General features: G+C 37.5%; 47 protein-coding genes, 2 tRNA genes and 5 pseudogenes (1 of these 54 running past the window's edge). 21 read left to right on the forward strand and 33 right to left on the reverse strand.

Annotation, left to right across the window (positions count from 1 at the left end):
* Nucleotides 1-10: 10 nt before the first annotated feature.
* Entirely contained in the window at nt 11-475 is a 465-nt protein-coding gene (locus tag AN490_RS20185) for an IS200/IS605 family accessory protein TnpB-related protein (RefSeq protein WP_300006630.1), read from the reverse strand.
* Nucleotides 476-595: 120 nt separating this feature from the next.
* Nucleotides 596-2,168 (reverse strand): annotated as a pseudogene (locus AN490_RS20190) (reverse transcriptase domain-containing protein).
* 1,160 nt (nt 2,169-3,328) lie between these two features.
* Between AN490_RS20190 and rpsF the strand changes: the two are divergent.
* Both rpsF and AN490_RS20200 read left to right on the forward strand, forming a co-directional pair.
* Nucleotides 3,329-3,652 (forward strand): 30S ribosomal protein S6, encoded by a 324-nt coding sequence (gene rpsF, locus AN490_RS20195; RefSeq protein WP_300006631.1) that lies wholly within the window; start codon nt 3,329-3,331, stop codon nt 3,650-3,652.
* 315 nt (nt 3,653-3,967) lie between these two features.
* Nucleotides 3,968-4,528 (forward strand): Npun_F5560 family protein, encoded by a 561-nt coding sequence (locus AN490_RS20200; RefSeq protein ID WP_213712887.1) that lies wholly within the window; start codon nt 3,968-3,970, stop codon nt 4,526-4,528.
* Nucleotides 4,529-4,629: 101 nt separating this feature from the next.
* On the opposite strand, the pseudogene AN490_RS20205 reads toward AN490_RS20200, so the two are convergent.
* The 16 genes and pseudogenes from AN490_RS20205 to AN490_RS20280 all read right to left on the reverse strand — a co-directional run.
* Nucleotides 4,630-4,878, reverse strand: a pseudogene (locus tag AN490_RS20205) (GDP-mannose 4,6-dehydratase); the annotation flags it as partial.
* Between the two features lie 169 nt (nt 4,879-5,047).
* On the reverse strand, nt 5,048-6,115 hold the full coding sequence (locus AN490_RS20210; RefSeq protein WP_300006632.1) for a glycosyltransferase family 2 protein: 1,068 nt from the start codon (nt 6,113-6,115) through the stop codon (nt 5,048-5,050).
* Nucleotides 6,116-6,166: 51 nt separating this feature from the next.
* The gene (locus tag AN490_RS20215) at nt 6,167-7,336 is read right to left on the reverse strand and encodes a glycosyltransferase (RefSeq protein WP_300006633.1); all 1,170 of its coding nucleotides are present in this window, start codon (nt 7,334-7,336) and stop codon (nt 6,167-6,169) included.
* 2 nt (nt 7,337-7,338) lie between these two features.
* Complete coding sequence (locus tag AN490_RS20220; RefSeq protein WP_300006634.1) at nt 7,339-8,127, reverse strand: glycosyltransferase; 789 nt, start codon at nt 8,125-8,127, stop codon at nt 7,339-7,341.
* A 42-nt stretch (nt 8,128-8,169) separates the two neighbouring features.
* Entirely contained in the window at nt 8,170-9,150 is a 981-nt protein-coding gene (locus AN490_RS20225; protein ID WP_300006635.1) for a WcbI family polysaccharide biosynthesis putative acetyltransferase, read from the reverse strand.
* Between the two features lie 152 nt (nt 9,151-9,302).
* Nucleotides 9,303-10,487 (reverse strand): EpsG family protein, encoded by a 1,185-nt coding sequence (locus AN490_RS22955; RefSeq protein ID WP_366925056.1) that lies wholly within the window; start codon nt 10,485-10,487, stop codon nt 9,303-9,305.
* Nucleotides 10,488-10,506: 19 nt separating this feature from the next.
* Nucleotides 10,507-11,760, reverse strand: coding sequence for a glycosyltransferase family 4 protein (locus AN490_RS20235; protein WP_300006706.1), 1,254 nt, complete (start codon nt 11,758-11,760; stop codon nt 10,507-10,509).
* Nucleotides 11,761-11,805: 45 nt separating this feature from the next.
* On the reverse strand, nt 11,806-12,048 hold the full coding sequence (locus AN490_RS20240; RefSeq protein WP_300006637.1) for a hypothetical protein: 243 nt from the start codon (nt 12,046-12,048) through the stop codon (nt 11,806-11,808).
* 51 nt (nt 12,049-12,099) lie between these two features.
* A pseudogene (locus tag AN490_RS20245) lies at nt 12,100-12,956 on the reverse strand (glycosyltransferase family 2 protein).
* A complete protein-coding gene (locus AN490_RS20250) occupies nt 12,957-13,817 on the reverse strand; it encodes a glycosyltransferase family 2 protein (protein ID WP_300006638.1) in 861 nt (286 codons plus the stop codon).
* Between the two features lie 2 nt (nt 13,818-13,819).
* Nucleotides 13,820-14,539: an FkbM family methyltransferase gene (locus AN490_RS20255; protein ID WP_300006639.1), complete on the reverse strand. Its 720-nt coding sequence runs from the start codon at nt 14,537-14,539 to the stop codon at nt 13,820-13,822.
* A gap of 142 nt (nt 14,540-14,681) precedes the next feature.
* On the reverse strand, nt 14,682-15,998 hold the full coding sequence (locus AN490_RS20260; protein WP_300006640.1) for a flippase: 1,317 nt from the start codon (nt 15,996-15,998) through the stop codon (nt 14,682-14,684).
* Between the two features lie 91 nt (nt 15,999-16,089).
* On the reverse strand, nt 16,090-16,650 hold the full coding sequence (locus tag AN490_RS20265) for a Uma2 family endonuclease (RefSeq protein ID WP_300006641.1): 561 nt from the start codon (nt 16,648-16,650) through the stop codon (nt 16,090-16,092).
* Nucleotides 16,651-16,912: 262 nt separating this feature from the next.
* Nucleotides 16,913-19,102, reverse strand: a complete 2,190-nt coding sequence (locus tag AN490_RS20270) for a polysaccharide biosynthesis tyrosine autokinase (protein ID WP_300006642.1) — start codon at nt 19,100-19,102, stop codon at nt 16,913-16,915.
* 259 nt (nt 19,103-19,361) lie between these two features.
* Entirely contained in the window at nt 19,362-20,339 is a 978-nt protein-coding gene (gene galE / locus AN490_RS20275; protein ID WP_168695802.1) for a UDP-glucose 4-epimerase GalE, read from the reverse strand.
* Complete coding sequence (locus AN490_RS20280; protein WP_300006643.1) at nt 20,336-21,754, reverse strand: sugar transferase; 1,419 nt, start codon at nt 21,752-21,754, stop codon at nt 20,336-20,338. The genes galE and AN490_RS20280 overlap by 4 nt, the downstream gene beginning before the upstream one ends.
* A gap of 520 nt (nt 21,755-22,274) precedes the next feature.
* Here AN490_RS20280 and AN490_RS20285 point away from each other — a divergent pair.
* Both AN490_RS20285 and AN490_RS20290 read left to right on the forward strand, forming a co-directional pair.
* The gene (locus AN490_RS20285) at nt 22,275-23,372 is read left to right on the forward strand and encodes a tocopherol cyclase family protein (protein WP_300006644.1); all 1,098 of its coding nucleotides are present in this window, start codon (nt 22,275-22,277) and stop codon (nt 23,370-23,372) included.
* A 33-nt stretch (nt 23,373-23,405) separates the two neighbouring features.
* A tRNA-Arg gene (locus AN490_RS20290) sits at nt 23,406-23,479 on the forward strand.
* Between the two features lie 211 nt (nt 23,480-23,690).
* On the opposite strand, the gene AN490_RS20295 is transcribed toward AN490_RS20290, so the two are convergent.
* The 3 genes from AN490_RS20295 to AN490_RS20305 all read right to left on the reverse strand — a co-directional run bounded on the left by AN490_RS20295 (nt 23,691) and on the right by AN490_RS20305 (nt 25,650).
* Nucleotides 23,691-24,734: a 3-deoxy-7-phosphoheptulonate synthase gene (locus tag AN490_RS20295; protein ID WP_168695889.1), complete on the reverse strand. Its 1,044-nt coding sequence runs from the start codon at nt 24,732-24,734 to the stop codon at nt 23,691-23,693.
* A gap of 312 nt (nt 24,735-25,046) precedes the next feature.
* The gene (locus AN490_RS20300; protein WP_015078332.1) at nt 25,047-25,424 is read right to left on the reverse strand and encodes a DUF1823 family protein; all 378 of its coding nucleotides are present in this window, start codon (nt 25,422-25,424) and stop codon (nt 25,047-25,049) included.
* A gap of 91 nt (nt 25,425-25,515) precedes the next feature.
* Nucleotides 25,516-25,650: a hypothetical protein gene (locus AN490_RS20305; RefSeq protein ID WP_300006645.1), complete on the reverse strand. Its 135-nt coding sequence runs from the start codon at nt 25,648-25,650 to the stop codon at nt 25,516-25,518.
* A gap of 679 nt (nt 25,651-26,329) precedes the next feature.
* Between AN490_RS20305 and AN490_RS20310 the strand changes: the two are divergent.
* Nucleotides 26,330-26,559: pseudogene (locus tag AN490_RS20310) on the forward strand (M3 family metallopeptidase); the annotation flags it as partial.
* Here AN490_RS20310 and AN490_RS20315 read toward each other — a convergent pair.
* The gene (locus AN490_RS20315; RefSeq protein ID WP_300006646.1) at nt 26,503-26,745 is read right to left on the reverse strand and encodes a hypothetical protein; all 243 of its coding nucleotides are present in this window, start codon (nt 26,743-26,745) and stop codon (nt 26,503-26,505) included. The pseudogene AN490_RS20310 and the gene AN490_RS20315 overlap by 57 nt on opposite strands.
* 20 nt (nt 26,746-26,765) lie before the next feature.
* Nucleotides 26,766-27,023: a hypothetical protein gene (locus AN490_RS20320; RefSeq protein WP_300006647.1), complete on the reverse strand. Its 258-nt coding sequence runs from the start codon at nt 27,021-27,023 to the stop codon at nt 26,766-26,768.
* Nucleotides 27,024-27,301: 278 nt separating this feature from the next.
* On the opposite strand from AN490_RS20320, the gene AN490_RS20325 reads away from it, so the two are divergent.
* From AN490_RS20325 to AN490_RS20345, 5 genes are all read left to right on the forward strand, one after another.
* The gene (locus AN490_RS20325; protein ID WP_300006648.1) at nt 27,302-28,288 is read left to right on the forward strand and encodes a cyanophycin synthetase; all 987 of its coding nucleotides are present in this window, start codon (nt 27,302-27,304) and stop codon (nt 28,286-28,288) included.
* A gap of 117 nt (nt 28,289-28,405) precedes the next feature.
* Entirely contained in the window at nt 28,406-29,413 is a 1,008-nt protein-coding gene (locus AN490_RS20330) for a DUF4351 domain-containing protein (RefSeq protein ID WP_300006649.1), read from the forward strand.
* A gap of 422 nt (nt 29,414-29,835) precedes the next feature.
* Nucleotides 29,836-30,003 carry a hypothetical protein gene (locus AN490_RS20335; protein ID WP_300006650.1) on the forward strand — a complete coding sequence of 56 codons (168 nt, stop codon included), beginning with the start codon at nt 29,836-29,838 and terminating at the stop codon, nt 30,001-30,003.
* A 426-nt stretch (nt 30,004-30,429) separates the two neighbouring features.
* Nucleotides 30,430-31,581: an aminoglycoside phosphotransferase family protein gene (locus tag AN490_RS20340; RefSeq protein WP_300006651.1), complete on the forward strand. Its 1,152-nt coding sequence runs from the start codon at nt 30,430-30,432 to the stop codon at nt 31,579-31,581.
* 24 nt (nt 31,582-31,605) lie between these two features.
* Nucleotides 31,606-32,697 (forward strand): T3SS effector HopA1 family protein, encoded by a 1,092-nt coding sequence (locus AN490_RS20345; RefSeq protein WP_300006652.1) that lies wholly within the window; start codon nt 31,606-31,608, stop codon nt 32,695-32,697.
* Between the two features lie 913 nt (nt 32,698-33,610).
* Here AN490_RS20345 and AN490_RS20350 read toward each other — a convergent pair.
* The 4 genes from AN490_RS20350 to AN490_RS20365 form a co-directional block, all read right to left on the reverse strand.
* Nucleotides 33,611-34,348 carry a peptidylprolyl isomerase gene (locus AN490_RS20350; protein ID WP_300006653.1) on the reverse strand — a complete coding sequence of 246 codons (738 nt, stop codon included), beginning with the start codon at nt 34,346-34,348 and terminating at the stop codon, nt 33,611-33,613.
* A 398-nt stretch (nt 34,349-34,746) separates the two neighbouring features.
* Nucleotides 34,747-36,249: an HlyD family efflux transporter periplasmic adaptor subunit gene (locus AN490_RS20355; protein WP_300006654.1), complete on the reverse strand. Its 1,503-nt coding sequence runs from the start codon at nt 36,247-36,249 to the stop codon at nt 34,747-34,749.
* Between the two features lie 264 nt (nt 36,250-36,513).
* Complete coding sequence (locus AN490_RS20360; RefSeq protein ID WP_300006655.1) at nt 36,514-39,168, reverse strand: peptidase domain-containing ABC transporter; 2,655 nt, start codon at nt 39,166-39,168, stop codon at nt 36,514-36,516.
* Complete coding sequence (locus tag AN490_RS20365; protein ID WP_366925057.1) at nt 39,101-39,880, reverse strand: helix-turn-helix domain-containing protein; 780 nt, start codon at nt 39,878-39,880, stop codon at nt 39,101-39,103. Before AN490_RS20365 ends, AN490_RS20360 begins: the two co-directional genes overlap by 68 nt.
* Nucleotides 39,881-40,285: 405 nt before the next feature.
* Between AN490_RS20365 and AN490_RS20370 the strand changes: the two genes are divergently transcribed.
* Together AN490_RS20370 and recN are read left to right on the forward strand one after the other, a co-directional pair.
* Nucleotides 40,286-41,902, forward strand: a complete 1,617-nt coding sequence (locus AN490_RS20370; RefSeq protein WP_300006656.1) for a WD40 repeat domain-containing protein — start codon at nt 40,286-40,288, stop codon at nt 41,900-41,902.
* A gap of 192 nt (nt 41,903-42,094) precedes the next feature.
* A complete protein-coding gene (gene recN / locus AN490_RS20375) occupies nt 42,095-43,825 on the forward strand; it encodes a DNA repair protein RecN (RefSeq protein WP_300006657.1) in 1,731 nt (576 codons plus the stop codon).
* Between the two features lie 281 nt (nt 43,826-44,106).
* Here the strand turns inward: recN and murA are convergent, their stop codons facing one another.
* On the reverse strand, nt 44,107-45,486 hold the full coding sequence (gene murA / locus AN490_RS20380; protein ID WP_300006708.1) for a UDP-N-acetylglucosamine 1-carboxyvinyltransferase: 1,380 nt from the start codon (nt 45,484-45,486) through the stop codon (nt 44,107-44,109).
* A 255-nt stretch (nt 45,487-45,741) separates the two neighbouring features.
* Here murA and AN490_RS20385 point away from each other — a divergent pair.
* From AN490_RS20385 to AN490_RS20395, 3 genes are all read left to right on the forward strand, one after another.
* Nucleotides 45,742-45,825: transfer RNA gene (locus AN490_RS20385), tRNA-Leu, on the forward strand.
* 55 nt (nt 45,826-45,880) lie between these two features.
* The gene (locus AN490_RS20390) at nt 45,881-46,663 is read left to right on the forward strand and encodes an RNA methyltransferase (protein ID WP_168632255.1); all 783 of its coding nucleotides are present in this window, start codon (nt 45,881-45,883) and stop codon (nt 46,661-46,663) included.
* Between the two features lie 142 nt (nt 46,664-46,805).
* Entirely contained in the window at nt 46,806-47,747 is a 942-nt protein-coding gene (locus AN490_RS20395; protein WP_300006658.1) for a LysR family transcriptional regulator, read from the forward strand.
* Nucleotides 47,748-47,778: 31 nt separating this feature from the next.
* On the opposite strand, the pseudogene AN490_RS20400 reads toward AN490_RS20395, so the two are convergent.
* Nucleotides 47,779-48,036: pseudogene (locus tag AN490_RS20400) on the reverse strand (PIN domain-containing protein); the annotation flags it as partial.
* 280 nt (nt 48,037-48,316) lie between these two features.
* The gene (locus tag AN490_RS20405; RefSeq protein WP_300006659.1) at nt 48,317-48,775 is read right to left on the reverse strand and encodes a pentapeptide repeat-containing protein; all 459 of its coding nucleotides are present in this window, start codon (nt 48,773-48,775) and stop codon (nt 48,317-48,319) included.
* Between the two features lie 225 nt (nt 48,776-49,000).
* Here AN490_RS20405 and AN490_RS20410 point away from each other — a divergent pair, with 225 nt between their 5' ends.
* Nucleotides 49,001-50,011, forward strand: a complete 1,011-nt coding sequence (locus AN490_RS20410; protein WP_300006660.1) for an adenosine deaminase — start codon at nt 49,001-49,003, stop codon at nt 50,009-50,011.
* Nucleotides 50,012-50,150: 139 nt separating this feature from the next.
* Complete coding sequence (locus tag AN490_RS20415) at nt 50,151-50,414, forward strand: hypothetical protein (RefSeq protein WP_300006661.1); 264 nt, start codon at nt 50,151-50,153, stop codon at nt 50,412-50,414.
* On the opposite strand, the gene AN490_RS20420 is transcribed toward AN490_RS20415, so the two are convergent.
* Entirely contained in the window at nt 50,392-50,727 is a 336-nt protein-coding gene (locus tag AN490_RS20420; RefSeq protein WP_300006662.1) for a rhodanese-like domain-containing protein, read from the reverse strand. The two genes, AN490_RS20415 and AN490_RS20420, sit on opposite strands and share 23 nt — an antisense overlap.
* A gap of 178 nt (nt 50,728-50,905) precedes the next feature.
* On the opposite strand from AN490_RS20420, the gene mutL reads away from it, so the two are divergent.
* Nucleotides 50,906-52,573 (forward strand): DNA mismatch repair endonuclease MutL, encoded by a 1,668-nt coding sequence (mutL, locus tag AN490_RS20425; protein ID WP_300006663.1) that lies wholly within the window; start codon nt 50,906-50,908, stop codon nt 52,571-52,573.
* A gap of 204 nt (nt 52,574-52,777) precedes the next feature.
* Here mutL and AN490_RS20430 read toward each other — a convergent pair whose 3' ends face one another.
* On the reverse strand, nt 52,778-55,057 hold the full coding sequence (locus AN490_RS20430) for an ATP-dependent helicase (RefSeq protein WP_300006664.1): 2,280 nt from the start codon (nt 55,055-55,057) through the stop codon (nt 52,778-52,780).
* A 6-nt stretch (nt 55,058-55,063) separates the two neighbouring features.
* Nucleotides 55,064-55,225 (reverse strand): hypothetical protein, encoded by a 162-nt coding sequence (locus AN490_RS20435; RefSeq protein ID WP_300006665.1) that lies wholly within the window; start codon nt 55,223-55,225, stop codon nt 55,064-55,066.
* A 1-nt stretch (nt 55,226) separates the two neighbouring features.
* Between AN490_RS20435 and AN490_RS20440 the strand changes: the two genes are divergently transcribed.
* The 3 genes from AN490_RS20440 to AN490_RS20450 form a co-directional block, all read left to right on the forward strand.
* Nucleotides 55,227-55,949, forward strand: a complete 723-nt coding sequence (locus AN490_RS20440) for a Uma2 family endonuclease (protein ID WP_300006666.1) — start codon at nt 55,227-55,229, stop codon at nt 55,947-55,949.
* A 288-nt stretch (nt 55,950-56,237) separates the two neighbouring features.
* Entirely contained in the window at nt 56,238-57,371 is a 1,134-nt protein-coding gene (locus AN490_RS20445) for a DUF262 domain-containing protein (protein ID WP_300006667.1), read from the forward strand.
* Nucleotides 57,368-57,671 carry the beginning of a DUF3696 domain-containing protein gene (locus tag AN490_RS20450; RefSeq protein ID WP_300006668.1) on the forward strand. 896 nt of this gene lie beyond the right edge of the window, so 304 of the gene's 1,200 nt are visible here — the first part of the coding sequence; it begins with the start codon at nt 57,368-57,370; the stop codon falls past the right edge of the window. The genes AN490_RS20445 and AN490_RS20450 overlap by 4 nt, the downstream gene beginning before the upstream one ends.

Consider the following 57,671-nt stretch of genomic DNA (forward strand, 5'->3'; position numbering starts at 1 on the left):
AGCATTGTGCTTACTTTTTCACAAGAATATTGGCTGCACCATTGCAGTCTGCATTCACCAGAATACCAAATTGAGTACGATACAGACCCCGATTAATTCGCTTGCCAGAGAACTCGTGCTTCTTGGGATTGTCGGCATTAAAAACAGGAATAGTATCATTGTCTAAAAAACTAGCTTTACTAGTATAAGATTCTTCCTGCTCCACGTATTTGATTCCGTATCGCTCACAGAGAGCTTTCAGTTTAAATCTAAAGCTGCTGTGGGGAATCTGCACGAAGTTCTGATTATTGCGAGAACCAATATTAATGGATTGTTTGATCTCAAGATTGAATCCAACTACCAGCTTGCCAATACGATGTTCAATACAGTGGTTTATGACATATCTAGCCGCTTTGTTCAAGTAATCCCGAACTTTGGCATTACGATTAATAGCCAGTTTAGCTTGACGCTCGGTAGTCCCCTTGATTTTCTGCAAATCTTTAATAGATTGCAGTCTAGCGTTTTCTTTATGTAGAGTCGAGGAGGGATATTATTCCCTGCCCCTCTCTGTTAAATCTGGGCGTGCAGCTTTCACTGCACCCAGCTTCCGACGTTCTTAGCTTTCGCTTTTGCTCATGTGTATATAATCGTGGCAGCTTTCATGAATTGCTAGAAGGTTTTTTGGTTTCCAATTGTTATGATTGGCATCAACATGATGTAAATGTACCTTCTCATCACTGAGCATTTTTAGTCCACAATGTCCACATTTATGGCTTTGCCGTTTAAGGGCTTTAGAGGTATTATCGTCGTATAACTTACTGTTGCGTTCACTCCAATAAGTTAAATCTCCGTCGTAGGGCGATTTCTCACCTTTGACATTGATGTGTTTGTTTTCGGAGTAGGGAACTGCTGGGAATGCCTTTTTTAGTAATTGTTTACAGGTATGGCGATTCTGATTGGCTTCCTTGTTGAATACCTTGAAAGCTCTTGCTCGGATATTGGATAGCGAGTTACGTGACCCGTCCATCTTGCAGGAGCGGTGGTAATTCCTCCAGCCTCTAACTACAGGGGCTAATTTCTCAGCCTTTGTGGTAGCACCATAATTCGAGTTGTTGACGATGAATTTTACTTTCTTGCGAAAAGCTTTGTAATTGTCCACTGATGGGACGCATCTAAACTTTCCGTTTTTCTGGACTTTGAAATGCCAGCCGAGGAAATCAAACCCATCTGTCGCGGCGGTTAGCTTCGTCTTTTTCTCACTGACTTTCATTCCCCGATCTGCTAGGAACTGACTGATTTTGTCAAGTATTTCTGTGGCATCGTCTTGAGGTCTAAGTATTATCACCATGTCATCCGCATAGCGGATTGTTGGCTCGATAATACTTTCTTTTGGGGTTTTGTCTGTAATTCTAAATCCTTTAAGGTGGTATCTATGAATACTTTCAATCCCATTTAAGGCGATGTTAGCTAAAAGTGGACTTACCACTCCGCCTTGGGGTGTTCCTTGTTCAGGGAACTCTGGGTTGACTCCGGCTTTGAGACAGCGGAATACTCCCTGTCTGATGCTATAAGGAGCGATGAGTCTGTCCATGATTGCGGTGTGGTTTATCCTGTCAAAGCATTTTTCAATATCGAGTTCTATAACTCGTTTTTCTATTCCATTAGCGTGGGAGCTTAGGTTGGTAAACAGGATTTTCTGCGCGTCTTGCGCTGACCGTCCCGTTCTGAACCCGTAGCTCCTAGCATGGAAGATTGCTTCGTGCGCTGGTTCTAATGCGTATTTAATAAGGCATTGATATGCCCTATCAGCAATAGTGGGGACTTTGAGAATCCGGGTTTTACCGTCCTTTTTGGGGATGGGTATTTCGCGTAATCCCTGGTGTTTCCAGTCGTTATTTTCGGTTCTGAGTTTTTCACTCAGTTCAAACCTTTGCTCATAGGTTAGAGCGGTTTTCCCGTCTATTCCCGCTGTCTTTTTCCCAGCATTTAGCTGTGTTACTTGTCGAATAGCCAGTAATCTTGCTGCGGTTGATTTCAGAATCAGCTTTTGTAGTGACTTAGCTTTACGCTTGTCGCCAACTTGAACCGCTTTGTACACTCGTTTTTGTAGGCGAAATAGGTTGCGGCGGAATTTCTTCCAAGGCAACATCTTCCAGGATTCACGCTTAGTTGTCTCTGTGTCTAATCATGCTCTGCTCCAATCTGTGTATTCTGAACACCTCAGACCAATTACGGTCTGTCCTACCCGAATTGAAGGGATTCCGCTGCTCGTCCAGCCTACTTATAGGGTTCGACCACCCTTAGACCCTCAATCCGTTTTTATTCGTTCCCTCGGTTGATTGATAATTCCCTTAGGTGTAGCCACTTCAACCATTGGATTCCCTGGACTCTTACCGCTACTGTCCAAAAGTGCGGCGGGAATTAAACTCCAATGAAGTCAGGTTTTATTGTTGTGTCCTGCTTAACAATTAGGTTGCTTTTCTAGGCTGGTGTTTCACCGTAGGAACTCCCCGTTAGCACCAGTGTCATCTCACAACAGATGTCTGATTGCGCCCTGTTCCCAGCTTCGACCTCCCGCAACCGAGTCGGGTCATCGTGGGCAGATAGGGAGTCATACCTGAGTCTGGCAGATGGGACTTACACCCATATCAGACCGAGAGTTCAACCTTCTCTATTGTTAGATTGGGTTGGTTAGCTTATGTACGGACTGATTACCGTGATTCAGCTAACAACGAATCGCACTTGGACTCATATTTCAAATGTTTCCGTTCTTGAAAGTAATACTGCCTAACTGTGTAAAGCCCTACATTGTAGAGATTCTTGCTCAGTCTACAGAGTTCCTTTAGGGCTGTAAATTCATTAGCTTTGAGTCCCCGTATTTGATTCTTTTGAGTCAGATACATTTTAGTTTCGCTGTAACTAGAGTCATCCTAGCGAAAAACATAAAGGTTGTCAATATGCACCAAAGACCACAGCGGTTAAAACCGTGGTCAGTGAGCAGTTCGACAAGCTCACTGTAACACTTGTCGAACTGCCCGTGTCGCGGCTGGTGAGCTGCGTCGATAGCGTAGCGTGGCGTTAGCCATACCATCCCTCTCAGGTCTAAAGACACGCTCGTTTCCCGCTTACCGCGAGGTCTTATGATAAATATTGAAAATCTTATGACCTTAATTAACAAACTATTAACCAGTGGACAAATCCTGCTCAAAATTGTGCTACTGTAGAATAACTAAAAAATTGTCAAAATTCCTTGTTGCTTGAGATGTTAATCAATTAAAGTATCGCCCACGGCAATATTTGTATAAATTAATACCTCTTCAGCCATTGTCCATAAGGTGAATTAAAAAATATGACCACAGTTTACGAAACCATGTACATTTTGCGTCCTGACTTGGGAGATGAGCAAGTAGGACAACAAATCGCCAAATACGAAAACTTAATTCGTGAACACGGTGCTGAGAATATTGAAATTCAAAACCGTGGTAAGCGTCGTCTGGCCTATGAAATTCAAAAGCATCGTGATGGCGTTTATGTTCAACTCAACTACACAGGTCCTGGAACTGTAATTGCTATCATGGAACGCGCAATGCGATTGAGTGAAGAAGTGATTCGCTATATGACAGTCAAGCAAGAAGTTCACAAAGAAAAACCAGAAGAAGTTGTAGCAGCTTAATAACCGTGTTTTCCGAAGTGATTAGTTAGATAACTCCACAAAAAAGATGAACTGCTTGCAGCAGGACTTCGCTATCCAATTTTGTGGTATCGTTCTTGTATTATTAGCGGGCAAGATGCCCGCACTACAAGAAATTTTGGATATTTCTTTAATTGGAAGTCTCTCAGCAGTTCAGCAGTATGGCCTGCGTCATACTGCGACATCAGGAAATTACTAAAAATCGCTCAATTATTTCACTCGAATTGCGACCTATGTGATATAATGGGCGCAAGTGAAAAATTAACTATATATATTAAGTAAGAGCTTTAAGTGACTGTGAGCCAATCTGATATACCAAACATCCAAGAACTGTCTACCGAAATATCCCAGTTGCGCCAAGACTTGCAACTGCGAGATCAATTAGTTCAACAGTTATCTCAAGAACTATTCCGGCTAGTTAAGGGTAATACTAACTTTACACCGCCAAAATCTGAGCCAGAGATAGATTTGAGTCAATTGCAGGCTTTAAGAGATCAAATCCAAGCCGTCGAACAGCAGGTGACGTTCTATCAAGAGCAAATTACGAATCGTGATACGGAGATTTACCAATTACGACAGTCTGTACAAGAACTAACTGATCGTAGTCGAATGTTAGAGCAGGTAGTACAGGAGTTACCCCAAATTTACCGTCGTAAGTTTGAGGAACGCATGACACCAGTGCGAGACAAGGTCACAATCCTACAACGAGAAAATCGCCAATTGCAAGCCGAATTGCAAAGTGTGAGTTATCGTTTAGCACTTAAAAACCGCTACACAAATCATGGCGGTATTGATTTACCTACTTTTCCTCGTTCGGAAGTTACAACCGATAGTGTACCTACTGCCCAGAATGTCTAAAATTTGTGACTGTATTTGAATTAAATCTTGTAATAGTCAGATCCCCGACTTCTTAAAGAAGTCGGGGATCTTTTTGTTTACTTTAATCCACCCAATATTATTTAGTTTTTTACTAATTCCTTCAGGTCATGATCTACCATTAGCTCTACTAATTGCTCAAAAGAATATTGAGGTTTCCAGCCTAATTGTTTTTGAATTTTGTCAATGTTACCCAATAATAGCACTGATTCATCCGGTCGGTAAAAAGCAGGATCAACGACAACGTAATCTTGCCAGTTTAACCCAACAAAGTTAAAAGCACACTCTACCAGTTCCTTAACTGAGTGGGTTTTACCACTAGCAATAATATAAATCAAGTTAATCCAGTAATTAGGGCTTTTTTAGTCATTTGTTGATATTTAATAATTACCGATTTGCCATTTAATAGTTGGTTACAAACAAGACAGAAAGGGGTGAATTTTAACCGTTAATTTCAGATGGATAGAATTTATACTATATCTAAGAAAAATAACGAATATTCTACCAGCCACTGACTCTGAAAATTCTATGCCTAATTAATTGATAAGCATAACCTAATGAATGAGCAACTGGCATTGTTAACAAGACAATTCCACAGAGAAACCAGCGACTTAGGAATGATGGTATTTTATCTTTATCATCCCGCCAAATTTCTGACTCGAAACTAGTTCTTAACTTAATTGTGACTCGCAAACTTTCTAAAAATGGTAATGACAGCCCTAGTATAAATAATATCTCAATAGGTAAACCCAGGCGAGGAAACAATAAATCAATTAATAATAATAAAGTTATTGATGATATTACTAAAAATGGCAATATACCTCTTATCTGTGATTTAACAGAATATTTGATACTAGTTAAATAACGTCCTCTACCGTATTTAAAATATTGAATATATAAGGATTTCCATGTTTTTCTGGGATAGTACCAAACGCGAATTTTGGAACTAATATAGATTGCATTTTGGTCTTTTTTAAGTAGTTTTTGGTTTAGTTCTGCATCTTCATTAGCAGTTGCTTCTGTTGAATAACCTGATACTTCTGCCAAAGCTTTCTTCCAAAAACACCCTAAATAAACAGTGTCTACATAACCGTTATAATTTGAATCTCTATATTTTGCTCCACCACTGCCTAAAATACTTTTGGAACTTAAAGCTATTCCCGCTTGAAAAGGTGTTTTAGCAGCAAACCGTTGCGCTCCACCAACATTTAGAGCATTGGATTCTAGTAATGCTTCTACACATCTTTCTATATAATCAGGAGCGTAGTCTGAATGAGCATCGGCTCTCAGGAAAATATCACCCGTGCATTCCTGTAATATGAGATTGAGTCCAGCAGATTGAACTTTTAATGGGTTGTGTAAAAGCTTGACTCTAGCATCTTCTAGGGCTAGATTTTTAATAATATCTTGAGTTCCATCTGTACTCCCACCATCAGCAACGAATACATCTATTAGATTTGGATAGGCTGTTGAAAGGAATTCCCTAACTATCCGTTCTATATTTGCTACTTCGTTATAAGCTGGTATTGCTACTGTCAATGTAGGATTGTCTATATTTGTAGGAATCATATTAATTTGTATAAACTTTGCTCAATTTTACAAAATCTGATATACAACTTATCACTTATTCAGCCAACTGAGCATATTCTTAACAGCTAATTCTGGATCAAGATGGGAATTGAAAGATGGAGTTGGTAAAAAGCGATGGCACATAGTTTGTCCTGTCTTGTAGGTTAGTTTAATTTCCTGCAAAAGTGAATCTAAATCATTGGTATTAAATAAAATTCCGTTAAGACCATTTCTCACCATTTCTCTGTTAGCCCCAACGTTGCTGGCAACAACAGGCACTTTTTCACCGAGTGCTAAAGCAATGGCACCACTTTGAGAAATTTGTCTATAAGGAGCTAAAACGAAATCTGATAAGCCGAGAACTCCCAGAAGTTCCGAGTAGCTATAACTACCTATTTTTAAGAAGAGTTTGCTACTATCAATTCCTAATTCCGTTATTAAAGCTTGATTAGCCTCTAAAGTCCATCCCTTACCTAAACGTCCTAAAACAACACCATATACATCTAGTTCTGCTAAAGTTCGATAAAATATATCAATACCATGATCTAAATCAAGCCTAGATATATAGGCCATGATTGGCTTATTCTTGGCTGCTGTCCTGATTTGCGACACCAAATCAATATCTGGCTGAATCATTTCCAGCATCGGGTGAAAGTGGGGGTGCAACATTACATAGGTTTTTTCTACATCCAAGTTAAAACGTGTTAAAGCTTCATCTCTCATATGTTTTGAAAGAAATATTAATCTATCAAATGAGGAGAAAAATTGCTTGTTTTTACTTTGATTGTTCTGAAAAAACCAAAATGGTGTTTGTTGAATATCCTCCAGATTATGAACTAGCATAGTTAGATTTTTTGCCTTTTGTCTAAATACACCTAGACCCATTAGTTCTAGTCTGGGCAAAGAAACTCCCGACGAATATAATAAAATGCTATTCTTATTTAATTCACCTGCTATCCTGTTAAAACTAGGATAATAAGCCAAAAGTATCTGTAACTTTTTAAATGGATGTAATTTACCTAATTGCAAAGAAGTAAACTTACTAAAAAAAGGACTCAAAGGAACTGTTTCACTTAGTTCCATCTCAGTTCTATTAGTTGTTATTACTCGGAAATTGAAGGTACTATCTAAACTTTGGTTATGAATTTGCTCGGCAATGAGTTTCAAGAAATGCGCGTCTCTATTAATCGGATCAACCCAAATGATTAAATTTGCTGTCATTCTTAGCTCCAATATGACTGATTTTTCAGTTTCATTATAAATCTTTCCAACAACTTAGTTTCAAACAAACGTATGTAAATTCTTGGTAATGATAAAACAGATATTTTTTTATTCCCAGAAGACTGTAAGTTTCTCATTGTACTACTTGCACGAGACATCCTAAATCTATATTTCGCAGCTGGCACTCTAATCAATTTAGTCTTACTAGCAATTTCTGAGATATGTTCTTGATCAGCAACTAATCCACTATTTAAGTTATAGGGATAAGTTTTTTCTAAAGCAGTTGAGTAAATAGCATTGGGGTGAAATATAATAGGGACTTCTTTTTGAACAAAAGGTATAAAAAATGGAGGCTTTCTTGAAAAAAGAATATGGGATTTTTCATTGATAAAATCAACCGTACCATATAAAGTATGATTTTGATGATTATCTAATTTAAGTATTACTTGAAACATTGTTTCAATAAAGTATTCATCAATCTCGTCATCTGAATGAATATACATTACGTAAGGTGATTTAACCAGCGAAACTGCATAGTTTAAAGCTTCATATACTCCAGATGGTTTGCGAGACAAAACCAAAGTAGATGGTGATACTTCTTGAATTATTTCAATTGTACTATCTTTAGAAAATCCATCTACAACTAAGTGAGATATTTTAACACCACTCACACGATTACAAGATAGTCTTATGGAATCCATACATCTTCTAATATATTCAGAAGAATTGTAAGTGAGAGTTATAATTGTTAAGTCTGATTCTTTTAAATCAACAAAGCTAAATTCTTTCATAAGAAATTTTATTTTAGATAATTAACAAATTTATAGAATCCTCTATTTAGCATTTTCTAAGTACGCTTCTATTATTTGTGAATTTTTGTCATAAAAATCAAAAAACATACTCGCAGCATCATCAAGGCTAATTCGATTTTCTTTAATGAAATAAAATTTTGGATTGGGAAATGCCAGTTCTAATGCTCTATAAACTCCAGGATGAATGCTAAAATATGTCCCATCTAAAAACTCTGTTGCTATTAATCTTTTCATCAAAATGTTTTTATTGTCTAAAAAACCAAGTCGTTCTAGAATATTAGAAGCACAATAAAAAAGAATATCATTACTAGGATGGTTCTTAGTCCAAAAAAGCCGCTTTAGTTGATAATTATGCCTAACATGACTAGCCATTTTTACATCTATACCAAATTCACATTCTCTCCTTTCTAATTCATCTATTGATGATTTTAAATTTTCTTGAATCGACAATGTATCCAAAGCGTCGGGATCATTTAGGAATTTTATGACATCTTTGACTTGAGAACCACGAATAAACATATCAATTATATTTTTATTGTGATAGTCCCCAAATGGTCCCACAAAAACCCGATCATCGTCTATTGCATTTGGCTTACTAATATATATAATTTCTGGATTATAACTATTGAAATATAAAGAGTGAAATGAAATTGAGAGTGACTGCGGCTTTAGTAAATTTTTGATATAATCAGTACCAAGTTCTTCTAGTCCCCTATAGCCTGATTTCACTGGTTGATATATGAACAAATCTATTTCCTGAATAATGCTTTTCAAATTTTCTAAATCAGCTTTTTCCATCTCGAAAACTGGCTTAAATTTGACTATCTCATAATTTAGAGAAAATCCAGGATTAGCACATAGAATGCGAGATATTATACGGGCTTGACAGTTTCCATAAACCAAACATTTTTTTCTTTTGCCTGATTTTAGTTGCGTAGTAATTAATAAAAGAAGCTCTAAGGACTTGTTTATGGATTTATTAAATAAACTTTGTATCATCATAAATAAAATTTCCTCTGTGAAAGGGTTTTAACCACATGAATACTTATACTTAAGAAGATAATAACTTGCGTTTTTACATCCATATATCCCATGTAAGCAAAAGCTCAATTTATTACCTTACGGAGTATACATACAAGTATATGTTTTACGTCTCAAAAAACAAATAAATCCTCACTAAAGCATATCATTATAGTTGTATACATAATAAAAGGGAATGTCAAAAATAAAATATAACTCAGTTTTTTTATCCTCGTGATAGAAACTAAAAATGCTAAGACTTCAATTACAAAAACATAGTAAAGCATCCTTCTGCCAAACTCCTGAATTCCAGGTGAATTAATCGAATAATAACATAAGCCATATCCAAGAAAGCCTAAGAAGTATAGGATTACTGATAAATTTGTTGAGAATTGTTTTATGGTGTTATAAAATTTACTATAACTACGATTGTTAATTATAAGGATTATAAAATCAATACAAAATAATAATTGAATAAATATTGCATTTTTACTTTCTACGACAAAAGTGTAAGTACCTTTAGCATTTTGGTAATTCGAGTATCTTGAAATGGAAGCATCCAAAAAATTAAATGTACTAATTACATAAATAGGATATAAAGATCCTATGAATAAACTGATCAATACTAATGTTCGCACTGGTTTTTTATTAGGACTACTATTATCGTATAACGAAGAATATGATGATAGTATTACAACTAGGGAAATTAATATACTAATTGCTAGTGAAGAATAGTGACACAGAAAAGCCAATGTTGAAAATATAAAAGCAAATAAAGCGTTTTTCCAATTAACTTGATCCGAATTATTAATAATATTTTTTGAGTAGGAAAGAAGAAAAGAAGAACACAAAATTAGAAATGATGCAGCCATTAGCTGTCTTGACTGATTTAAAACGAACTCTCCAAAGAATGCTGGTAGTACCGCTACAAAAGAAATTGCTGGTATATAAATATTTTTTCCGACTGCAGTTTCTATAAAATGGATTATACATAATAAAAAAAATACTACTATAGTACCGTGCCAAACGAAAGCTCCATCATCAAAGTTCCTAAATAACCATAAAGAAATAGTAGAAAGAGGTTCGTAGGGAGTAGTTTCTAAAACTTTGTCAACACCAAATGTTGATATGCTTTCAAGAAAATTCTGATAAACGTTAAGATCATTTGTGTTCCGTGTACCAAGGTAATATAAAGTAAAAATGCAGCAGCATAACAGTATTTTTGTAATTTGGTAAGCTCTTGCATTAAATCGAGGCCAATAAGATATCAAGATTCCCATAAATAACAAAGTTAAAAAGAATATCGGTCTATGGATCATAATAAATGGGAATAAATATTTATTTTTTGTTTGGAATTAAACTCTGATAAAGGCTTATATATTTCTCCGCTTGGGCTTTTACAGTAAAGTCATTCTCTACTTTTTCCCTACCACGTTGTGAAAGTGCTACCCAACGGTGTTTGTCTTCAAGTACCCAAGCAATTCCTCTAGCTAGGTCTTCTATATCAAAAGCTTTAGCCAAATAACCATTTTGTTGATGTTCTATCATATCAGGCATTCCGCCAATATCAAAAGCCACGCAGGGAGTACCACAAGCTAAAGACTCCATAACAGTATTCGGTAAATTATCTTGCACAGAAGGAGCGAGAAATACATCCGCTGCTGCATAGACTAAGGAGAGGGAAATATCATCATTTAATCTGCCTAAATAATGTGATTTAAAGCCAAGTTCAGTAGGATTTTTAGGCTGAGATGCACCAAATACAACCAATTCTACTCGCTCTCTCCACCCAGATTGACTGAGATTTTGTAAAGCTGATTGTAGAAAATTAAAACCCTTTCTTGGATCACTCGTTGCACTCATAGCTCCAAATAGAATCAGTTGCTTATCTTCAGGTAAACCGAGAATAGACCGTGCTACAGATTTTTCAATTGGTTTATACTGTTTCGTATCCAGTCCATTAGGAATAACCTCAATTCTTACATCTTTTAGTAAGGAGCTAGAAGCGGCACATTTAGCTAACCAATGGCTAGGAGTAACTATAGTTAGATTTAAGTTTTGCCATGCCTTTGTTTTCCGTTGCCAAATCCAGCGTGATAGGTCTTTTTCCTTATTGCTATGCAGTTGAGGGCAAGTACCACAGGAGTTTGTGTAATTCATACAATCTCCATTGTAGTGACAACCTCCAGTAAATGCCCACATATCATGGAGCGTCCAAACTATGGGTTTGTTGAACTTAGCAATTGTCTCTATTTTTAAATAGCCACCATTAATCCAATGTAAATTAATCACATCAGGATTGATCTGAGCTACTTGTGCGGCTAAGTTATCTAGTAGCCATTGAACGGAATAGGTAGAGCGATCGCGCTGGGGGTAAATTTGTAATGGTATACTATCGAGAGTGGGTGTTAATTTGCCAATGCCTTTACTTAGTTTGCTTACTGGAGCAATTACTGAGTAATCATCACTCTGCTTGTTTTGTACAAGCATTTGTGAATCTACACCAATATTTTTTAAGCCTTGATGTAAACGATAAGCGGCACGGGCAGCACCTCCAATAATATCACTAGTGTTAAGTAGCAGGGGTTTGATCATTTTTATTTACAAATGTATAATTACCATTACCTTGTGAGCAAATCAAATTTTATCAATTAAAGCTATATCGAATGATATATCTTCCCCGCAACGGACAAGGTAACAAACAGAATCAGAACTAAGTAAACCTACTGGAATAACCCAACCACCATATTTCGTTCCTAATTCAACCAAATCCTTTCGAGGGAAAATTTTTACGAAAGTTAGACTATCTCGACCCAAAAGTCTAAAAACAGAACTAGAAATTTTTTTGATGACTTTTGAAATAAATTCCACTATGTTCATGTTGTATTCTACTTCAAGTATATTAAGTATTAGTTGAAACAAAATCAAAAACTAAAATTTATGACAAATACTTTCTATCTTTGCTTTAATGCGGCTGTTTAAAGGCGTACAGTATAAAGTTTTTTGAGTAATTTCATCAGCATTTGTATCTTGAATCATAAATTGTGGATGATTGAGAGGAAATTCCACTTTGTCAGTGGACATATTAGAAAAAATACTCGCCGATTGTTTTGTATTTGTACTTTCCTCACCAAAGCCAATGTTGGAGATTAAATTAACGTTAGATAAAACGCTCAGTTGATTATGTAACCAACATGATAATGTCCAACGAAGCGCCCAACTATTTATCTTTCCGTCATAAACATATTGCAAGATTTTAGTCCAATATTCTACAGAAGCATCATCTTTTAAGATATCTTTCAACCAGCCGTTATCCCTGACGAAAGGCCATAACTTCATATCATAATCAAAGTTTTTCCAAGCTCGTCTCCAACTAGCCCACCCCCAACAGTGGTTGTAACGAGAGAAATAGTAGCTATAATCTGTCCGTTTTCGACCAAACTGTACGTTTTGTCCGGAAATAGCACAAATTCTTGTGTCTTCTCGATAACGTTCTAAAAGTTCTTCACAAAAAGGAAAAAAAGTAGGATGGGGAAGACAATCATCTTCTAAAACAATAGCCTCTTCAACTTGAGAAAATACCCAATCTAATCCACTGGAAACCCTTATTTTACATCCTAAGTTAATATCTGAATAGTTAGTTAATACCTCACATTCCCAATCAACGTCGTTAATAATTGCCCTTGCATTACCAAAAGCTTGGGAGGTTTAGCCTGACGAATTGCTTCAAATACTCTTTTGGTTGTATCTGGACGATTAAACATGATAAAGGCAACTGGAGTTTTCATTTAAATTTTAAATATTACAATGTTATGATAATATTTTTTGAATTTTCCCCACAATCTATCAATTAAAGAAAGAACACCAAATATAGTTTTATAGGCTATAACATCTGCCTTTTTATCATGAATTACAAAAGGTGGATGTTTTAAGGGAAAAGTAACTTCTTGAGTGGGTAAATTAGAAAATTTGCTGTCACTATTATTTGTATGGGTAGAAGATTCAGCAAATCCAATATTAGATATTAAATTTACATTAGATGTGATGCAAAGAAAGTTATTTATTAAACAAGCAAATGTCCACTGGTAGTCCCAAGTGTCAACTTTTCCATTATAAGCATTTTGGAATATTTTCTCCCAAAATTTTACTGCCTTTCTATTTGGCAGAATATTTTCTAGCCAATTACCATTTCTAACTTCCGTCCATAAACTTATCTTTGAATCATAATACTTCCATGATCTTCTCCAAGTTGCCCAACCCCAAATATATGGATGTTTGGAAAAATAATAACTATATGGGCTGATTCTGTAGCCAAATAGATTATTTTGTCCAGAAATAATACCAATTCTTGTATCGTCTCGATAACGTTCTAAAAGTTCTTCACAAAAAGCAAAGAAACTAGGATGAGGTAAACAATCATCTTCAAGGATAATAGCTTCTGCAACTTCAGAAAATACCCAATCTAATCCACCGGAAACCCTTATTTTACATCCTAAGTTAATATCTGAATAGTTAGTTAATACCTCACATTCCCAATCAACGTCGTTAATAATTGCCCTTGCAGGAGGTTTAGCCTGACGAATTGCTTCAAATACTCTTTTGGTTGTATCTGGACGATTAAAAATGATAAAGGCAACTGGTGTTTTCATGTTCACTTATTTATATCTCGTAATTGATAAAGGTAATCATGGTGTGAAAGCTGTGCAATTAAATCATAATAATTAGTCAAAAATGAGTTGATTTGATCAAAAAATCTGGCCTCTACAAGAATGTATTTAGGCTTATATCTGTCCAAGTTTAAGCCTTGCAATACTTCTAGCTCATAACCTTCAACATCTAAAGAAAAAAAATCTATCTGAGGTATGTTAGTAAATTCATCCAAAATAGACTCTAAAGTTCTGGCTGGCACTTTAATACTATAAGATTTATTAATTTTCTGTATTTCTAAACCAGATTGAATATGTTGGATTTGTTTTTCCTGATCTTTAAGAGAATTTTCTACTACCGACATTAAGTTTGCATAGTGCATTTCCACAAAACTATCACAAAAGTCCTTAGAAACTAAAGCACAATTATAAACTGATGACTTGTTTCTCGTACGCTTGCATTGTTCATATAAACTAGGAATTCCTTCTATCATAATTCCCCGCCATTCTAAGAATTTTTCTAAGTAGTAGGTATTGCTTTGTGTATATCCATTATTAGCACCGACTTCAATAAAAAAACCATTTTTGAAATTTAGATACTTTTCCAACTTCAGATCCAAACCATTCAATCCAGGTCTAGAATATTTAGGATTTCCAAAATACTCATAAATTTTTCTGCGTAATTCACTTAGTTGACTTTTTATCTTACTTAGCTGATATTTCATGTTTAGAACCTGTACATTTAATCAAATAGTGAGTTTATTTTATCTATGGTAGAACTGATGAACAAGATCACCTTAAATACTGACATATTTTTTATAATTATTCATCTCAACCATATTTTTTATTAAAAAGTCTATCAAAAACTTAAAATAATAGAAGTGATTTTAATTGAATTATAAATATTTTACGAGTCTTTAAATTCAGTCCGTTAGCCAAAAATGCAGCTATGGCATAAGCTATAACAGTAGCGATCGCAGCACCAATACCACCATAACTGGGAATTAAAAGGAAGTTTAGCACAACGTTTACAACTGCCCCAATCAGAGTTCGATGAAATGAAAACTCAGTTAAACCTTCCGCTATAAACCAAGGTGATGTGGCTACCCCCATAAATACAAATAAAGAAGCCCAAATATGAATTGCTAATATCTTTCCAGCTTCGGCGTAACCATTACCAAAAAGTATTGTAATTAGTTTACCAGACATCAAAGACATCGGCACAGAAATTACAAGAGAAATCAACACTAGCATTCTGATCAACTGTTTTATTCGTTGGTAATACAGAGCTTCACTTACCTCTTTAGCCGCATAAATTGCAGGAGATACCGAAGATGCGATCGCCACAGGAATGAAATACCAAACCTCAGAAATCCGAGTTGCTGCTGAATAAAGACCAACAGCTTTGTCACCAACCATTTGACCCAGCATGATCTGGTCAATTCTCATGTAAATCATGATAGTTACACCAGACAAGATCAAAGGCCAACTTTCCTTGAGAAGCGTCTTAGCTAATGGCAGACTCCAAGGCCACAACCAAGGTGAATAACCCCTAACTCTGTAGGATATGATCAAACCGATCGCACCTAAGCCTACCTCTCCTAATGCTGTCCAAGCAAAAGCAATTAATGGAGCATGGATACTGATTAAAATGACTTTAATTAAGGCAGTAATGACAAAAGCTGTGTTTTTAGCAATTACAGTATACTTAGACTGTACCTGAGACTGAAACCAAATGTCAATAGTGTCAAAAGTTTGAAAAATCCCTACAGATGCCAAAATCGCTACTAGGGAAATAGTCAACTGGTCATCATGACGCAGCAAAATAATAGAGCTAACTGCTAATACTAAAGCTGCAATCCCACCAATCAATTTGAGCCAGAATGTTGTCCCTAAAATTTGCAACCTCTTTTCAGGTTCACGCACAATAGAGCGGACTACTATGGCATCTAAACCGAGAGTGGAAAGGGTACTGAATAGGGCTACAAAAGCAGTCGCGTAGTTAAAAACTCCAAACTGTTCTACTCCTAAATATCGAGCGACCCAAACTCCTACAAATAATCCCACACCCATGCGAAGGATACGGTCTGCAAAAAGCCACCCTGTATTGGCAATAATACCCCGGAGTCTATCACTAGATTTGAGAAGTGACAACTTCTTTTTGATATCTAATCTACGCAGCATCAGCAATTCTCAATTTGGGCATATTTCTTGGCATATCTGAAAACTATCACTGAGTTAGTAAGACTCTTATCTTGTCTGAGGTATTGCTTAGTTAAGCCATTCTCAACCAGCCAAATACATCATCAACAGTTAATTTTAACTCTATTCCTGCCAATACAGGCAGAATATCGGTTTTTTCCATTAGTATTGGTTGGCGATCGCATAAAAATACTAGAATACTTAAATCATCAGGATCAATAAACCATCCTAATTTACACCCATGCTCCACACAATGCAAGATATTGCCAATCACTTTATTTGATTTCTGTTCAGGAGAAAGAATCTCAATTACCCAATCGGGAGCTAGTTCAAATCTATCTGGGACTTCTCCACTGCTAAGGAAAGGAATATGTTCCCATGTAAAAACTGCTACATCAGGAACGATTGAGCGATTACCAAAGCTACACCTAAGTTCAGGGAAAGCATAAGCTAACTTCGCCTTTTTTGTAACCTGATTAATTCCATTACATAATTCGTACTGTAAACAACTGTGTCTTCCTTTCGGCATAGGTTTTTGAATAATTTCCCTACCCAAGAACTCTGATGCTGGCTTTGTTTCCGGTAGCATCATAAACTCCTGCAATGTGAGATATTTTATGGCGCTGATGGTCATAAAGGATGATTATTGTAGCCCTTAGTCGACATCGTTTTGATAATTATACCATAATTTAGACATAGCTTTCCCCTACTTCAGCCTTCCCAGTTACGAGTAGGTGGCGAGGGAGGAACTGAGATCAAAAGACCATCAAAGCTCAACTCCTAAAAAACGAATAATTTTAGTTAATTTCTTAGGGGTGTAAACTGTATTTGCACCAACCAAAAAACTCTACATTTTAGTAGTTTAATATTACATGAGCAGGAAATAAAGTCAAGTCTTACCGCAGATTGGCCTGAGAAGACTTCTTCTTACTATCTACTTTCTCACCGTAATAACCTCTCTGATAATAATACCCACCATAACTACTTTCCTCACTAACACCATTCACTACCATTCCCAAAATAGGCACTTTCCCATGATTAAGTAATGATTTCGATGACTTCACCGCTGAATACTCCACCTTCCCAGGACGGACAACCAGCAATAACCCATCCACATACTTGGCAACAATTAGAGGGTCAGTAACAGCCGTCAAGGGGGGCGTGTCAATTATTACAAAATCATAATTATTGCTTGCCTCTTCAACCAAATCAGCCATGCGCTGGGAATCTAAAAGTGTCACCGGATTAGGCGGAATTTTTCCGACTGGTAACAGATCCACCAGAGGGGATACTTCCTGGACAGTATTTTTTAACTGCGCCTGACCGGCTAAAATATTGCTCAATCCCAACAAATTGGGTGTTTCCCAAATGCGGTGCTGACGAGGACGACGCATATCAGCATCTACTAACAACACGCGTCGTCCTACATGAGCCGCTGCTAGAGACAGATTTGCTGCCATAAAAGATTTACCCTCTCCAGATGTTGAACTAGTTACCAAAATTACCCGCAATTGCTTGTCAGAAAGGGTAAATCCCAGGTTAGTCTGGAGCATTTCAAAGGATGTACTGACTGGTGAATAGATGTTATCAAGTAAGGGTAACTCTCCCCGACTTTCTTCCTGATTTTTCGGATTTTTCCCACCATATAGGGGAATCATCCCCAGCAAAGGAAAGCCCAACAGCCGATTCGCTTCTTCAACATTTTTGAGAGATTGATTCATAGATTCCAACAGCAGCGCTGTTCCCACACCTAAGAGGATTCCCAAAAATCCGCCTAGTGCTAAGTTAAGGGGAATCTTGGGAGAAACGGGACGTTCAGGAACTAAAGCCTCAGAGATAATCCGCGAATTACCTACATTCTGATTCTCTAGCACCTGAACTAACTGAAATTGCTTCAGAAATTCTTGATAGGTGATTTGTGCCACGGATAACTGTCGCTGTAGCTGTAGCTGTTGTTGTTCCAGTCGAGGTAAGCTATCCAAACGTCGCCTATTAATTATAAATACCTTTCGCAATTCTCCGATTTGGTTTGTTAAGGCTAACCTTTCCACCTCTGATTTGACTAAATCTTGAGTTAATGCCTGTTTGAGTTCTCCTACCTGCAAGTTCTGTTGGGGGAGAGACTTGGAACTACCAATGGTTTGGGCAACTCGCTTTTCTAGTAAGTCTTTAAGAGATGCCTCTTGCATTACCAAATTCACAACTTTTGGATTATCACTAGTATAAAGTGTTCGGGCTTTTGCTAGGTCATATTGTGTTTTCTGGTATTCTGTGAGTACCTGCTGTACGCCAGGAGATTGACTTAATGCACTGAGATCAACCGCCTCTTGTGTAGTTGCCTTCATTTTATCCTGCAAAGCCACAGAGCGAGTGTAAGCTGCCGCTAATTCGCCTTGGCTGCGGGTAATTGCCTCATCTAGTTTTCCAAGAGATTCCAAACCAGTTCTGGCTTCTACATCCAGAGCTACCACCCGGTTGTTTTCTTTAAAGCGACGCAAGGTCATTTCTGCTTTCGTAACTCTTTTCTCGACCTCTGGTAATTGCTTGTCTAAAAATTCTCGCGCGGATCTAGCCTCGGTGCGGTTAGTGCGAATATTACTCTCCAGATAATATTTCATTAAAGAATTCACCACATCTGCTGCTTCTTGCGGATTAGTACTCCTGTAAGAAAGCTGGATCACATCCGTTCCTCGGATAGTCTTCAACTTCAGTTTTGTGAGAAAGTTCTCCAAAGAAATCTGTTTGCCTTGATCATTCGTCAAATTCAGTGTGGTAATAGTTTTTATAACAATGGGGTAGGAGCGGATGATCTCAGATTCGGTATCTACTGGGTTACTGAGGTTTGTCAATCCGCCCAGTTCTCCCATGGATTGGGAGATATCTGCGAGTGAGGAAGCCCCACTTCTTTTGGTGAAAACCAGCTTGCCTTCCGACTCGTAAACTGGTTTTGCTGAGTAAGTGAGTAAGGCTGTGACTCCTAAGACAGAGGCAAAGACAATTGATGTCACCAGCCAATGTCTTTTGAATGTTAGCCAGTATTGTTGGATATCAAGAGAGGAATCTTGGTCTTCTTGGTTAATAGACATAAATTAATTTAAGAAAATATACTAAGTATAGAACTTAAGTGTTGTAGAAATTGTAGATCATGTATTTGCACAAAATTAAGTCATTTCCGGCAATACCTTGTCCAAATCGCAAAAAGTCTTGATTTGTAGGTTGGGTTAAGCGACAGCGAAACCCAACAAAACAGAAAATGGACAAAGTAGTAAATAATCCTTTTTACACACTATTCGATAAATTGAAGAGTTTGCAAAATTACAGGCTATGAAATTTAATCAAAGAAGTTCATATCTTACCTTTTTCCCACGATAGAAAGCTGTAGATGATATTGTCTAGGTTATTATACTTGGGTTGCCAGTTCAATACCTGCTTAATTTTCTCTGCATCAGCAGTCACACAGGCTGGATCTCCGGGACGACGCGCTACTTCAATTACGGGAAAATCCACACCAGAAATAGCTTTGACCCGTTCCACAACTTGCCGGACACTATAACCTTTGCCATAACCACAGTTGAGAACTTGACTTTCTCCATCTCGTTCCAGATAGCGTAATGCATCAACATGGGCTGCGGCTAAGTCTTCAACATGGATATAATCTCGAATTCCTGTACCATCTGGGGTGGGAAAATCAGTGCCAAAGATCTTGAATTCTGATTGGCGTTTCAGGGCGGCATTACAGGCATTGGCAATCAAATGAGTTGCATTGCTTGAGTTTTGTCCGATTCTGCCACCGGGGTCGGCTCCGGCGACGTTGAAATAGCGGAGAATTACATACCGCAGACGAGAAGCTAATCCATAGTCTTGAATCATGAATTCGCTTATCAGTTTGGAGCGTCCGTAGGGATTAATTGGTAGGGTAGGAGTAGACTCGGTGACTGGATTTTCTTGGGGTTCGCCGTAAACTGCGGCTGTACTAGAAAATATCAATTGGTTAACACCCATGACACTACAGCACCGGAGCAAATTCAGAGTATTCCGTGTATTATTTGCGTAGTAATCGAGGGGATAGGCAACGGATTCTGGTACAACTAGACTAGCTGCAAAGTGCAGCACTGCACTAAATTGATGTTTGCCAAAGACTTGGTAAAGGCGGTCTATGTCTCCTAAATCGCCAATAATTAGCTCACCATGGAGTACGGATTGGGGTACACCCGTAGAGCAATTGTCATATACGACTGTATTATAACCAGCCTCGCCTAGTTGACGCACGACGTGGGAACCAATATAGCCTGCACCTCCTGTCACCAAGACTTTTTGATTCATCTGCCTTTACCCAATAAAACAACTCTGATGGTTTTCAAGACTATCACTATATCCAACCATAAAGAATAGTTTTTGATATAGTAAAGGTCGTAAGCCAGCTTTTCATAGGCATCTTCCAGGGAAGCTCCGTATGGATAAAGCACCTGCGCCCAACCTGTGATTCCTGGTTTGACTAAATAGCGCATTTCATAATAAGGAATTGCTTCTTTGAGCTTGACATCAAACTCTGGCCTCTCTGGACGAGGGCCAATCAGGCTCATTTCTCCAGATAACACATTCCAAATCTGAGGTAGTTCGTCAATTCGCAAAACTCGTAGCCAATATCCCACCCTGGTAATGCGTGGATCTCGTTGAGTTGCCCATTGTGCGCCCTTCTTTTCAGCATCCCGAAACATGGAACGGAACTTGTAAACCCGAAATGGTTTACCGTATAATCCTGTTCGTAATTGGCTATAGAAAATTGGACCTGGACTATCTAACTTAATGATTAAACCAACAATGACCATGAGTGGCAGTACCAGCACAGATAATATTCCAGTCAGCATTATATCTGTAAACCGCTTGATTTTGAGACTAAAACCACAAAATACCAGGTTAAAGCCACTACTAAAGGCAAACCACTCATCTTCAAGTAGAGAGGAGGGAAGTTTGTAGCATAAAGTTTCCCAAATATCGGGCAACTGGTAAACAGGGATGCCTTTTAGTCGTAGTTGCATTAAACTTTGCACTTGTACATCAGAGAGACTGATTTTTGTCCCTACTACCACCCCTAATAAGGGTTGCTGACTCCAATCAGATAGGTCGCTGAGGCAGCCTTCATGACTTATTTGGGGTTCTATTTCTGCTAATTCAGGCAGTTGTTGGCCATTTTCAGTCAGGATAACTAATCTTCCCAATGGATTCCGTGTTAAGAACATTTGGGCAAACTTTATCACATGATTGCCAGATCCTAGCATTAACCAACGACCCTGCTGGGACTTTGATCGCCACCAATTGAATGCCAATAGTCTTAATATGATTGCCCAGATTGTAAATATTCCCAGATTAACTAGCAATATACCCCTCATCCCTCCTGAATGCTGTTCCCAACTCTCCGATAGATAAATCACCAATGAAGTGATGAGGGTAATTATTCCACTATTGACGAGAATGCGATTTGGAGCTTGTAAACCTGTAATTTCTTTCTCTGGATGGTATGTATCTAACAAATACATTCCTGTTAAAACCAGTAAGATAAATCCGCAGACAAATTGGTCAAATCCTGTCAATGGATTATTTAACGTCCAGTAAGAAGTAAGTCCCAAGCAGACAAATAGGCCAAGGACATCCCCCACCATCAGGAATAGAGATATAGATCGTGGGAGTTTTACTAACTGAATGTTGCCTCTAATAGTCTCAAATCCTATATCTAACATAAGTATTTTTTTGAATTCGCTTGTAAAAACACGAATCTGCAAACAATAGCTTCGCCAAATTGAAAAAAGCTTTAATTCATCAATACCTTGTCAAAATTGGAAGAAGCCTTGATTTGTAGGTTAGGTTGTTCACTTTTGCGTTGCGGAGCAATCAGCATCAAAGTTAACATGAGCGTTGTGTTGCGCTGTCGCTTTGTAAAATATCCAGCCCGATACTTTCACAATTCTTCTCCGATGGATACAATTTAAATAGACTGCGGGATTTTGCGACAGTTAGTGGATGAATTTTAAATGAATCTACCCAACACTAAATATTTAATCACAGCAGATACTAAATTGTAAAGTTTCTCACTGCTGAAGTTTAGATTAAGCGGTACAAAGACGATACAGCAAGGCTGAGTTAATGGGACACATAAGATTAAAGTTAGTGATTGCTTTGATATGGCGATCGCATCCTGAATCAATTTAATCCCAAATCTCCGCATTGCCCATACTGAAAAGTAAGCAAAAAAGACACCTTATGCCGAGTATTCCTAAAAACCTCCTCGATTTCACTCAAACTCCCCATAGCGGCTATCATTGGGACTGTAGCCATCGTCGTTTCTTTGAAGGCTGGTATTACCGCGTCACACTGCCCGAAATTAAGCAAACTATCGCCTTCATGTACTCTATCGAAGATCCCAGCGGTAATCAGCCCTACAGCGGCGGTGCAGCCCAAATACTGGGCATAAATGATGAATATCTTTGTCGCACCTTTCCCGATGTGAATAAATTTTGGGCGAGTCGGGATGTTTTAGGATTAGGACATTGGGGAAAAACTAACTTACAAGTTTCCCCCCTGTATCTTATCCCCAGTGAATTTACACACCATATTCAAGAAGGTTATCAAGCCACAGCTACCTTAAATCAAGGCATAATTACAGATCCTGCCACTGGTAATTATTGCCGATGGGAATACGAAATTAAACCCGTATACGCATGGGGAAATCAAAATAGTCTTCAGCAATCAACCGCTGGTTGGCTATCATTTTCCCAGATATTTGAACCCGGCTGGCAAATTTTAATGGCTCACGGTTTAGCCAGTGGTTGGATTGATTGGCATGGTAAAATTTATGAATTTACAAATGCTCCAGCATACGCAGAAAAAAATTGGGGTGGTGCTTTTCCCCAAAAATGGTTTTGGCTAAATTGCAATTCTTTTATTAATCAACCCGATTTAGCTTTAACAGCCGGTGGCGGTAAACGTGGTGTATTATGGTGGATGGAATCAGTGGCGATGATTGGTATCCACCACCAAGGCAAATTTTATGAGTTCGTTCCCTGGAATTCAGAAGTAAAATGGCAAATTCAGCCCTGGGGTAGATGGCAAATGCAAGCTAAAAACCTAAATTATGAAGTTGAACTGACAGGAACTACCCAGTTACTAGGTACATCTCTCCGCGCACCGACAAGCAATGGTTTAGATTTTTGTTGTCGGGATACTATGCAAGGGGAGCTAAATTTAGAATTGCGAGAACTTAATGGCAGCAAATCTCAAGTTATCCTCAATGCGAGTAGTAATCTATGCGGTTTAGAAGTTGGTGGTGATGATTGGGATAATTACTGGCATTCTCACTAAAAATACTGCTATGATAATATTTGGTTCATTCTTGGGGTTGTAGCTCAGTTGGATAGAGCGAGCGCCTCCTAAGCGCTAGGCCGTGCGTTCGATCCGCACCAATCCCATTTGTGTTTGTCATGTAGCTGCACTTAGAATTAAAGCGCAACTACATTTTGTTTTTGTTTCGCGCAGAGACGCAAAGGAGCAAAGACGCAAAGGAAGAGGTATATCTATTTATGGTGTAAATACTTGACACTCTCAGCGGCTTTAGCCGCTGAGATTCTTAAGAGATTTTTACTCGTAAAGGCTGTGCCAAACAGCCACTAGACACTCCGCTTACGCCAATTTAGCGTGAGCAGCTAAAATAATTCTTTCTGTTTCTTGCCAATTGATACATTTATCTGTTACGGAAACACCATATTGCAAGTCTTCTCGTTTTCCGGTTATCGGTTGGCTACCTTCGTACAAGTTAGATTCTAGCATCATGCCGACGATGGAATTATTGCCATCTATTATTTGCTGAATAATATTTTCAAAGACTATGGATTGTAATCTATAATCTTTGTTAGTATTACCATGACTACAATCAACAACTATTCTTGGTGATAAGTTGGCTGCTTTTAATTGTTCTTCTACTAGTTTAATGTTCTCTGCATCAAAATTAGGCTGAGTTCCTCCACGCAAGATTACATGGCCATGAGCATTTCCTTTAGTTTGAAATACACTCACTTGTCCTTTTTGATTGATACCCAGGAAATGATGGGGTGTGTTCGCTGATTTAAGCGCATTTACGGCAACTTGAATATTCCCGTCTGTACCATTTTTAAACCCCACCGGCATAGATAAACCACTGGCCATTTCTCGGTGTGTTTGTGATTCGGTGGTTCTTGCGCCAATTGCTGACCAAGATACCAATTCACTGATATATTGAGGGATGATGGGATCAAGTGCTTCTGTGGCAGTTGGTAATCCTAACTCTGTCAACTTTAATAGTAAGTTCCTGGCAATTGAAATTCCTTCTTCTACATGAAAAGAATCATCCATTTTTGGATCATTAATTAATCCTTTCCAGCCTACTGTAGTTCGGGGTTTTTCAAAATAAACCCGCATAATTAGCAGCAGTTTATCCTGAACTTTTTCGGCTAAACCTAGCAAGTTTTCTCCATATTCTATGGCTGCTTTTGGATCATGAATTGAACAAGGACCGACGACAATGAATTTACGTCGGTCTTGAAAATCTAGAATATGTTCTATTTCTTGTCTGAATTTTAAAATTGTATTTTCAGCAGTTTTCGTTACAGGTAATTTTGCCTTCACTTCATTAGGAGTTGGTAAAACATGAGAACTCTTAATGTTAGTGTTAATTAATTTGTGGATCATAGCAGAAATCTCTGGATTTGTGTTATACGGTAGTAATTCTCAAATATCTGTGAAAACGTTTCTTGTTCTCTTTAAGCCTAAAGTAGTTTGTTAAAAAAACAAGTTGCACAAATTTAGATCAGATTACTCTATGCAAGGGTTGAATATATTAATATACACAGTTTTTCAGAAAAATACAAGATAAGTCCGTGTTATTTCCATAACATTTGGACATAAAACAATAATTTAATCCAGAAATTTAGATAAAAAGCTCCTATCCCCAACCTTAGAGAAGCAGGGGATATTTTTGGAAAATTACTAAATATAGTAACTTTACTCAATTTTACCAGTGGTTATTAACATATAACTTAATAACCAATTTGCTGATGTGGCTCTGCGAGTTTGTCGCGGACCAAATTCACCAATTTTGTAACCTTTAAAACCGAGTTTTTCTTTGAGAGCCTGTTTATTTTCTGGAGGAATAGAACGAGTCAATTTCATAATTGCTGGACGAGAATCAATAAAATCCGGTGGTTGTGGATATTCATCTCTCCAGGTTGGTGCTACTTCACTATTAGTCCATGTGTCTGTAATGGGATTATAGCGATAACCCAGGTGATACCATAATAATTTTTTTACAGTATCATCATCAATTTTATCATTAATGATTGCCCAAATTGTTTCTGTATTTAGTGGGGGAAGATGAGACATAATTTTGAGAAAACAGGGAACAGGTAACAGATGATAATTTTACCAATTACCAGCCCTTACAGATATAATCAGTGTTCAAACCCACAAAATATTACTTAGTAAAGGTACGCTTAATTTCAATAGCATCATCATAAGCAAGACATCCTTCTAATACTGTACTTCCTTGCTTGTACTCAATTGTTTTAGTTTTAAGTTCTGCTAATACATGAGCAGAACTTAACAACACTAGTACCGCAGGGCGGAATTAAAAATTAACAATTAAAAATTAAAAAGCAGATGGTATAAGCTTTTCATGGATTTTTAATGGTTGCTTAACGCAGTGTCAGCAAAACAGAAAGTCAAAATTTCATAACTTTATTAAGTATTCAAAATTGATTATGGTGAATTATCACCACAAAACTCGACAAAATAAAAGTCATTATTTTGAAAATAATTGCTACAATTCTGCTTTTAGCTCCTGGATGATGTATCTCAGTTATCAAAAAGGAATTCAGTTGTTAAAAGTTGCAGGAGGATGGTTTACGCCACACTACGCTACGCTATCAAATTGAACTTTTTTGTATAACTGGCATAAGAATTGAGGTAGATTCAATTATTTATTGTATAAAACTGTACTTAATTGCTCATAATCTCCTAACTTCTGTATTCTGTTTAGTAAGATTGCCATTCTAGCAATGCGAAATTTTGTCGTAACGCTAAATTATTAGTTATATAAAGAAAAATCAATCGTTGTTCCCAATTAATTCATCGGCTATTAACTCATTACCATGCGTGCAACTGCTACTATTTATCAGAATCCCCTACTTCAAAGCTGTGGTTTACCCGCATTTGCGGCTATTAAATCGGAGCAAGTCGAACCAGCTTTTAGTTATCTATTAGGAGAACTTGAAAAGCAATTAACTGACTTAGAGGCAAATATAGAGCCTTTGCTAAAGCTAAAGAAGCGGGCTTAGAAGATGAAGCCGCAATCAACGCCATTGGCAGACGTTACCGAGATACGGTTTTAGCACTAGGTGGCAGTCAGCATCCCATGGATGTCTTTAAAACCTTCCGGGGACGAGAACCCAGTACCAAGGCTTTACTCAAGCACAATGGGCTGCTGACTCAATGCTGTTCGGATAAGCAGGGGAAGTAGGGGAAGTAGGGGAGGTTGGGGAGGTTGGGGAGGTTGGGGAGGTTGGGGAAGTAGGGGTGGTAGGGGTGGTAGGGGTGGTAGGGGTGGTAGGGGTGGTAGGGGAAGTAGGGGAGGTTGGGGAGGTTGGGGAAGTAGGGGAGGTTGGGGAGGTTGGGGAGGTTGAGGAAGATAATTTTTCCCTTGCACCAGTCAGCCATTCCGTAAATTTACACGACAACTTCTTCCCGTTGACAATCAAAGAAAAGCTCAAAAACAGTGTTGGGAATCATTTGACGGATGTGTTGAATATAGCCTTCGGCATCAGAACGACTGCGAAACCGGGAAACAATAACTTTTTCCCGTTCGCTAACGATACGGGCTACAGCCCAACCATTCAGCCTTTTTTTGTAGGCGTTATCTTCTCTTGCCGCAGGAATTGTGAGATCTTCTGAAGTGCTATTTTTGTAATCCGTATTTTGTGGCATGATTATTTTATGCATAAGAACTTGAGTGAAGGGCGTTAGTATGTCTCTTAACCAAAGATTTACTAGCGTCTTTTATTGATGATGCCACCTTGTTATTACATATTTTAAAAATTGTCAATACTTGGTGCAACAACTTATTTTCTGACAATCTTTGGTTTTATTTAATTCAGACTAATATATACTGTATTAATTCAGTATTTAAACTTAAATAGAAACAAGAAATATTGGTATAAACCATACCAAGCTTCAATTATTTGAGATCATCTTGCAAAATAAAAATGTCAATCACATCAATCATCCAAAAAGTAGCATTACAAATAGGGGCTGTAGTTTTACTTGAACCAGAATATAAATTAGTTGGGCATATTACTTTTAAAAACGGGAAAAGATCAGTTTTTAGTTATGCCAAATTGAATATTAACGGTCTTGCTTCAGCCGAGTTGGTCAAAGATAAAGCCTATAGTAATTTTTTCCTCAAGCAGCTTGGATATCGAGTAACGGAGGGTAAGACATTTTTTACTGATCAGTTATGTGCGAAAATAGCTCATCCTAGAAATATTGATGATGGATTTAATTATGCACAATCAATCGGATTTCCAGTAATTGTTAAACCTCTGAATCTTAGTCAAGGGATTTTGGTGACTAAGGTATATAATCAGGCAGAATATTATGATGTAGCTCATAAAATCTTTGAAATTAAATCAGGATTGATTGTAGAAAAGTTTTATAGTGGTAATGACTATAGAATTGTTGTTTTGGATGATGAGGTGATTACCGCTTATCAAAGAATTCCCTTATTTGTTGTTGGTGATGGTATATCTAATGTTTTAGAGTTACTTCAAAAAAAACAGGCAAAATTTTTGAACATGGGGAGAAAAAATGTGATTAAATTTGATGATTTCCGCATTTCCCAAAAATTAAAAACGCAAAATATTGATTGGAATAGTGTGATTCCTCATAATAATATTATCTATCTTTTGGATAGTGCTAATTTATCGAGTGGAGGTGAAGCGGTAGATTTTTCTGAAAGGATTCATCCTGATTTTCAAAAATTAGCAATTAACATTACTAAAGATATGGGATTAAGATTAACAGGGGTAGATATACTCACCCATGATATAACTATGCCGATGGTAGATTATACGCTCATCGAAGTCAATGGTTCTCCTGGTCTAAATCACTATGCTGCTAGTGGTGAAGTAGCAGCAAAAAGGGTGGAAGAGTTTTATCTGAAAATTCTCCAAGTCCTAGAGAATGATAGTTAGGACTGGCTAAAAAAAGCAATAGGAGTGAAAAATTGCTGGAGTTTCCATCAGATTATATAACTTTTATTCAGTAACTAATAATTTGAGGTAAGATAAATAATCATCTGCCATTAATTCATGACCAATATTATTAATAAACGGGCTGATTTTGATAGTCCATGGAAAGAAATTCTCACCGCATATTTTCCCCAAGCAATGCAATTCTTTTTTCCCGAAACCGAGGCACTAATTGACTGGGAACGTCCTTATGAATTTCTGGATAAAGAATTTCAACAAATTACCCGTGAAGCCGAACAAGGAAAGAGATATGCTGATCAATTAGTCAAAGTTTGGCAAATTCAGGGTGAACAATTGTGGTTATTAGTCCATGTAGAAATTCAGGGAAAAAAAGAAGATAATTTCAGTCAACGGATGTTTACTTACAATTATCGCATTTTTGACAGTTTTGGTCAACCCGCAACCAGTTTGGCGATTTTATGTGACACAAACCGTGAATGGCGACCGAGTAATTACGGTTACAATTATCCCCAGACAAAGTTAAATTTTGAATTTGGTAGCATTAAACTGTTAGATTATGAACAACGGTGGCAAGAGTTAGAAAATAGTAAGAATCCTTTTGCTACAGTGGTTATGGCGCATTTGAAAACCCAGCAAACGCGCTCATATCCCCAAAAACGCAAAATCTGGAAATTCAGTTTAATTCGCAGGTTATACGATTTAGGCTTACAAGAGCAAGATATTCGTAACCTGTATCGCTTTATAGACTGGGTGATGATTTTACCAAAACCATTGGAAAATCAATTGTGGTCGGAGTATAAAAAATTCGAGCAGGAGCGAACTATGAGATATATTACCACTGGTGAGCGCATAGGTTACGAGCGGGGAATAGAAGAAGGTAGACAGGAAGGTAGACAGGAAGGTAGACAAGAAGGTAGACAGGAAGGTAGACAAGAAGGAGAACGGTTGGTTATTTTAAAACTGCTTAAAAGGCGATTGGGTGAATTATCACCGGAAACAACACAGCGGATTCAATCTCTTTCTGTTAATCAGTTAGAAAATTTAAGCGAGGCTTTACTAGATTTTAGCAGTATGGCGGATTTACTTAATTGGTTGCAATTAAATTAATCCTCTTGTTGAAATCTTCAAATATATGTAAGGTAGATTAGCAATAAAGTACATAAAATAAGTCTCGATTAAAATAGATGCCTGACTTCTTAAATAAGTCGGGCATTTGTTTGTATTTAAGTTGATAGGCAAAAGTGACAAAATTGCAGCAATTATGTCCCTTTTTTTGGCTATTTTTAGTCCGTAGTTGTCTGTTTTTTGGTGATATTTTCAACCTAAAAGGGCAATTTTACGGATATTTGTGCGGAAAATGCTGTTATCATCAAGCTATTGAAAGTGACAAAACTGAAACAATTATGTCACTTTTATTTTCTCTAAATCTCTAGACAGATGTTTTTATTTTTAATAGGATGTAGTCAGGAAATGAAAAAGTACAACGTTTCCGGTTTTCTAGACTTTTTAAAACCAAGGAGAATACGAAAATGGCTAATATTGTAATATCTGAACTACGTCCTGCTGGTTCTGATTTGTTTATGGATTCTGAAAGCTATCTCACTGATTTGACTGATAATGAGCTTCATATGACAAAAGGGGGTTCAACTTGGTTTTGTGCAGGAGTGATTGTTGGTATGATAATAACGAAACTGTAGGGTGCGTTAGGACAAGTCCTTAACGCACCAGGAGCATCAAACCAATACTATTAAATGGTGGGTTACGCTTTCGCTAACCCACCCTACATTTTTGTGATTAAATCACTGCCAATTAACATTAATTCCTGTTTGATTAACTTGTTTTTTGATCCAACTTAATAGTAAATAGCTAACAATTTGCTGTCGTAATTTATCATCCAATTCCGGTTGAATAATCTAATCTCCTCAACAAAAATTAAATACTCCTAAATATCCCCTTTGGGACGTAATTCTACATTCTTATATTTTTATTAATCTAAATACGAACACACAGTACCGCAGAAAAAGAGAAAAATACTAAAAATTTGGTAGTAGTTGCTTGAGTAACTAAAATATGTAAAAATATATTTTAGTTTCAAATACAATGTATTAGTACGGCTAAAGCCTATGACATTTATCCTAAATTCCCAGAATGTTTTTGATTATTTAGTTGAAAAAGGGTTATTCACTCATTCCGAACAACCTCTCAGCAAAATAGAACCATTGATAGCTAAGAATTTTAACTTATTACTAACATTTGCAAATCAAAGCAAGCTACTTGTTAAACAAGAACGATTGAATCAGGAAGGAAAAGCAGCGGGTGAGTTTGTAATTGAGTGGAAAATTCAAGAGTTTTTACAAAAATTTCCGAGCTTTAATAACTACCGCCAATTTCTACCAGAAGTGCTGAATTTTGATGTAGAAAATTCCATTATTATCTTCAAATATTTAGATGATTATCGAGATTTAATGGATTTCTATACCAAAGAAAAGGGCTTTCCGCCAGAAATTACTCAAGAAATTGGCACTATTTTAGGAACTATCCATCGTGATACTTTTCAACATCAAGAATATCAGAATTTTTTTACTCAAAACTCTGCAAATTTCAACCAAATATCACACCTAATTAAAGGCTTGGAACGGGTTGAACCAGAAATTTTTGGTTTAGTTCCCGATGATGGATTAAAGTTTTTTGCTCTTTATCAACGTTATGATAGCTTAGGACAAGCTATAGCTGAATTGGGTAATGCTGTAATTCCCTCTTGTCTGACTCATAATGATTTGAAACTGAATAATATTCTCCTGCAAAAAGACTGGCAAAATGCTAGTAATATGATCCGGTTAATTGATTGGGAACGTTCTGGTTGGGGAGATCCAACTTTTGATTTGGGAACAATTATTGGTAGTTATATCCAAATCTGGTTGAGTAGTTTAGTTATTAGTAATTCCTTGAATATTGAAGAATCTCTCCGGTTAGCAATGACACCTTTAGAACTCCTTCAGCCTTCAATTGGATCATTAATTTTAGCTTATTTAAACACTTTTCCCGCAATTTTAGAACACCGTCCTGATTTTTTGCAGCGAGTGGTACAGTTTACAGGATTTACTTTAATTCAACAGATTCAAGCCATGATTCAATATCAAAAATCTTTTAGTAATATGGGAATTGCCATGCTTCAAGTTGCTAAAACTTTATTAAATCGTCCTGTACAATCAATACCAACTATTTTTGGGGCTGCTGCTGTTGAATTAAATCGTTTTCATAGTTCCGCTGTTTAAGTCGTTCTGTTCCTCATAAACATCATGCAATTACTAGAAAATACCACCACTGGACAATTATTAGAAGTCCTCGAAGATATTGTTGAGAAAGTTGAAATTAAACCGGATTTTTCCATCTGTCATCCCGATTATAAACCCTTGGAATTACCAAGTGAAGTAATTGAACGTTTCCAAAAAATGCCCACGCAAATGCAGCAGAAATATGTGAGTTTACAACTGCGAAGTTTTCTTTATGGCATTTATTATAACGGTTCAATGCAAACTGCATTAGCATTAGATGGAGAAGAAAATAACTTACCTCTAGACTTAGAAAATAATACTGTTTTAGGGGTAGATTTGGGATTTTATGAACAATTGCACAAAAGTAACTGTGGAGAAGGGTATTTTGATTCTGGTTGGGCTGTAATTAAAGAAGAAATTGATGGTAGTCTAGCAGTAACCAAGGGCGGTTTAAGGTTACATATTCAGCGAGATAAACATCTACAAAATTTTGAGAAAGAGACTGTAGCAGGTGATCTTGTCGCCATTCTTTTACCTAAAAATCGAGTCCAAAATGGTTTTTACATGGCTGTTGCTAATCAGGGATTTGGTCGTATTGATGATAGTGAATCTCAACCTATAACTGTACGAATTTATTTTAATTTAACTCCTGAAGGTGCGGTAGCAGTGATGGGAAATTTAACACAGGAATTGAATAATTGTGCAATTCCTTTTAGTTTCAAAGTTTTGTATAATCCTCAAGATTATGGACGGCATGATTCAGGAGTTTTGTATTTTGATAAAAGGGATTATCAAGCAGTTATGCAAGTTTTGCCGGTTGTTTATCAAGAAAATAAAGTACATTTTCAATCAGAAATTCCTCTATTTACAATGCAGCTTGCACCAGGGTTAGGGTTAGCTGAAGAACCAGATAAAAAGTTTGCTGAAAAAGAAAGTTTTGGTATGAATCGTTGTCAAATTGTGGCCAATGGTCTATTAAAAGCTTGGTATCAAGGAGATAATTCAATTCAGGGAAGAATGCAAGCTATTTGTGAGCAATTTTCTACTTTGGGAATTGATTTACAACGAGTTTATTTGAATGCTGATTCTGATGATATTTATAAAGTTTTGGATTAACTTCCTCGTTCCCAGTAGCAAGAGTTAAAAAATAGCAAGAATCCTTTTGCTACAGTGGTTATGGCGCATTTAAAAACCCAGCAGACGCGCTCATATCCCCAATAACGCAAAATCTGGAAATTCAGTTTAATTCGCAGGTTATAGGATTTAGGCTTACAAGAGCAAGATATTCGTAACCTGTATCGCTTTATAGACAAGGTGCGTTATTAAGAGAATACAATTAATAGGTCTTGATTAATATAGATGCCTGACTTCTTAAATAAGTCGGGCATTTGTTTGTATTTAAGTTAATAGGCAAAAGGGACAAAATTGCAGCAATTATGTCCCTTTTTTTGGCTATTTTTAGTCCGTAATTGTGCGTTTTTTAGTGATATTTTCAACTTAAAAGGGCAAATTTACGGATATTTGTGCGTAAAATACTGTTATCATCAAGCTGTTAAAAGTGACAAAACTGAAACAATTATGTCACTTTTATTTTGTCTAAATCTCTAGACAGATGTTTTTATTTTTAATAGGATGTAGTCAGGAAATCAAATATGACTATTTGATTATTTGATTCTTGAAAAAACAAGTTTGAATAGAGGAAAAACTCAAATGGCTAACATAGTAATCTCTGAACTACGTTCTGCTGGTTCTGAATTGTTTCAAGATTCTGAAACCTTTATGAATGATTTGACCGAGGAAGACATGATAAATACATTAGGAGGTCAGAAGTCGTGGAGTACTCGTGTTTGCCAAGCAGTCCAGGTTCTTTTTACTGCTGATAGTATATAGCATTAATTCTCGTTCCCAGTCTCCGACTGGGAATGCTACCTAGAGGCTCTGCCTCCGTGATTTAGTATCAATGAAGGCAGAGCCTTCTGTAATTCATTCCCATACAGAGTATGGGAACGAGAACATTTTTGTGATTAAATCACTCTAAATCAACATTAATCTCTGTTTGATTAACCTGTTTTTTGATCCAACTTAATAGTAAATCGCTAACAATTTGCTGACGCAATTCATCATTCAATTCCGGCTGAATAATCTCCTCAACAAAAATTAAATGTACCCCTTTAGAAGTAATTATCGGTTTAATTACCTGTGGGGGTTTGGCACCAAAGACAGCAGCAGATATTTCTGGCTTTAAATCCCGACGATTTAATACTCCTAAATATCCCCCCTGACGACGTAATTCTACATCTTGAATATATTGGTGAGCTACATCATAAAAACTCATTTCTCCTTCTTTGACTGCATAAAAAAGTTCTATTGCTAAATCCTCATCATTAAATACAACTTCATACATGACCACACCAGCATAATTCAGCTGATTTTCAAAGAAGAAAGGTTCGATTTGATCAGAAAATAAATGCTTGCTTAACTTACCAGTAACCACACTAGTATAGACTATATCTTCAAAATCATCTATAGATAAACTATTTTTTTCTAACCATTTCCAAGTGTCATTAGCACTGGTCATATCATTAGTTAATCGCAGAAAATCCGCTGCTTTTTGTAGTTCTTCAACTTCTACTTTTATCCCCGCTTCTTCCGCAGCAGTTATAATCACTTTTCGGTTGACAATTTGCTCAACTAACTCAGGTATTTTACAGGATAATTTAATTTGTTGTAAAATATCTGATTGGGTAATGGTGATAGGTTCGGACATAATTTGCTCCTTAAATACATAAATAAATTATACCCCACCCTAACCCTCCCCTTGCTAAGGGGAGGGGACAATTCGATGAATTTTTTCTCGTTCCCAGTCTCCGACCGGGAATGCTACTTAGAGGCTCTGCCTCCATGACTTAGTATTAATGAAGGCAGAGCCTTCCGTAATTCATTCCCATACAGAGTATGGGAACGAGGGGAAAGACTAAAGGGAGGGGACTGAATTAATTGTTTCCCCCCTTCTCGTTCCCAGTCGGAGACTGGGAATGCTACCTAGAGGCTCTGCCTCCATGACTTAGTATTAATGAAAGCAGAGCCTTCCGTAATTCATTCCCATACAGAGTATGGGAACGAGGGAAACAAGGGGGGACTAAGGGAGGTAATTCGATAAATTTTCTACAATTTCACTCCTCCTTGTTGCAATTTTTTAAACGGGTCAAGTAGAAAATCAATAATTCGTCGCTGACGGACAATTACCTCAGCGGTTGCTGTATCCCCTGGACGCAAAGGAATACATTTATTAGCAGAGGGAATACAACTTTTTTTGAGAGAAATTTCTAAGTTATAAGCGGCTACTTTGCCATTAGCTGTATCTATCTCTATCGTATTAGGAGAAATTTTAATTAACTCTCCTGAGATAATACCATAATCCTGAAACGGATAAGCATCAAATTTGAGCTTTACTGGTAATCCTAACCGCAAAAAACCACTGTCTGTAGTTGCCATTTGCGCTCGAATTATTAAGGGTGAATTATCTTGAGCAATTTCAGCGACCATTGTCCCTACTTGCACAACCGAACCAGGTTTTTGAATTGGTAATTGAAATAATATACCATTGACAGAAGCTTTAATTTCTCGCTGTCCCAACTGAAATTTTAAGGAATCAATTTGGCGTTTAGTTTGAGAAATATCTGATTTAAGAGAACTAATATCTGTATCTAAACTTTTCTGTTGTTCGGCGATTTTTAACACCGCTGACTGACCAGAAAGGGTTAAAGTTTGATAGCTTCTTTGCTGTTCTCCCAGTCGCAATTTAGCCTGTTCAATATCGGCATGAGCTTGGCGCAAATTTCGCCCATAACTACTTTGTTGTTCTGCTAAACGTAACTTAGCTTGTTGAACATCTGATTGGGTTTGTGCATACAATTTTTGCTTTTCCTTAGCGATATCTTGCTTGTCTACTAAATTGATTTCTGGAATTACTCCCTGTTGTCTGAGTTGACTATAGCGTTTTACTTCTCGCTGACTACTTAATAAACTACTCTCTGCTAATTGATTAGTAGTTTGACTATTAGTTAGGGTTTGTCGCGCTTGATTAAGTTGAGATAATCTTTCTTCTTTCTGAAATTGATAGGCATTTTTTAGGGTATTAATATTCTGTTGCGCTTGATCAATTTGTGCTTGTTTTTCTAATTGTTGAGATTGATTTTGTTGTTGTTGGGTTGCTAAGGAGACAATTAACTGATTTTTGGAGGATTTTAACTGAGAAATTCGGTTTAATTGTCCTTCCAATTTATCTTGAACTTGACGTAATTCTGATTTGACTAATGCCGATTCTAATAATAATAGAGTTTGTCCGGCTTTGACTGTTTCACCTTCTTTAACTTGAATTTCCGCAACTGTTCCCCCTACAGCCGCATCTAATTTCACGGTTTTATCTTTAGGTTCAATACGTCCTCTTCCTGTACCAGTTTCATCTACTTTAGATAGCAAAGACCAAGGTAAAACTATGGAGACAATTAAGACTAAAAGATATAATAGTCCCCGCGTCCAAACCTGGGGTAAACTATCAAGTGATTCTTTGGTAATTTCCGACCAATCTTCATTGGTAATTTCTGGTAATTCTGGTGATAAGATCTCATCAGATTTTGTGATATTCCCATTTAATGTACTTGTCATAATGCACCTTTTTCTTAGTATGAATTTATGGTAGGTTGGGTTGAGGAACGAAACCCAACTATAATCATTGTTAAATCATTGTTGGGTTTCGCTATGGCTCAACCCAACCTACGTTATTGTTTGTAATTGCTGTTGATTTAGATTCTCATGAATTTGTCATAATGCACCTTTTTCTTAGTATGAATTTATGGTAGGTTGGGTTGAGGAACGAAACCCAACTTAAATAATTGTGGAATGTTGGGTTTCGCTATGGCTCAACCCAACCTACGTTATTGTTTGTAATTGCTGTTGATTTAGATAGAAATAATGTCCTTTTTTAGCCATTAATTCCTCATGACTGCCACTTTCAATTAACACACCTCTATCTAGTACCAAAATTAAATCAGCATTTCGCACAGTGGAAAGACGATGAGCAATTACTAAAGTAGTTTTTCCTTTGAGAATTGTGTTAAAATTCTGTTGAATTATCCTTTCTGATTCGGTATCTAAATGAGAAGTTGCCTCATCTAAAACCAATAATTTCGGATTACCTAATAATGCTCTAGCAATGGCTATTCTCTGTCTTTGTCCACCAGATAATAAACCTCCACCTTCACCAATTTGGCTTTCATAACCCATTGGTAATTTTTTGATAAATTCATCAGCACCAGCCATTTCTGCTGCTGCAATTACTTCTGATAAAGGTATTCCTGGATGTCCTAAACTGATATTTTCTCGAATTGTTCCACCAAATAAAAATGTGTCTTGGTCAACTACACCAATTTGTTGTCGAAAAGAACGCAAGGAAAGACTAGTAATATCTTGTCCATCAATTAAAACTTTACCATCTGTGGGGGGATACAAGCCCACAACTAATTTAGAAATGGTCGTTTTTCCTGAGCCACTGCGTCCCACTAAGGCTACCATTTGTCCGGGTTTTATTTCAAAACTGAGGTTTTCTAATATATTAATATCGCTTTCTGGATGATAGCGAAATGTGACGTTTTCAAAGCGAATATGCCCCTGAATTGCTGGTAAATTCTGCCGTGATTGATTTTGTAAGTCTTCTTCTGGTTCTGTGTCTAAAACATCGTTAATTCTTTCTACTGCAATCACAACTTCCTGCAATTCATTCCATAAGACAATTAACCGTTGGAAGGGATTAATAATATTACCCAGCAGCATATTAAATGCTACTAGTTGTCCCACAGTTAACTGATTATGAATTACCAAATATGCCCCAAACCATAATAAAGCTGTGGTAGCTACTGCTTCAATTGTGTTACTGAAAATTTGTAAATTATTGCCGATAACTTGCCCGGAAAAGTTGATTTTTACCTCTTTATTTAATAACTCTTCCCAATGCCATCTTACTGTTTGTTCTACTGCTGTGGCTTTGACTGTTCTCACACCAGTTAAAGCTTCTATTAAATAACTGCTTTCTTTGTTAACTGCATTGAATATTTCTCTAGAAATCCTTTGTAAAAAGGGTGTGGCAATTAAGGCTAATAAGGCAAAGGGTGGGACAATTATTAAAGCTAATAATGCCATTTTCCAACTGTACCAAAACATCAAGCCTACATAGATAAAGACAGTGAATAAATCTAGGAGAATTGATAATGCTTCACCCGATAAAAAGCGTTGAATCTTGCGGTTTTCCTGCACGCGAGAAATAATATCCCCCACATAACGAGTCTCGAAAAAACTCAGGGGTAAACGCAATGTATGACGAATAAAACCGACAATTAATGCTAAGTCTATCCGATTAGCTATATGATCTAAAAGATATTGCCTTAAACCAGTCATAGCCACCCGAAAAAGGCTAAAAATCAACAATCCTATTCCTACTGCTGTCAGGGTCAGTTCTGACCGTTGTACCACTACCCGATCTAAAATTAATTGGGTAAATAAGGGGGTAATTAAGCCAAATATCTGGATGAATATGGAAGCAATAAATACTTCCAACATGACTACAGAATGGGGTTTTATTAACTCAAAAAATTGCCAAAAAGGTGTAGATGTCTCTTTCGTTTCTTTGAGCATTGCTGTCGGTTGTAACAACAATGTATAACCAGTCCAGTCGTTGTTAAATTCCTCATGAGTGAGGGTGCGTTGACCAATAGCAGGGTCTGCCACAATTACATATTTAGCGGTAATTTCGTAGACCACTATGTAATGTTTGCCTTCCCAGTGAACAATAGCAGGTAATTTTTGCTTTCCTAACTGCTTTAAACTAGCTTTGACAGGTCTAGTGGCAAAACCTAGACTTTCTGCTGCTGTTAATAACCCCCGCAAGGATGCACCATTGCGGTCTACATTGGCAATATCACGCAAGCGATTTACACTAAAACGTTTCCCCCAATACCGTGACACCATGACTAGACAAGCTGCCCCGCAGTCAGAACCACTTTGTTGAGCAAAGAATGGATAGCGCCCCATTACCTTTTGCCATAAATGCCCCACCCGTTGTCTGGGACTGGGAAAATAGGCTTTACTAATTTTTGATTCTGAGGTCAAATAGGGGGTTGAATCTGAATTGTCGTTCTCTGGAGAGCTTGGTTTTATGGGTGTATAATCTGTGTTTCTCAGGAGTGAGTATGCTTTCTCCCATAAATGTTCTCGAATTTGGGGATACTTGGCTATTAATGGCAATAGTAACTTTTCTGGCAAGAAGCATAACTGTAAATTTGCTGAAGCTCTGGCTGCATAAGGCTCAAATTTAGATTGGGGAAATAAAGTAAATTCACCGAAAGATGCCCCGGGTTCTAGGGTAGTAATTAATTCGTCTTTATCATCTAATAGTCTGACTTTGCCCGTAATGATAATGTAAATGCCCGGTTCAACATTCTTTCCTGTCCAGAATTTGCCGACTTTAGGGTTGATAGATTGAAGTTCGGGAAGATAGTGATAAAATTCTTCTGCGGTTAGTGAATACCCCAATGTATTGTTGATTTGTTGCAGAGATACTAATTGAGCGGATATATTGTGCGCCATAAATGTCTAAATCCTTTACTGCTTTGTGAAAATTAATAGGTATAATTTCTGAGGAATCGGTGGTATTTGCTTTTTTGATGTCAGCAATTGATATTTTGGGTTCTGTAGCTGATTTCGGGCTATTTTGTCCATCATGACTGGGTTTCGGTCGAGTGGATAAGCCCATTTGTTTGAGAAGTCGCTTAAAGTGGCGATCGCTCACTTCAAAGCCAAATTCTTCGCACAGATGTTTCTGTAACCAATTCAATGTCCAGTGTTGAGAACCATAGCCATAATCACGAGGATTACTGTAAAATAATTCTTTTAATCGTTGTAAGTATTCATTACTAACTAATTTAGGGCGACCAATCGGACAATCTTGCCATTGATGCGCCATTCCCTGACGAGCTATGTGTATCCAATGTCTAGCGGTTGCGGGACAACACCCCAAAATTTCACAAATTTCTGCTTGAGTTATCCCTTGGTCCGCTAACAACATGATTTGAATCCGTTGCCGCTGGGATTGAGAGCGATGTTCTTGTAATGATTTTAACAGCATTTGTCGCTGAAAATCTGTTAACAAGTTACTTGAAGAATTGCTCCCCGCTCTATTACTACTTGTCCATTGATATGTATACATAAATGGTTCAATATCGTAAAAATCAAACTCCGCAAGCATCCTAGTTCCCTCTTAATGAGAACTTGGTCTTATGTCTTAGTGTAACTGATACATTATAATACTAATGCTATCGTAATAGAACCCACCTTCCGCTTGTTCCTGACAATGGATTTTAATACCATTTTTAGTAATTCATAGCGGCTCTTGTGTCTTTTTTCTACTGAGAATCTCATGTAATCAATAAGCCAATGATTTTACTAGGGTATTGACATCTGGAAATTTTATGCTATTGTCAAGATATACAATCTGAAAGTTCTCATATCTAAAAATTAGCGTTGCGGAAGGAAAGAATTTTTTGCACGCAGAGACGCAGAGGCGCAAAGAGTATAAAGTTTTATTTGCTGAATTTTATTGACTATGTTTTGTGATATAGTAATCACGACTTAACAAGTAATACCAGTTAACATGAATAATCGTCAGTTGCTAGAAGTTAGCGAGTATGTATGTTTGGGGTTATCAGTATTAGGAACAATAGTAGCGACAGTGACGCAACAGGTGGTTTATGCAGTTATTCCCCTGAGTTTAAGTGTAGCTTTAAATTTAGTTAATCGTCCTAAGTTTAATTATTCCCAATCACAAATTGAGCAATTACAAACAAGTTTGCAAAATATCACTGAAGAATTTCACCAAGTAGAAAAAACCATGAATACCTCTAATCAACGTTTGGAACAAATCGAAGCTTGGAGACAACAACTCAGCCAAATTATTGAAAGTGCTATTAATGAACGTTTGGGAAAATTTGAAGTTTACAAACAGGAAATTAGTCAAGTTATTGACCAGAAAATTCAAATATCAATGCAAAAATTAAGTACAGAATTTAATGCAGTTCATCAACAAATGCAAATTGTCAATAATCGGGTACAGCAATTAGATATTTCTCTAGAAAGTTTAGGTTCTACTGTTGATAAAGATGAATATTTGAGAAATATTGCAGAATTGCAAACTGAATTATCACAAATTAATCAACAGCTACAAGTCTTTAGTTCTCGATTTGCAGAAATTGAACCTTCTATCAAAAATGGCAATGAAAGCAGTCAGCCCCAACGACAATTTTTAACGCCAACCTACTTAGAAGTAATTCCTACCACATCTTCATCAAATGACAATACCGAAAAATTAGTATTTGTTGGGACTCTCAAAGGACATGAAAATAAAGTTCTCTCTGTAGCTTTTAGTCCTGATGGTAGATTTTTAGCAAGTGGTAGTGATGATACAATAATTAAATTGTGGGATTTAGCAACTCAGCAACATCGCACCTTTGCAGGACATGGAGAATATTCTTGGTCTAGAGGGATTAATTCCCTAGGTTTTAGTCCAGATGGTAAATTCTTAGTCAGTGGAAGTGATGACAAAACTATTAAATTGTGGGATGTAAATTTAGGAATAGAAATTTTCACTTTTACAGGACATCAAGAAAGAGTTAATGCTGTCTCATTTAGTCCCTTGGGAAAAATTTTAGCGAGTGGGAGTAAGGACAAAACAGTTAAAATGTGGTCATTAAAAACAGGAAAAGAAATTTACTCTTTCAAAAGTCATACCGATGATGTTTTATCTGTAACTTTTAGTCCCGACGGTAAACTATTAGCTAGTAGTGCAGGTGGTAATGATAAAACTATCAAGATTTTACAATTAGCTGAAAATAAAGTGAAAACATTAACAGGACATTCTGATTGGTTTGGAGGGATTACTTCTCTAGCATTTAGTCCCGACGGAAAAACTTTAATTAGTGGTAGTCAAGACAAAACTATTAAACTTTGGAATCTAGAAACTAGTCAAGAAATTAAAACTTTATCAGGACATTCTGCTCATATTTGTTCCGTTGCATATAATCCCAATGGACAAATTTTAGCGAGCGCTAGTAAAGATAAAACAGTGAAATTATGGTCAGTCGCTAGTGGAGAAGAAATTTCCAGCGTAAAATGTACCGATTCTGTAATTTACTCAATTGCTTTTAGTCCAGATGGTAAAATATTAGCGGCTGGGAGTGGAGATACAACCATTACTATGTTTCCCATAGCATAACTTTGATTCTACAGGTAGGGTAAAGCCTGAACTAAACCCTTACACCTCTAAGTTTTGAGCGTTGCTAATAGCCATATTGAAGTAGAAAAAAGGAAAATTAAAAATCTTCACCTTTGCGCCTTTGCTTCTTTGTGCCTTTGCGCGAAACATAATTTGAAACCGGGGAAATCTGCAATAGTAAGGATTATTTAAATGCTGCTATATTTAAGAATTGAAAATTTCGCCTTAATTGATCATCTGGAATTGGATTTTGGTACGGGTTTGAATGTGTTGACGGGAGAAACCGGCGCAGGAAAATCAATTATATTAGATGCTATTGATGCGGTTTTAGGTGGTAAAGTCTCTAGTCGGGTGATTAGAACTGGCACAAATCGCGCTATAGTGGAGGCGACTTTTAGCGTTACTCCGCCCCTAGCAGCTTGGTTGAGTGAACAAGAAATTGATTTAACCGATGATCATGCTGTGATCATTAGTCGAGAAATTGCCACTACTACCAGTAATATCCGCAGTCGGTCACGGGTGAATGGGGTACTGGTGAATCGCCCCTTAATGGCAGGATTACGGGATAGTTTGGTAGAAATTACGGCACAAGGACAAACGGTACAAGTGGGACAATCTGCCCAAGTTCGAGATTGGTTAGATTTATATGGTGGTGATGCTTTGTTGCACAAACGCCAAAATGTCGCTGCTGCTTTCATTGTATATCAACAAGCCCGACAAGCGCTGGAAAAACGCCGGACATCGGAACGGGAACGGCTGCAACAATTGGATTTATTAACATATCAAGTCCAAGAATTGGGCGCTGCTAATCTTGATGATGCCCAGGAAATGGAACAATTAAATCAAGAACGGGAACGCCTGAATCATGTTGTGGATTTACAACAAATGAGTTACAAAGTTTATCAGGCTTTGTATCAAGATGATCAGGAAACTCGGACTGCTGCTGATTTATTAGCCGATGGAGAGATGACATTAACTCACATGGTGGAGTATGATTCTCAATTACAATCTTTGTTGGAATTGGTGCGAGATGCCGTTGCAGCGGTAATGGAAGTGGGGAGACAAATTAGTATTTATGGAGAAGGGTTAGAAGCAGATCCGCAACGGTTGGAAGAGGTGGATGAACGGATACGGGAATTAAAACAAATCTGTCGCAAATATGGACCGACTCTGACGGAAGCTATTTCTTATTATGAACGTATTCAAACTGAATTAGCTGAATTAAATAATAGTGAACAATCTATCGAAACTTTAGAACAACAAGAACAATTATCTTTACAAGAACTCCAACAAATTAGTCACCAATTAAGCCAATTACGGCGGCAAACTGCGGCTAATTTAGAATCTCGGTTATTAGCTGAACTCAAGCCGTTAGCGATGGATAAGGTGAAATTTAAAGTAGAAATTGTCCCCATTTCTCCCGCAGCTACAGGTGCAGATAAAATTACTTTTATGTTTAGTCCTAACCCCGGTGAACCTATTCAACCATTAACAGAAATTGCTTCTGGTGGAGAAATGAGTCGGTTTTTACTAGCTTTAAAAGCTTGTTTCCATCAAGGAAATGAAGTGGGAACAATGATATTTGATGAAATTGATGTGGGAGTTTCTGGTAGAGTTGCCCAAGCTATAGCGGAAAAATTGCACCAACTTAGTCAAGGACATCAAGTATTATGTGTAACTCATCAACCTTTAATTGCCGCAATGGCAGATCGTCATTTTCGCGTTGATAAATTAGTTATTAATAAAGCCAGAAATAGTAATGATGAACAGCGGACTGTGGTGAGGGTGACAAGTTTGGATAATTTAACTACTCGTCGGGAAGAATTGGCTCAGTTAGCTGGTGGTAAATCGGCAAATGAGGCAATTTCTTTTGCTGAATCTTTATTATTACAAGCTGCTAATCATCGGGAAAGGGGAAAATAGATGGTGAAATTGTCTGATAGCCTAGTACACTGCGGCGTAAATAAAGCAACCATATTCAATCGCCAAAAAGCCTACTGTATATTAGTTTTGACTTTTGACTTTTGACTTTTGACTTTTGACTTTTGACTTCCGCCCTGCGGTACTAGCGTGGTGCAAGCCGGATCAGGATGTCCAGGATTTTAGCAACTTTGTCAAATTTAATCAATAGCCAAAAGCGATCGCACTTCGCACAATACGGAGAGCGATCGCCATTAAGTTTACAAAAACAAAATACTCGAACCTTAGATAGAAACTGAGGCTGGAGGATTAATGTTATTAACAAGTAAATCTGCATCTTTTGACGCTTCATTTACACGAATAATTTTTGCTCCTAATTGCTGCAACTTCAGATCCAGACGATCATAACCCCGATCTAAATGGTGTAATCCTTGCACTGTGGTTGTTCCAGATGCTGCTAATCCGGCGATAACTAAGGCTGCGGAAGCTCTTAAATCTGTACCTATAACTGGTGCGCCTGATAACATTGGCACTCCCCGCACAAAAGCAGTATTACCTTTAACACGGATATCTGCACCCAAACGATTCAATTCGGAAGCATGACGCAAGCGATTTTCAAAGACTGATTCATTAATGATACTGTCACCTTCTGCTACAGTTAGTAAAGCCATAAAAGGTGCTTGCATATCCGTGGGAAACCCAGGATGAGGCAAGGTATCAATATTTATAGCCTTGAGAGTTTTCGCTGGTAAAATCCGTAAGCAATCTTTTCCTTCCTCAATAATTGACACGCCAATCTCTTGCAATTTAGCAATAACTGGGATTAAATGATCCGGTACAATTGGGGATAGAAGTATTTCAGAACGGGTAATTGCCCCAGCGATTAACAAAGTCCCTGCTTCAATGCGATCAGGAATAATAGTATAGTCGGTTGAGTGTAATTTAGGTACGCCAACTATAGTAATTGTACTTGTTCCCGCACCTTGAATTTTTGCTCCCATTGAGTTGCAGAAGTTAGCTAAATCAACTACTTCTGGCTCTCTGGCAGCATTATCAAGGATGGTTTCTCCATCTGCTAAAGTAGCAGCCATCATCAAGGTTTCCGTCGCACCGACACTGGGAGTATCTAAGTAGATTTTCGCGCCTCTTAACCTACCATTATTTCCGGGAACATGAGCATTACAAATACCATGTTCAATTTGCACCTCTGCGCCCATTGCTTGCAGTCCTCTGACGTGCAAATCTACCGGTCTAGCCCCTATGGCACAACCACCCGGCAAGGGCATTTGTGCAACTCCTAGTCGGGCTAAAATTGGACCAATGGCAAAAAAACTGGCTCGCAGTTGCGTAACGAGTTCATAAGGGGCTTTAGATGTGGTAATTTCCCGCGCATCAACATCTAAAATGTCCCCTTCTCTATTTAAACGTAATCCTAAAGCTGATAGAACTTGTCCCATTCGCGCTACATCTGCCAATAAAGGAACGTTGCGAATGCGACAATCGCCGGAACAGAGGAACGTTCCCGCCATGATTACCAGTGCGGAATTCTTAGCCCCGCTAATGTTTACATGACCGCCCAAAGAATGCCCTCCACTGATTTGCAAGACTGAGGAGTCTGCTTCTAGTGAAGATTTGGCATCTGGTAAGCTGCTAGAAGAATTAATAAGCCTACCTCCAAAAGTAAGTAATTATAAAGGTTTGATGTTGGTTTTGATTCTATCTCGACAATCATCTAGCTAAAAGCCGGAAGATTTTTCTTGAAGTTGTCAAATGCCATAAAGTCGTTAAATTCTATCATGCAGTATGTCAGCTTAATTGGAAAAATGGGGATTAGCTAGATGTCTATTCTGGCAAATTTTTTCTTGACAAATGAAAATGATTAGGACATAATGATAAATTGTAAATAAGATTCAATTCCAGCGGAACTGGCGGAATTGGCAGACGCGCTAGATTCAGGTTCTAGTGCCTTCACGGGCTTCCGGGTTCAAGTCCCGGGTTCCGCATATCAGTATATCAATTTTGGATTGATCTCAAATCCGAAATTTCAAATCTAAGATTGTGTTAACAAGTTTACAAAATTCCCTAGTTAAACAAATCCGCAAGTTGCACTCCACCAAGGAGAGAAATAAGCAACAGCTTTTTTTATTGGAAGGAACGCATTTATTAGAAGAAGCTTGTGCGGTTAGCTATCCTTTAGATGCGGTATGTTGCACTCCTCAATGGCAGGAAACCCATCCCCAATTGTGGAAAATTATTTGTGGTCAATGCTATCGTGTTGAAATTGTTAGTCCAGAAGTTTTAGCAGCAATGGCAACAACTGTCAATCCTGATGGTATAGTGGCGATAGCTCAACGAGAAGCACAAGCAAGACAAATTCCGTTTACTGGTTTAGTTCTGGCTTTGGAAACTGTCCAAGATCCTGGTAATTTGGGAACGATGATTCGCACAGCCGCAGCGGCAAGTGCATCAGGTTTGTGGTTAAGTGAAGATAGTGTAGACTTAGATAATCCCAAGGTTTTACGCGCTTCTGCTGGGCAATGGTTTCGTTTGAATATGGCTGTAAGTGGAGATTTGAAAGCCACAGTTCAACAAAGTCAGCAAGCAGGAATGCAGGTAGTAGCTACCTTACCTCATGCCGATTTAACTTATTGGCAGGTAGATTGGTGTAAACCTAGTTTAATATTATTGGGTAACGAAGGGGCAGGATTATCAGCGGATTTAGCCGCGTTGGCAGATATTCAAGTAAAAATTCCTCTTAATCCTGGGGTGGAATCCTTGAATGTAGGAATCACTGCTGCTTTAATGTTATATGAAGCCCAAAGACAGAAAATTTCTGGATAATCTTCAGTTATAGATTTTTGTTTTTATGTGAGAGATTTAATATTGGATTTGAGAACTTTGTATAAATAACACTCAAAATTTTATTAGTGTTACAGAATACTATATTATTATATATAAAAATTGTTATCAGAGGAGAATCAGCTTGAACCAAGCGACATTGCACCAGTTGAAGGTGTTCGAGGCTGCTGCCCGGCATGGTAGTTTTACACGCGCTGCGGAAGAGTTGTTTTTGACTCAACCTACCATATCCATGCAAATTAAACAGTTGACGAAATCCGTAGGTTTGCCATTATTTGAACAGGTAGGAAAGCGTTTATATTTGACACAAGCAGGACGGGAATTATTTGCTACTTGTCGGCAAATTTTTGAGACTATGGACAAGTTTCAAATGACGATTGCAGATTTAAAAGGACTAAAGCAAGGACAATTAAGGCTGGCAGCAATTACCACAGCAAAGTATATTATTCCCAGATTGTTGGGGCCTTTTTGTCAGCTTTACCCTGGGATTGATATTTCTCTCCAAGTCACAAATCATGAACTGATTTTAGATCGGATGATGAGTAATTTAGATGACTTGTATATTATGAGTCAGATTCCCGATCATTTCGATGTCAGTTTTCAGCCATTTTTAGAAAATCCTTTAGTAGTTTTTGCACCAGCTAATCATCCCTTAGCGAAGGAAAAAAATATTCCTATTGAACGTTTAGGTGATGAACTGTTTATTATGCGTGAACCGGGTTCAGGAACTCGCAGCGCTGTCCAAAGTCTATTTGAGGAACATGGGGTAAAAGTGAAGGTGAAGTTGGAATTGGGGAGTAATGAAGCGATTAAGCAAGCGATCGCTGGTGGTCTAGGTATATCCGTATTATCCCGTCATACTTTACTCACGGACACTGCGGAATTTAGCATTTTAGATGTCCAGCACTTTCCCATTAAACGCACTTGGTATATGGTTTATCCTGCTGGTAAGCAATTATCCATTATTGCTCATACCTATTATGAGTATCTTTTAGATGCAGCGAAAAAAATTACAGAGCAAGGTGGTTTAATCTTAGATCATAATTTGGTGGAAACTAATCTTTAGATCAAGCTGCTGTAGATACATAATCACTTGGCTATGTATCTAAATCAGAATCATTAGAAACGAGAATTAAATCGCGGACAATTGCTGTAGCTGCTATTAAAATGTCAGCATCTTGGATAGGAGTACCTTTGGCTTTTAATTTGGCATGAATTTCACAGGATTTTTCAATAATTTCTAAATCATCTAAAAATAATGTTTGATATTTTTGAAAAAAGATATGAAATTCGGACAATTGCTTTACAGCATTAATAGATAAAAGTCCTCTCTTGCCCCTAATTTTAAATGAACTGCTTGCAGCAGCGCTTACGCTATCACTATCCCAACTTATTCCTAAATGGCGATTCCTAGGTCGCGCTTCGCTATCGCACACAACCCTAATTTTAAACGAACTGCTTGCAGCAGCGCTAGTTCCCTCCCGGACGCAATGCGTTCGCTATCGCTCTCCCAACTTATTCCTAAATGGCGATTCCTAGGTCGCGCTAGTTCCCTCCCGGACGCAATGCGTTCGCTATTACTATCTCACACCTCTAACTCTTTCTCTTTTTTAAGGATTAGCTAAGTTAATCTACTTAATCCCAATCAGGAAACGTAGCTCCATCTTCGCCACCAATACCAATCCCTGTGTTATATATGCCAGCATCGGTAATGTTAATATTATCCATTGATGCTTGATAGACGTTGGAATCATTGACTGTGGCGCGGGTAAGATTTGCGCCGTTTAAATTGGCTTTTTTCAAATTGACGTTGGTAACAAAGGCTGATGTTAAGTTAGCACCTGCTAAGTTTGCTCCGGTCAAGTCAGCACCTTCTAAGTTAGCATTTGTAAGGTTAGCACCCTGAAGATTTGCGCCTCGCAAGTCTGCACCAATTAGATGAGTGCCACTGAGGTTGAGTCCTGATAGATTACACTGGATACATTCTCTAGTTGACAAAAGTTTCTGTAAATCTTTTTGGCTTCCAGCTTGAACTGAATTAGCTAGAAACAGGGGAGTTATCAAGGCCATAGCGGCTAATAGTTGAAGTTTCATACAATTTCCCCCTCTCACAATATATTTATGTCTGTTCTTGTCCTCACGAATTCATTATCTCACTAATTGGCGAAAAAATGTTGATTTAAACTACAAGCTTGATATTTCTTTTTATAAATCAGCAATTGGGAATAGACAAGTGGTAAACTTTGTCAATTCGTAAGACCATGTTTTTTTATCGAGGTTTTTGTTAAGATTAATAAAATTTTTCTGGCAAATACCACTATGGCTTTATATGCAGAATTACATCGGCATTTAGGTGGTTCCGTTGTCCCTCGTGTCCTATGGCGATATTTCCAGCGTCATAATACTGAGTTGATTTCTCGCTTTGGTGAATATGCAGAGTTTGAAGATTTTTATACTCGTCCTCGTAATACTTTGGATGAATATCTAGAATTGCATACCCTTGTAGAAAGTGTGCAAACGGTGGAGACTTTACCTTACTTCATTTACCGCTTATTACGCGGTGCTTATATTTTTGAGAATTTGGCTTATTTGGAATTACGCTATACTCCCTATTTACGAACTCCTGAACATTTGAGTCAAGAGGAAAGAATTGATAAGATGGCGGAGATTGTAGATGTTGTGGGTAAATCTAGTCATGTACCCGAATATCCCATTGTTACTAGTCAAATTCTTTGTATGCACTCCCGTTTATCTTTTGAGGTAAATAAGGCAATTATTGATTTGGCGGCGCAAAATAGAGAATATGTCTGTGCGGTAGATATGGCTGGTGGCGATCGCTATTATGCTGAAAGAATGGCAGAATGGATCAGTTTATATAATTACGCCCATTCACTGGGTATTAACACCACGGGGCATCTTTATGAAACTAAAGATGGTTGTTATCCCGAATTGTTACCCTATTTAATGCGAATTGGTCACGGTATCCAAATTCCGCTTTTATATCCTGAATTGCTGCCAGAAATTGCCAGAAGAGGACAATGTTTAGAAGTTTGTCCGACAACTTACTTGAAAACAGGAACTTTACAGGATATTCGGCAACTCAAGTTAGTTTTTGACCGCTGTTTTGCAGCGGGAGTTGATATCGCTATTTGTACGGATAATGCGGGATTACATAATATGCGTCTCCCGTTTGAATATGAAAATCTTTTGACTTACGACATTATTAATTTTCAACAGTTAAAAGCTTGTCAAGATGCAGCTTTCCGCCATGCTTTTGCTTGGCCTCACAGTCAACGTCCAGCATCTTTGTTAACTGGGTTGTTGAAGTAGGTGACAGGGGAGTTGGGGGAGTTGGGGAGTTGGAGAGTTGGGGAGTTGGGGAGTTGGGGGAGTTGGGGGAGTTGGGGGAGTTGGGGAGTTGGGGAGTTGGGGGAGTTGGGGGAGTTGGGGAGTTGGGGGAGTTGGGGAGTTGGGGAGTTGGGGGAGGCAAGATTCTTTTATCCGCTACTTCCCCTACCTCCGCTACTTCCCCTACTTCCCCTACTTCCCCTACCTTCCCTACTTCCCCTACTTCCGCTACCTCCCCTACTTCCCCTACCTGCCCTACTTCCCCTACTTCCCCTACCTCCCCTACCTCCCCTACCTCCCCTACTTCCCCTACCTCCCCTACCTCCCCTACCTCCCCTACCTCCCCAACTCCCCCTACTCCTTTAACCTTCTACGCCTTCTGTAGCACCACCAATGGATTTCCAGGCTGATAAGCCACTGCCCAGTTCAGCTACTGTGGTAAAACCGAGGAATTGTAAGGTTCTCACAGCTTGGGCTGATTGGCTGTCATTTTCGCCATAAACATAGATTTGGCGTTCTCTGTAGAGGGATATTTGGGCGCGAGATTCTAAGTCATTGAGGGGGATAGAAATCGCTCCTGTGATGCGGCTATGATTGTATGTTGAGCGATCGCGCACATCAATAATTGTAAAAGCAGGTTGACCCCATTGAAGACTTGTCTTTAAGTCATTAACATCAGCAACTAAATCAATACTCATAAGTTTTTTCTGCGGCTAATATCATCAGAAATCTACCAAATATCTCTTCTTAATGCGGATTTCTTTAGAATGACAGCAGATTCTAAAAATTAATCTTTTGTAATCATAATATTGTAAGCTAATGTTCTCTAGATTCAAAAAATACTTAATTTTTAATTTTTAATTGTTAATTCCTCCTATGGTATCTACTATTCAAGCTTTACCAACAGAAGTTGTATATTTAATTACGGCAGGAGAAGTAATTGATTCTTTGGTAGCTGTTGTCAGGGAGTTGGTGGAAAATTCTCTTGATGCTGGCGCAACGCGCATTGTTGTTTCTTTATGGCCGCAACTGTGGCGAGTTCGGGTGGCTGATAATGGTCATGGGATGAATTTGGATGATTTGCAACAAGCAGCAACTGCACATAGTACCAGTAAGATTCATTCTAGTGCAGACTTATGGAAGATTAACAGTTTGGGGTTTCGGGGTGAGGCGTTACATAGTTTAACAACTCTGGCAAATTTAGAAGTTTTAAGTCGTCCTTTAGGGGGAAGTGAAGGTTGGCGAATTAATTACAATAATGAAGGAGAAGTAACAGAAGTAGACTTTGCGGCGATCGCTCCTGGTACTGTCGTAACAGTTAATAATTTATTTGCTAATTGTGAAAACCGTCGTCAAGGTTTACCTCCGACAAATCAGCAATTAAAAGCTGTACAAGGGATAATTCAACAAATAGCTTTATGTCATCCTCATGTTAATTATCAAGTTTGGCAAAATGATAAAGAATGGTTTACGATTTGTCCCGCATTAACTGTGGGAAAACTGATTCCCCAGATTCTCACCCAAGTCCGACAAGATGATTTACATGAGGTGAATTTAGAAATCCCCAATCGGGAAAATTGGTCTTTGCATTTAGTGATAGGATTACCCGATAGATGTCATCGTCATCGTCCTGATTGGGTGAAAGTGGCAATTAATGGCAGAATAATTAAATCGCCGGAATTAGAACAGACAATACTTTCAGCTTTTCATAAAACATTACCACGCGATCGCTATCCTGTTTGTTTTTTACATTTAACTATTTCCCCTGAACAAATTAACTGGAATCGTAACCCAGCGAAAACAGAAATTTATCTGAATGAACTACCTTTTTGGCAAGAACAAATTACTGAAGCCATTAATAAATCATTGCGGATTTCGGAAACTAATATAAAAGAATCTGTTCACACAACCAGAGTTAGTAATTTATTAAAAGTAGCAGAATCTAAAGGTGAATATAATTTCAATTCTCAAAGTTCTCAAAATTTCCAAAGTAATGAAAATCAAAATTATTTAAAAGCTATTGCTCAAGTCAGTAATACTTATATTGTGGCTGAACATTCTGGAGGAATGTGGCTAGTAGAACAACATATAGCCCATGAACGAGTATTATATGAACAATTATGTGATAATTGGCAATTAGTCCCTGTGGAAACTCCAATTATTATTTATCAATTATCACCAGCGCAGGTTTCCCAATTACAACGGATTGGTTTAGATATTGAACCTTTTGGTGATAAACTTTGGGCAGTGCGAAACATCCCTAATATGTTAAAACAACGAGAAGATGCTGCTGATGCCATTTTAGAGTTAAGTTGGGGAGGAGATTTACAAACTGCTCAAGTTGCTGTTGCTTGTCGGAGTGCAATTCGCAATGGTACAAAAATGAGTTTACCAGAAATGCAGACCTTATTAGATAATTGGCAACAAACCCGCAACCCGCGGACCTGTCCTCATGGTAGACCAATTTATTTATCTTTAGAAGAATCGGCATTAGCGCGGTTTTTTCGCCGGAATTGGGTAATTGGGAAAAGTCATGGGATTTGAAGCTTATAGAGACATCCGGTAAGCGTAAAACTCAGTGTCTTTAGCAATACCTTGTCCATTTCCTGTAGGTTGGGTTAAGCGACAGCGCAACCCAACGCATTTGTTGGGTTTCATGCTTCAACCCAACCTACAAATCAAGGCTTTTTCCAATTTGGAGAAGGTATTGTTTAGACCTGAGAGTGTCAATTTAGTCCCGTCCCAATTTCAGCGCGGAAATTGCCGTTTTAAAGCTGCAAAAACTGGACAAGGGGCTGATGTTTGTAAATTCTCCGGTTTACTCCAGGTAAAGGGGGCTTTTTGAGCCGCAGACATCCATAAAAGTTTTTTGGCTCTAGTCATGGCAACATAAAGTAAGCGATATTCTTCGGCGATTTTCAGGTATTTTGATTCTTCCCAAGCTTGAGGAATATCAGGTATAGGTTTTTTGTGAAGTCCCGCACGAATTTGGGCGCGGACGACTTCTGATAAAGTAAAATCACCTAAAAATTGTCCTTGGGGGGGAATCCAAAATCTGCCAGGAATTAAATTTTCATGAAGAAAAGGCAAAAATACATAATCCCAGTCTAGCCCTTTGGCTTTGTGCATGGTAATAATTGTTAATTGCCCTGCTTTAGTATATTGTGCTTCCACATTTTCTGGTTCTACAGATTCAAATCTTTCGGAACTAACAATTTCACTTAAAGCTAATATCATTGCCCCCATAGAACTATTCCCAAAAATTTGCAAATTTACCCGTTCTGCAAGTTTATCAGCAGTAGCTAATTCGGCCTGATCATATTTCAAAGTTAAGGCAAAAAAGGAAATTATTTGATAAAATGGTAGTTCTAAATAAGCCCTAAGTAAACTTCGACAAAGATGAGCCGCTTTTTGGACTATTTCTATTTGGGGTGCGCTTAAAAGACTTGGATATAAAAATTCTTCAGGTAGACTAGCTAGAGTGTTAATATCTTGAGTTGGAATTAATTGCCGTTCGACGAGAACATCTAAAGTAGCTTTGAGATAATCGGGAGAATGGGGACGCTCACAAAACTGCAATAATGATAAAATCTCTTGAGGAACATGAGAACGGCGTTCTTTTTCTCCCACATCATAAAGTTTAATTTTATGTTCTTTGCATATTGGTTCTAAAGCCGCAGCTAACCATCTTCCTTGACGATTTTCTCGCACTAATATCGCTGCACAAGCTTGGGGATTTTCTGTAAATAGTTCAATGGCTCTTTGGGAAAGTAATTCAACTGTATGATGAATATCTCTAGGAGTATAAAGTTCCAAACCTTGTCCCACAGGTTCAGGATTGCCATTTTCTTGATTAACTGGTTGAATTTTCTGAATTCTAAATGGTGGTGGTCTACGATTAGTTTTGGCAAAATCCTGATTATTTACCCATTCTAAAGCAAAGTTAGCCGCATCAATAATTATTTGTGTACTACGACCAGCTTGATCCATTTCTGCCAGTCTATCTTTAGTTTGACAATCTTCACAAAATTCCCGAAAATAAATCGGGTCAGCAGGTGTAAAAGTGGAATTAATCGCTTGATTAGGATCACCAACTCTAATTAAATTTAAGGCTGATTTATCTAAGTTATCTCCAAATTCTTGACTAGCGAGTATTTCTAATAAATCTGTTTGTAGGGGACTAGAATCTTGAGCTTCATCTTCAAAAACAGCAAAAACTTTATTTTGTTCAATCCGGCAGGTACTAGGATTTTTTAAAACTTTTAAAGCCCCTAAAATCATATCATCGTAATCAATGAAATCTTGCAACTGCATAATTTTTTGATATTGTGCATATAATCCGGCTGCAACTTTCAAAATTCCATATTTATCTGAAGTTTGTTCACTCCACTTTAATAAATCTGCGGGTGATATTCCTGAACTTTTCGCTTCATGAATCACCGTATAAGCTAAATCTGGTAATACTTCCGTTCTTAACACTGACTGACGACGGAGTTTTTCGGTTTCTTCCCCATCAAATTGCTGTCCTGCAAGTAAGCGCAGATAAGTTTCCGGATCATTAACAATCCATTGTTCTACGGCTGTCCGAATGAATTTATGACTTTGATTCGGTGTAATTAAGGTCGCATTTTCTAACTGTAACCCTGACAAATTCGGATAACGACTAGCGATAATTAAGGCTAAACCATGCAAAGTATAAACTGCAAATCCTGTTTGTGGTAAAGATAATTTTTTTAAATTTTCCCGAATTTTAAATTTAATATTTGCAGTTGCAGAACGGGTAAAGGTGACAACAATTAACTGTTTATAATCCTTATTACCTGTATTTAAATAATACTCATATTGACGAGCAATGGCGATCGCTGCTGCTGCTGCCATTCCCGTAGATTTGCCTGCCCCTGGCACAGCAGACACCGCTAATGGACCTGATTGCCAATCCGCCATTTGCGTTTGTCCTGGGCGAAGCTGGGCGCGAATGAGGGCGATATTCTCTGTTAATTTAGTAATAGGTGATTGGTCATTAGTCATTAGTTTTTATACAAGCTGTGTAATTTGATTTAAGTTAATATCCTCAATGAGAGGAATATCTACAGAGGTAGGTTCATTACATCGTACGATACCTGCGGAGCGCTGGGCGATCGCTTTACACCTTAATTTTGCTAAACTAGAATAAACCTCACACCAGCAGGAGGACATAATGACTTTTACAACTGATATCCAGGAAGATCAAGACTTACGCCCTTATCCAGAAACCTCTCTTCCAGATCATACCCAACTACCAGAGTCGGACGGCACATTTGTGAAAAATTGGCAAGAACATCCCCAAAGCATTCTCCTGACAGACTCTATTCAGCCTGTGTTGCAAAAACTTTATCCTGATAGTCAATATTTTATTGGACAGGATTTAGGTATTTATTGGCGTATTACTGAACCACCTGAGAAAGGTGCAGAAGCACCAGACTGGTTCTATGTTCCCAATGTACCACCTTCTTTAAATGGTAAAACCCGACGTTCCTATGTCCTTTGGCAAGAATATATTTCGCCATTAATTGTGTTAGAATTTGTTTCGGGGAATGGTAGTGAAGAAAGAGACAAAACTCCTTGGAAAGGTAAGTTCTGGATTTATGAACAGGTGATTAAACCAGCTTTTTATGGCATTTATGAAGTGAATAAAGCCAGTATAGAAGTTTATGAATTAATTGGTGGAAAATATCAGTTATTAGCAGAAAATGAACGAGGACATTATTCAATTACACCTATGGGAATTGAGTTAGGTTTATGGCAGGGAGAATATCAGAATATGGAATTACCTTGGTTGCGGTGGTGGGATTTGCAAGGTAATTTGTTATTAACTGGTGAAGAAAGAGCAAATCGCTTGGCTGCACAATTACGGGCTTTGGGAATTGAACCAGAAGCGTAATATTATTTGGATTTCGGGTTAAAAATACTATTACACCTATCTTTGGATTTGGTGGGAGTGGGGAAATTTATTTAATGGGGTATGTGCTAAAGCAGCTAGTTAAGTCTGGCTGCTTTATTGGTAGTTAGGTGCTGGGGATAGGACATTTTATGTTGATTACATCTGCCAACGATGGAAGATAGTACGATCAAAGTAAGTTATTTAAGCAAACTGCTGTTTACTGAGGTAGTATTACCAAGGATTACTAAGAAGGGAGTAAATAGCCATTAACGCTAAGGAGTAAGTATTATGACAGATATGAATACCAGCACTTCAGAATTAATTGAAGAAGATGCAGAAATTGAAGAAGAAGAAATTGCATCAGAAGAAGAGGAAATAAATGAACCATTTGACCCGACTAAAATCAGGGTCGAGACTAGACAATTTAATGTTGACTACTTACTTAGAAAGATTAGGAATAATGAAATTGAATTATATCCTGAATTTCAGCGCAAATTTGTTTGGAATAAAATTGCTCAAAGTAGACTTATTGAGTCTATTTTACTTCGTATTCCTATACCAGCATTTTATATTGATGCAACTAATGAAGAAAAATGGTTAATGATAGATGGTTTACAAAGACTAACTACTTTAAAAGAGTTTGTAATAGATAACAATCTTAAACTAACTGGACTAGAATCATTTACTGAGTTTAACGGCAAGGTATATGATGAAATACCACGTAATTATCAACGTCGTATAGAAGAAACTCTTCTCACAGTTATTTTGCTTGAACCAGGTACAGGAAAAGAATTTACGCAAGCTATATTTGAACGTATTAATACCAGTAGTTTGTCACTGTCAACACAAGAAATTCGTCATGGGTTAAATCAAGGTAAAGCAACAAGGTTATTAGAACATCTAGCTGCATCACCTGAATTCAAAAAAGCTACTAACAAAGGAATAAAATCAGAGCGAATGGCGGATCGTGAGTGCATTCTTAGAGTTTTAGTATTTATGATAAATAATCAAGAATTATTTGAAAGCAACAAAAGCTTTAAAAAAATATTAGATAAATCTATGACATATATAAATCTCATGTCAGAAGACGAAATAAAATTAATAAGCAATAAGTTTCTAAATTTAATGAATTTAGCCTTTGATATCTTTGGTAAAGATGCTTTTCGGAAAATAAAAGCAGGATCAAAAAGCCCTCCTGTGAATAAAGCTTTATTTGAAGCTTGGTCTGTTAATTTATATAAACTTAATTGTCAACAAGTTGAGATTCTTAAAGAAAGGAAAGAAATTATAAAACAACAAATAATAGACTTGACTAATGCAGGTAAATTTGATACTCCTATGTACAGGAGTACAGGAAACCTTAAAACTGTATTAGATCGATTAAATGAAATTGGAGAAATTATCAAATCTGTATTACAATGATACATTCACTACATTTAAAAAATTTCAAACCATTTGAAGATCAGTTCTTAGATTTTAGACCATTAACTCTGTTATCTGGTCTGAATGGTATGGGTAAATCTTCCGTACTACAATCACTCCTTCTATTACGTCAGTCTTATCAACAGAGACTTTTACAAAGAAAACGTCTAGCTTTAAATGGTGATTTGGTTCGTATTGGTACTGCTAAAGATGCTTTGTTTGAGAGTGCGGTAAAACCGGAAATAATAGGTTTTAAGCTCATAGTAGAACATCAAGAAAGAAGGATCTGGGAATGGAGTT

The organism is Anabaena sp. AL09 (genome assembly GCF_001672255.1).
Lineage (GTDB): Bacteria > Cyanobacteriota > Cyanobacteriia > Cyanobacteriales > Nostocaceae > Dolichospermum > Dolichospermum lemmermannii.

Excerpts from the sequence above, each read along its gene's own strand:
- AN490_RS20405 (WP_300006659.1), bottom strand. The coding sequence starts at position 48,775 with ATGAAACTTCAACTATTAGCCGCTATGGCCTTGATAACTCCCCTGTTT.
- AN490_RS20215 (WP_300006633.1), bottom strand. The coding sequence starts at position 7,336 with ATGACAGCAAATTTAATCATTTGGGTTGATCCGATTAATAGAGACGCG.
- AN490_RS20220 (WP_300006634.1), bottom strand. The coding sequence starts at position 8,127 with ATGAAAGAATTTAGCTTTGTTGATTTAAAAGAATCAGACTTAACAATT.
- AN490_RS20355 (WP_300006654.1), bottom strand. The coding sequence starts at position 36,249 with ATGACAAGTACATTAAATGGGAATATCACAAAATCTGATGAGATCTTA.
- AN490_RS20420 (WP_300006662.1), bottom strand. The coding sequence starts at position 50,727 with ATGAGTATTGATTTAGTTGCTGATGTTAATGACTTAAAGACAAGTCTT.
- AN490_RS20265 (WP_300006641.1), bottom strand. The coding sequence starts at position 16,650 with ATGACCATCAGCGCCATAAAATATCTCACATTGCAGGAGTTTATGATG.
- AN490_RS20430 (WP_300006664.1), bottom strand. The coding sequence starts at position 55,057 with ATGACTAATGACCAATCACCTATTACTAAATTAACAGAGAATATCGCC.
- AN490_RS20270 (WP_300006642.1), bottom strand. The coding sequence starts at position 19,102 with ATGTCTATTAACCAAGAAGACCAAGATTCCTCTCTTGATATCCAACAA.
- AN490_RS20350 (WP_300006653.1), bottom strand. The coding sequence starts at position 34,348 with ATGTCCGAACCTATCACCATTACCCAATCAGATATTTTACAACAAATT.
- AN490_RS20410 (WP_300006660.1), top strand. The coding sequence starts at position 49,001 with ATGGCTTTATATGCAGAATTACATCGGCATTTAGGTGGTTCCGTTGTC.
- AN490_RS20365 (WP_366925057.1), bottom strand. The coding sequence starts at position 39,880 with ATGCTTGCGGAGTTTGATTTTTACGATATTGAACCATTTATGTATACA.
- AN490_RS20280 (WP_300006643.1), bottom strand. The coding sequence starts at position 21,754 with ATGTTAGATATAGGATTTGAGACTATTAGAGGCAACATTCAGTTAGTA.
- mutL (WP_300006663.1), top strand. The coding sequence starts at position 50,906 with ATGGTATCTACTATTCAAGCTTTACCAACAGAAGTTGTATATTTAATT.
- AN490_RS20435 (WP_300006665.1), bottom strand. The coding sequence starts at position 55,225 with ATGTCCTCCTGCTGGTGTGAGGTTTATTCTAGTTTAGCAAAATTAAGG.
- AN490_RS20250 (WP_300006638.1), bottom strand. The coding sequence starts at position 13,817 with ATGAAAACACCAGTTGCCTTTATCATTTTTAATCGTCCAGATACAACC.
- AN490_RS20370 (WP_300006656.1), top strand. The coding sequence starts at position 40,286 with ATGAATAATCGTCAGTTGCTAGAAGTTAGCGAGTATGTATGTTTGGGG.
- AN490_RS20340 (WP_300006651.1), top strand. The coding sequence starts at position 30,430 with ATGACATTTATCCTAAATTCCCAGAATGTTTTTGATTATTTAGTTGAA.
- AN490_RS20440 (WP_300006666.1), top strand. The coding sequence starts at position 55,227 with ATGACTTTTACAACTGATATCCAGGAAGATCAAGACTTACGCCCTTAT.
- AN490_RS20285 (WP_300006644.1), top strand. The coding sequence starts at position 22,275 with ATGCCGAGTATTCCTAAAAACCTCCTCGATTTCACTCAAACTCCCCAT.
- AN490_RS20255 (WP_300006639.1), bottom strand. The coding sequence starts at position 14,539 with ATGAAATATCAGCTAAGTAAGATAAAAAGTCAACTAAGTGAATTACGC.
- recN (WP_300006657.1), top strand. The coding sequence starts at position 42,095 with ATGCTGCTATATTTAAGAATTGAAAATTTCGCCTTAATTGATCATCTG.
- galE (WP_168695802.1), bottom strand. The coding sequence starts at position 20,339 with ATGAATCAAAAAGTCTTGGTGACAGGAGGTGCAGGCTATATTGGTTCC.
- AN490_RS20295 (WP_168695889.1), bottom strand. The coding sequence starts at position 24,734 with ATGATCCACAAATTAATTAACACTAACATTAAGAGTTCTCATGTTTTA.
- rpsF (WP_300006631.1), top strand. The coding sequence starts at position 3,329 with ATGACCACAGTTTACGAAACCATGTACATTTTGCGTCCTGACTTGGGA.
- AN490_RS20225 (WP_300006635.1), bottom strand. The coding sequence starts at position 9,150 with ATGATGATACAAAGTTTATTTAATAAATCCATAAACAAGTCCTTAGAG.
- AN490_RS20330 (WP_300006649.1), top strand. The coding sequence starts at position 28,406 with ATGACCAATATTATTAATAAACGGGCTGATTTTGATAGTCCATGGAAA.
- AN490_RS20320 (WP_300006647.1), bottom strand. The coding sequence starts at position 27,023 with ATGCCACAAAATACGGATTACAAAAATAGCACTTCAGAAGATCTCACA.
- AN490_RS20345 (WP_300006652.1), top strand. The coding sequence starts at position 31,606 with ATGCAATTACTAGAAAATACCACCACTGGACAATTATTAGAAGTCCTC.
- AN490_RS20300 (WP_015078332.1), bottom strand. The coding sequence starts at position 25,424 with ATGTCTCATCTTCCCCCACTAAATACAGAAACAATTTGGGCAATCATT.
- AN490_RS22955 (WP_366925056.1), bottom strand. The coding sequence starts at position 10,487 with ATGATCCATAGACCGATATTCTTTTTAACTTTGTTATTTATGGGAATC.
- AN490_RS20210 (WP_300006632.1), bottom strand. The coding sequence starts at position 6,115 with ATGATTCCTACAAATATAGACAATCCTACATTGACAGTAGCAATACCA.
- AN490_RS20325 (WP_300006648.1), top strand. The coding sequence starts at position 27,302 with ATGTCAATCACATCAATCATCCAAAAAGTAGCATTACAAATAGGGGCT.
- AN490_RS20260 (WP_300006640.1), bottom strand. The coding sequence starts at position 15,998 with ATGCTGCGTAGATTAGATATCAAAAAGAAGTTGTCACTTCTCAAATCT.
- AN490_RS20240 (WP_300006637.1), bottom strand. The coding sequence starts at position 12,048 with ATGAACATAGTGGAATTTATTTCAAAAGTCATCAAAAAAATTTCTAGT.
- AN490_RS20445 (WP_300006667.1), top strand. The coding sequence starts at position 56,238 with ATGACAGATATGAATACCAGCACTTCAGAATTAATTGAAGAAGATGCA.
- AN490_RS20335 (WP_300006650.1), top strand. The coding sequence starts at position 29,836 with ATGGCTAATATTGTAATATCTGAACTACGTCCTGCTGGTTCTGATTTG.